This is a genomic window from Kitasatospora sp. NPDC058218 (assembly GCF_042882445.1).
In the GTDB taxonomy this organism is placed as follows: domain Bacteria; phylum Actinomycetota; class Actinomycetes; order Streptomycetales; family Streptomycetaceae; genus Kitasatospora.
Genome location: NZ_JBHVWC010000026.1, coordinates 69,334 through 114,295, shown reverse-complemented (window position 1 = coordinate 114,295; position 44,962 = coordinate 69,334). Strand labels below are relative to the sequence as shown.

Genomic DNA, 44,962 nt, shown 5'->3' with positions numbered 1-44,962 from the left:
GCTGCTGGTCGGCCACCTCGTCCGTGGCCTGCACGGGCCGGCCGATGCGCCGGCCGGGGGCCGAGGGCGACCCGTTCTCCGGATGAACCGCCCCGACTTCGACGTCCGGGCACCGAGCGCCCGACCCGGCCGCGTTCCGGTGCGGCCGCCCCGGTCGGCCCCTTGCCCCCGCGACCGCCGCCGATCGGCTACCGGACCAGGCCGTCCCAGGCCCACGCTCCGGCGGCCCGGCGGGGCCGGCCCGGGAGGGCGAGGCGCCCGGTGCACCAGAGGAGCGTGTCGCCCGGGGCGTGGCCGACGGGGGCGGTCGGGAAGAGCCGGGTGACGGCCGGGGCGGCGAGCCGGTCCGGCACCGATCGGTCGAGGCCGAGGGCACCCGTGAGGTCCCAGCCGTGGACGAGGAGTTCGACCATGCCCATGGCCGCGAAGCCCGTGGCGTCCGAGTGCCCCCACGGGTGCCAGGCCCGGGCCTCGGGCGGGGTGTCCCGCACCGTGCCCGCCAGCAGGGCGGCGGCGATGCGCAGCCCCTCCAGGCAGTGCGGGACGGGCGCGGCCGGGTCGAGGGAGCCGAACAGGGTGATGTACCGGTCGGTCGGACGGGCCGTCAGCAGGCCGGCGTAGCCGAGCAGGCCGAGTGCGAGGTGGTCGAGGGTCGCGCGGCAGGTCCAGTCGCTGCCCGCCGGGTGGCGGTACCAGTCGGCGTCGGCGGCCCGCCCGAGGGCGGCGGTGGTCGCGGCGGCGGTCTCGGTGACCAGCGCGGGCCAGGCGGTGGCCGTGCCCGTGTCTGTGCCCGTGGCGGCGGTGGTCATTTCCGCATCACCTCGACCAGGCGGGCGTAGCTGTCGGCGCCGTGGCCGGCGGCGATCGCCTGCTCGGCCTGACGGGCGAGGAGTTCGGGAAGTGCGGTGTCGACGCCGCGAGCCCGGCCGGCGTGCAGCAGGTGCCTCATCGCGGCGAGGTGGATGTCCAGGTCGGCGTCGTCCCCCGGGTAATGCCCGGCGTCGACCTGGGTCGTGTACCGGTCGATGAAACCGACGACGGCGCCGGCCAGCCAGCGGGTGGCGACCGGGGTGAAGTCGGCGGCCCGCACCCCGTCCGCGCCGACCAGGGCGACGCCGTGCAGCCAGCCGGTCAGTGCGGACCACATCAGGCCGAGCAGCGCGGTGTCGTAGAGGCCGGCGACGCCGGCGTCCGGGCCGAGGTCGACGGGCTCACCGAGTGCGGCGAGGGTGGCGCGGTGCCGGGCGAGGAGGTCCGGCGCGCCGCTGAAGAGGAGCGTCGCGTGCGGGCCGCCGATGCCGGGCGGCGTGATCATGATGGCGCCGTCCAGGTAGGCGAGGTCGTGCGCGGCGGCCCAGTCGGCCAGGTCACGGGCCTGTTCGGGCGAGCCGGAGGTGAGGTTCACCAGCGTCCGCCCGGCCAGCACCGGCTCGGCGCCGGCGAGGACCGTGCGCAGCACGTCGTAGTCGAGCACGCAGGCGACGATCAGCGGGTTGGCCGCCACCGCCTCGGCGGGTGTGGCAGCCCGGACGGCGCCGCGGGCGACCAGCGGTTCGGCCTTGGCGGCCGAGCGGTTCCAGACGACGGTGGGGTGGCCGGCGGCGAGGAAGGCGTCGGCGAGTGCGGTGCCCATCGCGCCCAGACCGAGGACGGTGACGGGTTCGGGGGTGGTGTCGTGCGGCATGGGGGCTCCCGTGGGCGGGTCGAATGGGGTGGGTGCGTCGTCGGCGTTCTTGATCGACAACGTCACCCTCGCAGCGGGGCCGACAGCACCGACAGTGGCAGGATTGCCCTTCGCCGAACCATTCCTGCCACCGGGGGCCTAGGGTGGCGGCATGATCGCCCAGTCGAACACCCCCGGAGCCGGCCCCGGCACCGTGGCCGTCGCCGTGCTCGACCACACCGAGCTCCCGCTCTGGGACCTGTACGAGCTCGGCATGGCCTGCGCGGTCTTCGGCATCCCGCAGCCCGACCTCGCGGACCGCTGGTACGAGCTGTGGCTCTGTGCCGAGACGCCGATGGCCGAGGCGCCGCCCCGCGCGCCCGGTGGCTTCGGCTTCTCGCTGCGCGCCGAGTACGGCTGGGAGGCGCTCGCCGAGGCCGACACCGTGATCGTCCCCTCCGTCCCGGACGCCTGTGTGACGGGGGAGCGCGAGGTGCCGCCGGCACTGGTCGCGCAGCTGCGGCGCGCGGCGGCGGCCGGGGCGCGCATGGTGTCGCTCTGCACCGGCGCGTTCGCGCTCGCGGCGGCCGGGATCCTGGACGGGCGCCGGGCGACCGCGCACTGGTCGCACACCGCCGACCTGGCCCGCCGCCACCCGCGGGTCAGCGTCGACGACAGCGTGCTCTACGTGGACGACGGCTCCGTGCTGACCAGTGCGGGGGTGGCGGCCGGGCTCGACCTCTGCCTCCACATCGTCCGCCGTGACCTCGGCGCGCACGTGGCCAACCAGCTGGCCCGGAGGCTGGTCGTCCCGGCGCACCGGCCGGGCGGGCAGGCCCAGTTCGTCGACCTCTCGGTGCCGGTCACGGACGACGACAGCCTGGCGCCGGTCCTGGACTGGGCCACGGCCAACCTCGAACAGCCGCTCACCGTCGAGGAGTTGGCCCGTCGGGCCCGGATGAGCCCGCGGACCTTCTTCCGTCGCGTGCAGGCCGCCACCGGTACCACCCCGCTGCAGTGGCTGCTCAACCAGCGGCTCGCCCGCGCCCAGTCGCTGCTGGAGGCGACCGATCTGCCCGTCGAGCAGATCGGCGAGCGCAGCGGACTCGGCAGCTCGACCAACCTGCGCCGCCATTTCACCGCCCGGGTCGGGGTCACGCCCACCGACTACCGGCGGGCGTTCACCGCCCGGGCCTCGGCCGCCGCCCGGTGAGACGGCCGGCCCGACCGGCAGCCGGGACCGCCGGGGGTCGGCTCGGTCGGCTCGGTGCCGACGCGGGCCGGGCGGCGTGGAAAAGTGCTGGCCACGGCCGCCCGCCCGCTGGCATGCTGGCCGGGTGGAGAGACCGGAGATCTGGCTGACCATCGCCCCCGACCTGCACGTCTTCCTCCCCGCCGGGCGGCGGTCGGAGCGGATCGCGCTGCGAACCGACGGGGCCGCGACACTCGGACACGTGGTGGAGTCGCTCGGCGTTCCGCTCACCGAGGTCGGCACACTGCTCGTGGACGGGCGGCAGGTGGCCGGCTCCCACATCCCCGTGGACGGGGAGCTGATCTCGGTGCAGGCCGTGCGCAGGCCGCAACCGTCCGCCGGGCCGCCGCGGTTCCTGCTCGACGTCCACCTCGGGACGCTCGCGCGCCGGCTGCGGCTGCTGGGCGTCGACGCCGCCTACGAGAACCCGGACATCGGCGACGCCGCGCTCGCCGCCCGTTCGGCCGCCGAACAGCGCGTGCTGCTCTCGCGCGACCGCGGCCTGCTGCGGCGGCGCGAGATCTGGGCGGGCGCCTACGTCTACAGCCACCGGCCCGCCGACCAGCTGCGGGACGTCCTGTCGCGGTTCGCGCCCCCGCTCGCCCCCTGGAGCCGCTGCACCACCTGCAACGGGACGCTGCGCACCGTCGCCAAGACCTCGGTACAGGACCAGCTCCGGGACGGCACCGAGCGGTCGTACGACGCGTTCGCGCAGTGCAACGACTGCGGGCAGGCCTACTGGCGGGGCGCCCATCACGCCAGTCTGGACGCCATCGTGGCCGATGCCGTCCGCGAGTTCGGGCCCCCGGCGGTCGCCTGATCCGCGCCTGCGGCCACGCCCGCGGCCACGTCCGCGCGGGTGTGCAGCAGGCCCGTGGTGAGTGCGTCGGCGGCCGGCCCGAGGAGGTCCCGGGCGTTCGGGGTCGGCTCCAGGCCCCTAACCAGGGCGATGGCGATGTCGGCGGCCTCGGCCGGGCCGACGCGCGTGCACCGACCCGCCTCGGCAGCACGGTCGGCCCCGGCAGCACCGTCCACCCCGGCAGCACGGTCCGCCTCGGCGAACAGGCCGGCGAACAGTTCGGTCAGCAGCTCCCGCAGCGCGGTGCCGAAGTCGGCGCAGGCGGGCGCGAACAACCGGGCACCGCCGTCCAGGAGCTCGGCGGTGTGCGGGGAGTCCCCGGCGAGGGTCAGGGCGAGGTCGAGCTTGGCGGCGAGGACGCCGCGGATCCGCTCCGCGTGGGGGGCGCCCGGTGCGGCGGCGGCCCGCCGGGCCCGCGCGAGCGCCTGCCGGTGCAGGCGCTCGGCGAGCCGCCGGAAGGCGTCGTCCTTGCCGCGGACGTACTGGTAGACCGCCGACCGGGACACGCCCATGACGCCGGCGATGTCGTCCACCGTCGTGCGCCGTACGCCGTACCGGGTGAGGCAGGTGTAGGCGGCGTCGAGGACCTCGTCGAGCCGGTCGGCGGCCATGGCGGTCAGGCCAGCTTCCCGAGCAGCTCGGCGGCGAGCGGCGCGGAGGAGGACGGGTTCTGGCCGGTGACCAGGTTGCGGTCGACGACCACCTTCGGGGCCCACGGCTCGCCCTCCTGGAAGTCCGCGCCGGCCGCGACCAGACGGTCCTGGAGCAGCCACTTCGCCTTGTCGGCGAGGCCGGCCTGGGTCTCCTCGGCGTTGGTGAAGCCGGTCAGCCGGTAGCCCGCGAAGGCGTTGGTGCCGTCCGGCAGGGTGGCGGCCAGCAGGGCGGCCGGGGCGTGGCAGACCACGCCGAGCGGCTTGCCGGAGGCCAGCGTCTCGACCAGCAGGCGGCCGGAGACGGGGTCGACGGCGAGGTCCTCCATCGGGCCGTGGCCGCCCGGGTAGAAGACGGCGTCGTGGTCGGCGAGGTCCACGTCCTCCAGTCGCACGGGGTGCCGGAGCTCGGTGAACGCCTCCAGGCCGGCCGCGATCTTCGCGGCGCCCTCCGGACCGCCGTTGACCCCGGGGGCCAGGCTGCCCTCGTCGACGGTCGGGACGATCCCGCCCGGGGTGGCGACGGTGACGGTGTGGCCGGCGGCCTTGAACGCCTCGTACGGGGCGACGGCCTCCTCGGCCCAGTAGCCGGTGGGGTGCCGGGTGCCGTCGGCGAGCGTCCAGTAGGTGGCGCCGGTGACGACGAAGAGGATCTTCGACATGCGGGGGCTCTTCTCTGCGGGCGGGCCCGACGGGCCCGGAAGTACGGTCTGACGCCCTGGAACCACTGACGCTGTGCGTCCGGACCGTCAGTTCGGCGATGGATCCGACGATAGGCCGGGTGCCCCGGTGGCCACCAATGGCAGATCCGATGAGTGCCATAGGAATTCCCATGGGTGCCGGGGAATAGGCTTGCCGGGTGAACCACCCCGACGCCGAGACGCCCGCACCTCCTCCGGTGCCGCAGCCCGGGGCGCCCGGGCCCGCGGACCTCAATCTGTTGCGCACCTTCCTGGCCGTCCACCGCGCCGGGTCGTTCACCGCGGCCGCCCAGGTGCTGGGCCTCTCCCAGCCCACGGTGACCACCCAGATCCGCGCGCTGGAGCGTCAGGGCGGGCGCGAGCTGTTCGAACGGCTGCCGCGCGGGGTGGCCCCGACACCGGTGGCGGAGGAGCTCGCCGCCCGGATCGCCGGGCCGCTCGACGCGCTCGCGGCCGCCACCGGCACCGGTGTCCGCCCCGAGGCCGGGGCCGAACCCGTCCACCTGGCCGGTCCCGCCGAACTGCTCGGCACGCTCGTCCTGCCCGCGCTCGCCCCGCTGGTCGCCGAGGGCGTGCGGCTGCGGGTGACCGCGGGCCTGACCGATCCGCTGCTGGAGGAGCTGCGCGCGGGCCGGTACGACCTGGTCATCGCGACGAGCCGACCGCGCGGGCGCACCCTGTCGGCCGTGCCGCTGGGGGACGAGGAGTTCGTGCTGGTCGCCGCGCCGGTCTGGGCCGAGCGCGTGCGCGGGCGGCTCGCGGCCGAGGGGCCGGCCGCCCTGCACGAGGTGCCGCTGGTCGCGTACGCCGAGGACCTGCCGATCGTCCGCCGCTACTGGCGCCATGTGTACGGCCGCCGGCTCACCTGCCGGGCCGCCCTCACCGTGCCCGATCTGCGCGGGGTCGTCGCCGCGGTGGCCGCCGGGGCGGGCTTCGCGGTCGTCCCGCGCTACCTCTGTGCGGACCGGCTGGCCGACGGCGGGCTGGTCCTGCTGGAGGACCCGGAGGACCCGCCGATCAACACCGGCTACCTCGTCCAGCGCCCCGGCGCGCCGGCGAGCCCGCAGCTGGCCCGGGTCCGCGACCACCTGCTGGCGGCCGCCCGGACGTGGTGACGGCCCGGCCGGGGCCGCAGGTACCCCGGAGGGCCCCGACCAGGGCGGCATCCCTTGACAGGTGGTTCGGGTACTGGATTACTTGGCCTGTCGAACGCTGACCGAATGATCGGTCGGTACCTGAGGTGGGGCGGAGACGGCAAGGAGACGCGATGAGCGCTGGAGCGACCGACCCGTCCCGCCCGGGTGCGCGCCGGGGGGAGCCGCTCCCGGCCGAGCAGCTCGACGCCGGGGAGCGGATGACCGGCGAGGAGCTGGCGGAGCACCAGTTGAAGCACCTGCGGGCCACCCTGCGCCACGCGTACGACCAGGTCGAACTCTACCGGAGGAAGTTCGACGCGGCCGGGGTGGGCCCCGAGGACTGCCGGACCCTCGCGGACCTGGCCCGGTTCCCCCTCACCACCAAGGCCGACCTGCGGGAGGGCTACCCCTTCGGGATGTTCGCCGTCCCGATGGAGGAGGTCCGGCGGATCCACGCGTCCAGCGGCACCACCGGCCGTCCCACCGTGGTCGGGTACACCGACCACGACCTCTCGGTCTGGGCCGACGTCGTCGCCCGCTCCATCCGGGCGGCCGGTGGCCGGCGCGGCCACAAGGTGCATGTCGCCTACGGGTACGGGCTGTTCACCGGCGGCCTGGGCGCGCACTACGGCGCCGAGCGGGCCGGCTGCACCGTGATCCCCGCCTCGGGCGGCATGACGGCCCGGCAGGTGCAGATCATCCAGGACTTCCGGCCCGAGATCATCATGGTCACCCCCTCCTACCTGCTCACCCTCCTCGACGAGTTCGAGAAGCAGGGCGTCGATCCGCGCAGCACCTCGCTGCGGGTCGGCATCTTCGGCGCCGAGCCGTGGACGGAGGCGATGCGCCGCGAGATCGAGGAGCGGATGGACCTCCATGCCGTCGACATATACGGCCTCTCCGAGGTGATGGGCCCGGGCGTGGCGCAGGAGTGCGTGGAGACCAAGGACGGGCTGCACATCTGGGAGGACCACTTCTACCCGGAGGTGGTGGACCCGCTGACGGACCACGTGCTGCCGGACGGCGAGAGCGGCGAGATCGTGTTCACCTCGCTCACCAAGGAGGCGCTGCCCGTCATCCGGTACCGCACCGGCGACCTCACCCGCCTGCTGCCCGGGACGGCCCGGCCGGCCTTCCGGCGGATGGCGAAGGTCACCGGCCGCTGCGACGACATGATCATCCTGCGCGGGGTGAACGTCTTCCCGACCCAGATCGAGGAGATCCTGCTTCGCACCCCCGCCGTGGCGCCGCACTTCCAGCTGCTCCTCACCCGCCGGGGCCGGCTGGACCACATGACGGTCCGGGTCGAGGCCCGCCCCGACGCCGCGCCCGAGCAGCGGGAGGCCGCCGGGGCGGCGATCGCCCGGGGGGTGAAGGACGGGGTCGGCGTCAGCGTGGAGGTCGAGGTGGTGGAGCCGTACACCCTGGAGCGTTCGGTGGGCAAGATCCGCCGGGTGACGGACCTGCGGGAGCGGTGAGCACGACAGGGGCGTGCGGCGCGGGCGTCGCGCCGCACGCGGGAGGGAGCGGTCGGCGGACGGCGGTCACTTCTCGACGAGGACGATGTCCTCGATGTTCCGGGTCATCCTGATCGTGTTGCCGTTGATCTCGACGACGCGCTGGAGGCCCCTGACGGAGGTGGTCTGCTCGGGGAGGTAGAACTCCTCGCCCTCACCGGCCAGATAGGCGGGGAAGCAGGTGAGCGAGGGCCCGAAGAGGCGGATGTAGTCCGCGAGGCGGCGGAAGAGCTTCGGCAGGATCACCTGGTGTTTGGTGATCGACTCGAGGTCGTCGATCGTGGCGCCGTCGGTGGTGACGTCGTGGGCCCAGACGCCGGTGGGCGCCTTGGTGGCCCGCGCCTGCTGGGAGGTGGCGGTCATGTCGAGGCGCAGCTCCTTGGGGAGGTTGTTGTAGAAGGTCGGGTAGACCAGGCCGAGCGAGAGCAGGTGGTGGTTGGCGGTCTCGTGCAGCAGGGCGGGGGTGACGTCGATCCGCCGGCCGTTCGGGACGTTCGCCGGGAGGTCGCCCCGGCCGACCAGCGCGATGCAGCGGTTGTAGGTGTCGGCGCCACTGGCGAGGATGAAACCGGGGACGACCTCGGGGGTCGAGCCGGTGACCTTCCCGTCCGGGCCCCGGACGACGTCGGTGAAGCCCAGCCAGGAGATCAGCTCGTTGCGGGCGCCGGCGGCGCCCAGGTCCAGCGGCTGCTGGACGGAGTCGGGGCCGACGCCCGAGTAGTGGGTCTCCAGCGCGTCGATGCCCTCCATGCGGATCTTGCCGCCGCCGCGGCTGTTGCGTTCGACCCGGTTCTTGCCGGGGACGTCGCACCAGAAACCCGGATCCTGCGGCAGGAAGTGCACGGTGTCGCCGTCGGGGTCGCTGCCGATGAGCCGGTACGTTCCCTTGATCGCCAGCATGGGCATGGGCTGCCTCCGGTAGGTGAGTGGTGGGGCACTCATTGTTGCTCCGTGTCCGAAGCTGTCCGGTGACCGGCGGCGACTCATTCGGGTGCCGTGCCGCGTGCGGAGGCGCGGAGGGGGCGCGCGGCCGGCGTCCAGCGCCTTACGCGAACGGGTGAGCCCTCTACGATGAGGCCATGAGCGGGAGCCTTCGGCTATCAGGTGCACATCGGTCGCAGCAGCCGGGCGGCCAGCGGCGGCCGGCCGGCGAGCCACGGCCGGGCGCCGGGCCGCGCCCCGGCGACGACGGGCGGCCGGCCGGCCACGGGTGGCCGACGGCGAACGACGAGCCGACGGGGAACGACGAGCGGCTGGAGACGGCGGCCGCCATCCTCGCGCTGCTCGCCGACCGCACCCGGCTCGCGCTGATGCAGCGCCTGGGGGAGGGCGAGGCCGACGTGACGACGCTGACCGAGGCGTGCGGCGCGGCGCGGCCGTCGGTCAGCCAGCACCTGGGCAAGCTCCGGCTGGCGGGCCTGGTCACCACCCGCAAGGACGGGCGGCGGGTCGTCTACGCCCTGCGGCACGGACATCTGCGCCGGCTGGTCAACGAGGCGCTCAACGTCGCGGACCACCAGATCAGCGGGCTGCCGCCGCACGACTGAGCCCGCCGGGGACCGACCCGGCCCGGCCCGGTACCGCCGTCGGGCGGGTGCCGGGCCGGGCCGGGCCCGTCCGTCAACGGCGCAGCGGGCCCTCGCAGTTGTAGTCGGCGGTGCCGGCCTGGCCGGTGGGCCAGACGTCGACCTTGCCGAACCAGCAGTTCATGTCGGCCAGGTTGTTGGCGGCGCCGCCGCCCCGGTTGAGCAGGTAGGTGTCGACGGTGGCGGCCATGTCGGCCCGGACCCGGCCGGGGTCGGCCGCGTTGGTGAGGTTGGCGGTGATGCGACCCGAGCAGCTGAAGCGCATCTTGCTGTTCCAGTCGCCGTTGTCCTTGCAGACCGGGGCGTTCTGGGTGGCGGTGGCGAAGGCGGCCTGGACCTCGGAGGCCCAGGCGTACTGCAGGTAGCCGTTCGCGGTGTACTTGGTCACCGGAACGTAGAGCGAGTCGGCGAGCGGTATCTCGGCGTCCAGGTAGGCGTTGTACTCGCGCTGGAGCGCGGCGTCCCGGCCGAGGCGGTCGCGCCAGGCGTCGTAGCCGGCCTTGTCGTCGGCGCGCAGCAGGCGGTACATCTCGGCCAGCTGGTCGGGGTGCTTCTCGCCGAGCAGGTTGAAGAAGGTCGCCGCGTACGGGTAGGCGCGGAAGCCCTGGGAGGCCCAGGTGGCGTGCAGGACCTGGTCGACGGTCAGGCGCGGGGTCCCGGCCTCGTCGTCCCAGCCGACCTGGCGGACCATGTACTTGCGGGCCTTCACGCCGCCGTCGCGGGTGGAGCCGGCGAAGTACTCGGCGGTGCCCTCGTTCATGGCGAAGGTCGCGTCACTGGGCCAGCGGCTGGTGTAGCCGGACTCGGGGATGGCCCAGCGGGCGTTGAGGTAGTGCGTGTACTCGTGGCGGAAGAGCTCCTCCAGGCTGAAGTACGACTCCTCGGTGGTCCGCTGGTAGGTGTAGAAGGTGGAGCGGTCCTCCAGGAACATGCCGCCGTTGTTGACGTCGCCGATGCCGAACAGCGTGGACTGGAAGGCCTGGTAGTGGCTCTTGGTGTCGTACAGCTGGACGGTGAGCACCGGGTGGTCGTCGCCGGCGATCGGCTGGTCGGTGCCCAGGACGCGGAAGAACTGGGCCTTGACCTGCTTGGTGGCGTAGTAGAGCTGGTCGGCGGTGGCCCGGTCGAGGGCGGTGCGCACGACCAGGGTGCCGTTGTCGTAGCTGAAGGTGTTCGGGAAGAGCGCCTTCTCGATGTCGGCGCGGCACACGCCGTACTGCGCGCAGAGCCCGAGGTCGTTGACCGGGCCGACCAGGTTGGCCCAGGGCTTGCTCATCCGGCCGAAGGTCGCCGCGGTGAGCTCCAGCTGGGCGCCGATCCGGGACTTCACCTCGGCCTTCAGGGCGTCGATCTGGGCGAAGCGACCGTACTCCAGCATGGCGTCGGAGGCGGCCCACTCGCTGTAGGTGCCCTTGAGGTGGGCGTAGCCGGCGTAGGCGCGGAAGGCCTCGCGGTAGTCGGCGTCGGCGGCCACCGCGGCGCGGAACAGGCCCTGCGGGTCCTCGCCGACGTTGCTGATGCCCTGGAAGTTGATCTGCAGGGCGCCCTGGACCGCCCAGTTCCAGCCCTGGTCGCCGATGACGGTGCTGCCGGGGGCGAACGTCCGGACGATCTGCTTGACCAGCGGGATGCGGGCCAGGCGCAGGCCGGGGGCGCTGCCGGTCTGCAGCAGCTCACCCATCGTCGAGCCGTTGGTGGTGGTGGGCTCGAACACCCGCGGGTTGGCGGTGTAGTCGCGGATGGCACGGTCGATGGCGGCGACGGTGCCGGCGTCACCCAGGTTGATCTCGTCGTAGGAGAAGTCGAAGTAGACGGCTATGTGCAGGTAGTACCAGAGTTCCTGCTGGTTGAGGTTGTTGGCGCTGTCGAAGCGCGAGGAGAGCTGGCTGATCCGCGCGGCGACGGCCTGGACGTGCGCGGGGGTCATGACCTTGGCGGTTTGAACGTTCCAACTGGTCAGCAGCGGACGCAGGCAGTCCTGGTAGCTGTGGCTGCGGTCGGTCAGGAAGTCCGCCAGCTGGGCCGGGGTGAGGGAGGTGAACACCTCGGGCGGGCAGGGCGTCGCCTGGGCGGTGACGGCGGCGAGGGCGGCCTCGGCCGGGTCGCTCTCGGGGGTGCCGGTGGTGGGCTGGAGCGCGGCGGCGCCGGGCCCGCCCTGCGGGCCGACGGTGGTGGGCCCGCCGGGGGCGGCCCGGTGGGCGACCTGGTCGGCGGCCGGGTCGGGGGTCTGCGCCGGGGCGCCGGCGGCGAGCTCCCGGACGGTGACGGCCGGCGCGGCGCCGACGGCCTGGGCGCTCTGCACCAGCGGCACGGCGAGGGCCGTGGCCAGGGCTGCCGAGAGCAGCGTGTTGCGCATGGTTCTGGAGGTGGGCACCGGGAACTCCTGGTGGGGGCGTGGAGGTGTCATGCGTGGGGGTGTCGTGCCCGGGCCGCCGGAGGGGGAGGAATGGCGGCGAGTGGCCTGCCGAGCGACGGCAAGCGGAGGGTGACAGTTCGTAACATAGTAATGTGAAATTGCACTTGCAAGAGATTGCACGCCTGTTATCGATTCGTGTTCTTCGCGCGAGGTCTTGACGTTGCCCGGGGTGCGAGCTTCACTATGGCTCTCTCGTTGAAACCTGTTTGGTTCTGATGAGTTATGTCTGTTTGAACGTTCAAATCGAAGGGCTGTCTCATGTCGGCGCGGACCCTCCCCGAGTACCTGCGGCAGTTCGACGAGCCGGCCGGCTATCTGGACTTCGCTCGGGTCGGGCCGGTGTCGGCCGACGTGCGCACGGTGCTGACCCGGTCCGCCGAGTTGATGCACGGCCAGGGTCTCGCGGCCCTGGCCGAGTTGGACCGCTCGGTGGCGCGGACGGCGCGGACGGCGGCGGAGCTGCTCGGCTGCCTGCCGCACGAGATCGCCTTCGTCGGGTCGACCTCGCACGGAATGTTCGCGGCCGCCCACGCCGTCCGGGGCGAGGGAGTCGTCCTGGTCGGGCGCGACGACTTCCCCGGCGCCGTCTATCCCTGGCTGCGCGCGGCCGACAACGGCCGCCTCACGGTGCGCCTGATCGACGGCCCGGTCACCGCCGACGCCGTCCGGGCCCACCTGGACGACCGGGTGCGGGCGGTGTCGGTCTGCGCGGTGGACTCCGCGACGGGCTTCCGGGCGCCGCTGGCCGCGATCAAGGAGGTGATCGGACCGGACCGGGTCCTCGTGGTGGACGCTATCCAGGCACTCGGTGCGGTCGAGTTCGACGCCGACGCCGCCGACGTGCTCGCCTCCGGCGGCCAGAAGTGGCTCCGGGCCGGCTGGGGAGCCGCGCTGCTGATGGTGCGCGACCGCGTCGCCGGGCTGCTCGAACCCGGGCTCGGCGGCTGGTCCGGCGTCATCGACCCGATCGGCGCGAGCGACCACCCGCGCCCGCCCCGGCCGGGCGCCGTCGCCCACACGCTCACCAACCCCGACGGACCGGCCGTCGCGGCCCTGGGCGCGGCCCTGGACCTCGTCCGGGCGGTCGGCGTCGGGCCGATCAACGCCCGGATCGGCGAGACGCTCGACGCCCTGCTCGACGCCGCCCGCACGGTGGGTGCGCGGACGGCGGGCGGCGGGTCGACGGCCGGCTCGCCGGGGTGGCGGGCGGATGCGGGATCCGCCACGGGCAGCGGGATCGCCCGCTTCCACCTGCCCGGCGCCGACCCGCAGGCCGTCCACGACGCCCTCACGGCGGCCGGCCTCGCCACCACCCTGCGCACGCCCTGGGTCCGGCTCTCGCCGCACGCCTCCACCGACCGCCCGGACGCCGTCGCCCGACTCACCGAGGCACTGCGCGCGGTGCCCACGGGCTGACCGGCCCCGGCCGCCCCGGGCCTCCCCGTCCGCCCACCCCGTCGGCCAGACCGGCCCCGCCCGTCGCTCCAGCTCTCCGTCGCACCCCGTCACCACCCGCGGGGGCGTCGTGCCCCACCCCACCACCACCCCTCAGAGAGGTCAGCCATGTCATCTGTCTCCCGCCGGGACCTGCTGCGCGCCACCGGCGCCGGCGCACTCGCCCTCACCGCGGGCGGCGCACTCGCCGCCTGCGGCGGGTCCGACTCCCTCTCCGGCTCCGGCGGTGACGCCGCCACCGGCACCGTCACCGTCTGGTCCTGGACCACCGCGGCCCAGGCGCTGCGCGGCGTCGTCCCGGCCTTCGAGAAGGACAACCCGGGGATCAAGATCGACGTCCAGGACGTCGGCAACCCGGCCATCTGGGACAAGATCACCGTCGGCCTGGCAGCCGGCGGGCAGGGCCTCGCCGATGTGCTGCACATCGGCTGCGACTACCTCCCCGGCTACCTGGAGAAGTTCCCCGGCGGCCTGGCCGACCTCTCGGCGCTCGGCGCCGACGCCCACAAGGACAAGTTCGTCCAAGGGCTCTGGCCGGTCGTCAGCGGCAAGGACGGCCATGCCTACGCGCTGCCCTGGGAGGTCAACCCGCTGGGCTTCTACTACCGCAAGGACTACTTCGACAAGGCGAACCTGGACCCGAGCACCTTCCAGACCTGGGACGACGTGATCGCCGGCGCCGACGCGTTCAAGGCGGCCAACCCGGGGATATCCCTGATCGGCATCAACAAGCCCGCCACCCCCGAGGCCGACCTCGACTTCCTGCAGTCGCTGATGCAGCTCCAGGGTGCGTTCTACTTCGACCTCAAGGGCGCCATCACCCTGGGCTCCCCGGAGGCGGTACGCGCGCTCACCGTCCTCAAGCGCCTGGACGACGCCGGGCTGGTCGGCGACGCGGCCGGTGACCAGGGCTGGCTCAACCTGGTGAAGGCCGGCAAGGTCGCCGTCGCCCCGCTGCCCGCCTGGGCCGCGCACTACCTGGAGACCAAGCTCCCCGACCAGAGCGGGAACTGGCGGCTGGCCCGGCCCCCGGCGGTCACCGCCGGCGGCAAGCGCGCCGCGATCGTCAACTCCACCCACCTCGCCGTCGCGGCCTCCAGCCCGCGCCGGGTCGCCGCCTGGAAGTTCGTCGAGTACGCGCTCACCCGGCCGGCCTCGGTCAACGGCATGTTCACCGCCGGCGGCGTCTTCCCCTCCCTGACGGCGGCCTACGCGGATCCGATGTACGCGGCGCCGAACCGCTACTACGGCGGTCAGCCCGTCCTGAAGACCTTCGCCGACCTGCTCGGCGAGGGCGCGGACGCCACCAACTACTCCGGCGACTACGCCCGCGCGCTGAAGCTCGCCAGCGACGCCCAGGTCAAGGTCCTCGTCAAGGGCGCCGACCCGGCGGCCGTGCTCCAGGACGCGGCCAAGCAGCTCGGCCAGCAGACCGGGCGCACCATCGCATGACCGCCACCGCCCGACTCGTCGAGCCCGTCGGGGCGGTGGCGACACCGGCCCGGCGCCGGGCGGTGCTGCGTCGCCGCGCCCTGCCCTACGTGCTGCTCGCCCCCGCGCTGATCCTCTTCGCGGTGTTCAAGGCCTACCCGATCATCTCCTCGCTGCTGCTCTCGCTGACCACCGGCGCGGGTTCGGCCACCAAGGGCGCCGGGCTGGCCAACTACCGGCGACTGCTGGACGACCCGCTGTTCTGGACGGCCCTGCGCAACACCGGCGTGATCCTCGTGGTCCAGGTGCCGCTGATGCTCGTGCTGGCGCTCCTGTTGGCCGTCGGCATCAACTCGGCCTTCGTGCGCTGGCGCGCCGTGTGGCGGCTGGGCGTCTTCATGCCCTCCGTCACCGGCCTGGTGGCCACCGGCGTGATGTTCGCCTTCCTGCTGAACACCGACCAGGGCGCCGTCAACTGGCTCCTCGACGCCGTCGGCCTGCCCTCGGTGGACTGGCTCGGCAATCCGTTCTGGTCCCGGATGTCCGTCGTCCTCGTCCTCACCTGGCACTACACCGGCTACAACGCCGTCATCTACCTGGCCGGCCTGCAGGGCATCCCCAAGGAGCTGTACGAGGCCGCGATGGTGGACGGCGCCGGACCACTGCGCCGCTTCTGGTCGATCACCGTGCCGGCCCTGCGGCCCGTGCTGCTCTTCACGGTGGTGCTCTCCACCATCGGCACGCTGCAACTGTTCGACGAGCCCTACGTGCTGACCCACGGCGGCCCGGACAACGCCACCCTCACCGTCTCGATGTACCTGTACCAGAACGGCTTCCGGTACTTCGACTTCGGCTACGCCTCCGCCATCGCCTACGCGCTCACGCTGATCGTGTCGGTGCTCGGCGCCCTCCAGATGCGCCTGATGGGAGAGCGCTCATGAGTACCACCGTGACCACGGAGGGCGGGCGTCGGCGCGGCGGCCTCCGCAGCGCCCGGAAGACGCGGCTGCGCGGCCTGCCCCTGACCCTCGTGCTGGCCGGGGTCGCCGGACTCTCGGTCGGCCCCTTCTACTGGCTGGTGGTCGCCGCCAGCCACAAGGACAGCGAGATCTTCTCCTGGCCGCCCGCGCTGCTGCCCGGCGACGCCTTCGGCGACAACGTCGACCGCCTCCAGGCCAAGATCGGGCTGGGCCGGGTGCTCTTCAACTCGCTGCTGGTGGCCGGGCTGCAGACGGTGGGCGCGCTGATCGTCGCCCTGCTGGCCGGCTACGCCTTCGCCAAGTTCCGGTTCCGGGGCCGCACCGTGCTGTTCGCGGTGCTGCTCTCCACCCTGGTGGTGCCGGAGCAGGTGATGCTGGTGCCGCTGTTCAAGATGATGATGTCCTTCGGCCTGCTCGACACCTACCAGGCCGTCGTGCTGCCGGGCCTGTGCGTGCCGTTCGCGATCTTCCTGATGCGCCAGTCCCTCAGCGGGATGCCGGACGAACTGCTGGACGCCGCCCGGGTCGACGGCGCCGGCGAGTTCCGGGTGCTGTGGAGCGTGGTCGTCCCGGTGATGCGCCCGGTGCTCGCCGCACTGTCGATCTTCCTCTTCCTGGGTTCGTGGAACCAGTTCGTCTGGCCGCTGATCGCACTGCGCAGCGCCGAGATGCACACCCTGCCGGTGGCGCTCGCCACGCTCCACGGCATGAAGGCCACCACCGACTACGGCGCGATCCTCGCCGGGACCGCCGTTTCCACCGTGCCGATGATGGTCCTCTTCCTGGTCCTTCAGCGGCAGTTCATCTCCGGCCTGCTGGCCGGCGCTACGAAGGGCTGACCATGGAAGAGATCTGGGAGCCGCACGCCGGCGCGGCCGCCGCCGGCCGCCCCCGCCCGCTGGCCGTCGAGGGACTGGACCTGCTGGTCACCGGCGAGGCCACGGCGCGCGTGACCGACGAGGGCGTCGTCGAGGTCACCGGGGCCGACGACGGCGAGGTGCGGATCGAGTGGCGCGTCCCGTGCGTCGACGCGACCGCCTTCTGGAGCCCGGACAGCAGCCTCACCGGCTGGCTGCCGGCGAGCTGGAGCGCGCCGCGCCGGGTGTCCCTCACCCGTGGCGCACCGGTCGCCGCCCTCGTCGGCACCGGCGACGTGGCGATCTGCGCCTTCGCCGCCGACCGGGCGGACGTGCTGGCCGGTGCCGGGGTCGTCGAGGAGAGCGCCGAGTTCCGGTTCTGGGTGCAGGCCACCGGGCGGCTGACCGTCCGGATCGACACCTCGCGTCGGCACTTCGCCCGCTGTCTGGCCGGCATCGCCGGCTGGTGGTGGGCCGGCCGGGAGGCCCACGTCCCGGACGCCGCCCGCCTGCCCGCGTACTCGACCTGGTACTCGATGCACCAGAACGTCAGCCCCGCGGCGGTCGAGTCCCAGGCCGCCCTCGGCAAGGAGCTGGGGCTGGACCTGATCATCGTCGACGACGGCTGGATGACCGGCGACCGGACCCGCGGCTACGCCCACTGCGGGGACTGGGAGCCGATCTCGCTGCCCGACACCGCCGCCCACGTGCAGCGGGTGCACGACCTCGGGGTCCAGTACATGCTCTGGTACGCCCTGCCGTTCATCGGCCAGGACAGCGAGGCCGCGAAGAAGCTCGGCCGCTACGCGCTGAAGCAGGACGACCGGATGGGCGTGATCGTCGCCGACCCGCGCTACGCCGTCGTCCGCGACCACCTCACCGACCGCCTCGCCCGGGCCGTCGAGGAGTGGGGGATGGACGGGCTGAAGGTCGACTTCGTGGACTGGTTCGACGTCCAGGACCCGCCCCCGGCCGGGCCGGAGGCGGACTGCGCCACCGTGGCCGAGGGCGTCGAGCGGCTGCTCGGCGGGATCCGGAGCCGGATCACCGCCGCCCGCCCGCAGGCCATGATCGAGCACCGTCAGCCCTACGTCAGCCCCGGCCTCTGGCCCTACACCACCATGGTCCGGGCCACCGACTGCCCGCTCAGCCCGGCCGAGAACCGCCAGCGCACCATCGACACCCGACTGGTCGCCGGGCCGATGGCGGTCCATGCGGACATGCTCATGTGGCACCCGGCGGAGCCGCCCGAGCAGGTGGCCTGCCACCTGATCAACGTGCTGTTCTCGGTGCCGCAGATCTCGGTCGACCTGGCGGCCCAGACCCCCGAGCAGCGCGAGGTCCTCGCCTTCTGGCTCGGCTTCGTGCGCGAGCACCTCGCCACCCTGCAGCTCGGCGAGCTGCGCCCGGACCGTCCCGACCTCGGCTACCCGATGGTCACGGCCGTCGGCCCGGACACCGTGGCGGTCGGGCGGTACGCCCCGCTGCCCGTCCGGGCGGTCGCCGGGTCGTGGCGCACGCTGCTGGTCGCCAACGCCGACGCCGACCCGGAGGTCCACCTGCTGGGCGGCTCGGGGGAGGCGGAGGCCACCGTCCAGGACGCCCGGGGGCGTGTGCTCCGGAAGGGCGTCCTCGACCTGACCGGGGCGGCCGTCGTGGCCGTGCCGCGCGGCGGGCTGCTGACGCTGCGCCGGCCCTGAACCCGGCGTCCGGGCCGGTCGGGCGGCCGTCGCGCCCGTACCGGCCCGGACCGGCCACCGGCCCGGGGCGGTCGTGTGATTGCCTGGCCGTGTGACCGCACGACCCCTGATCGACCGAGCGGAGGACCCATGTCCGAGGGAGTGTCCCGGCCGCGTCGCGGCGCCACCACGATCGAGGAGGTCGCCAGAGCGGCCGGGGTCTCCCGGCAGACCGTCTCCAACGCCATCAACGCACCGCAGAAGGTCCGGCCGGAAACCCTGGCCCGGGTCACCGCGACCATCGAGCGGCTCGGCTACCAGCCGGACCAGTCGGCCCGCTCACTGCGCACCGGGGCCCGCCGCACGCTCGGCTACCTCGCCCCGGTGGACGACCCGTTCGACCCCAACCCGCTGATGGCCGGCTTCCTGGAGGCGCTGGTCGACGCGGCGGGCGCCGAGGGGCAACGGGTGCTGCTCTTCCGCCCGGCGCCCGGCACGGCGGACCCGCGGCCGGCGATCGACGAACTGCTGGCGGCCCGCCAGGTGGACGGCCTCGTCCTGGCGGACGTCCTGCGGGACGACCTCCGGGTCGCCCACGTCGTGCGGTCCGGGGTGCCGTTCGCCGCCTTCGGGCGGACCGGCGCCGCCGGCCCGCAGCACTGGGTGGACATCGACAACACCGCGGCCATGGCGCAGGTGGCCGGGCACCTCGCGGCCCAGGGCCACCGCCGGGTCGGCTTCGTCGGGGGCGCGGCCGCGCTGCCGTGGATGGCGGACCGGCGCGAGGGCTTCCGCGCGGAGGCGGACCGGCTGGGCATGACCGTCGTGGAGCCGGGGGAGCGGGGCGCCGGGGCACCGAGCACCGGAGGGCAGGGCGCCGGCGTCGCGGCGGTGCGGGCGTTGCTGCGCGGGGCCGACCGGCCGACGGCCATCGCGACGGGCAGTGATCTGCTGGCCATCGACGTCTACGAGGCGGTCCGTGCCGAAGGCCTGACCGTCGGCCGGGACGTGGCGGTGGTGGGCTTCCACGACACGCCGCTCTGCCGGCACCTGCACCCCGCACTGACCTCCGTCCGGCTGCCCCTGCCGGCCATCGCGGCCGGACTGGTGCGGCGGCTCCTGGCCCAGGTCAGGGGTGAGCGGCCGCCGGGGGAGGGGCTGGTGCTGCCGGCCGAACTGGTCGTCCGGGACAGCTCGCGCTGAGCGCCCGGACGGGCCGGCGCCGTTGTTCGGACGCCCTCCCGGTGTGTCCCGGCAGCCGGTGACCGGTGATCGGGTGACGTGCGGTCAGGCCTCGGCGGACGGGGCGGCCGGCCACGGAACGGTGGTCTCGGCCGGGACCGCGTAGTCGATGCCGGGGACGTTCCAGCCGTAGAGCCGGCCGACCTGGTCGTGGAACCACCCGGTGTCCGCGCTGACGGCGATGGACTCGCCGCCCACCCGGTCCCACACGGCGCGGACGGCCGCCTGGACGTCGGGGTCCATCTCCCAGTCGTCCAGGCGGACCCGGCCCCGGTCGTCCAGCCCGAGGTCCGCGCGGCCGGTCAACCGGCTCCACAGCGCCTCGGCCTGGTCGACGGTGCTCTGCCAGCGGTCGGCGGTGACGCGGTGCAGGATGCTGGTGTAGAGAGCGATGCTCGGGATGGCGGTGGACGCCTGGGTGACGGCTGCGCCGGCGACCACGGTGAAGGCGTGGCCGACGCCTTCGAGCCGGGTGTCGAGGGTGCGGGCGGTGTCCTCCAGGTGCTGCTTGGCCGCGCCGATGGTGCCGGCCCGGTAGATCGGCGCGGTGATGTCCGAACCGACGTAGGACAGCGCGACGGTGCGGAAGCCGTCGGCGAGCAGGCCCTTGGACTGCAGGGCGTCCACCCACAGCTGCCAGTCGGCGCCGCCCATGACCTGCACGGTCGCGTCGCGCTCGGCATCGTCCGCGGCCGTCAGGTGCAGGTCGCCGATCTGCGGGGCGCCGTCCTCGAACACGAGGGTCTTGGCCCGGTAGTCGGAGTCGAGCGGCTTGATGACGGAGTGGTGGACCTCGCCGGTCCGCGGGTCGGTGCGGCGCGGCGCGGCGATGCTGTAGATGAGCAGGTCGACCTTGCCGAAGCGCTCGGCGAGCAGGTCGGTGGCCGCGTCCTTGACGGTGTCGGAGAAGGCGTCCGCGTTGACGAACGAGAAGTCGGCGCCGGCCTCGGCGGCGAGCGCGGCCGTCCGCGCGGTGCGGTACCAGCCCGCGCCGGCGGTGCGGCGCGCGGTCTCGGCGCCCTCGAAGGCGATGCCCAGACCGCGCATCCCGTGGGCGCGCAGACCGACCACGGTCGCGGCCAGGCCGTAGCCGGCGCTGGAGCCGATGACGAGGGCGACCGGGCCGGGCTCGTCGGTGGCGACCTCCTGGACCTGCTCCCACATGTGGTCGACCACGGCCGCGCACCCGGTCGGGTGGCTGTTGACGTACAGGTAGCCGCGGTTTCCGGGCTTGATCTCGCGGATGCTCACTCGTGGGTCCTTCAGTGCGGGGGCGGCGGTGCGGAACGTGCTCTGACGGGTGGTGACCCGGCCGACCCGGGTGGCGCTGTCGACGCGCGGAGCCTTGTCGGACGGGCCCGGTCCACATCCTCGGCGGTTCGGACGCCGGCCGTCGGTGGCGACCTGCGCCAGAAGTCGACGCGGAATCTTGTGGGTTATGCGGCCGTACCGGCCGCCGACCTCGGCGTTCGCGCCCGGTCGGAAGCCGCCCGGGGCCGTCGGGAGGGGTCTCGGCCCGGTGTCCGCACGGCACCGCCGGAACGGCCGGAGGCCGTACCGCCCCCGGGCGGCCGGGAACCGCGTGGCTCCGAACGAGTGGATTTGCCGGAACGCGCACCGGACCGGAACCTCCGCCCGGGGTCCTGGTGGTGACGTTTGCCATCTGATCCCCCGAGACGGAAGAGGCGCCCGCCATGCGACGTACCCCCTCCCGCCGCCTGCTCGCCGCCGCGCTCCTCGCGGTGTCCGTGCTGGCCCCGACAGCGGTGACCCCCGCGACGGCCGTCCACGCCGTCGGCGCCGGCCGCTCCTTCCAGGACGACTACCCGCCCGACGGTCTCGGCCCCGAGCTGACCGCCCGGCTCGACAAGGCCATCGAGGACGTCCGCGAGCAGGCCGGGATCCCCGGCGTCGCCGTCGGACTGTGGATGCCGGGCAAGGGGAGCTACGTCCGCGCGACCGGTGTCGCCGACACCACCACCGGCAGGCCGATGACCACCGATCTCTTCCACCGGATCGGCAGCGAGACCAAGACCTTCACCGTCACCGCGCTGCTCGAACTCGTCGACGACGGCCGGATCGGGCTGGACGACCCGATCTCCGACTACGTCGAGGGCGTGCCCTGCGGTCCCGACATCACGCTACGTCAGCTCGCCGAGATGCGCAGCGGCCTGTTCCCCTACACCTCGGACCCGGACTTCGTCCGGGTGCTGGAGAGCGACCCGAGTCGCCCGTTCACCCCGCGGGAGGTGCTCGCCTACGGCTTCGAGCACGCGAACACCTTCGGCCCGGGCGAGGAGTTCGAGTACTCCAACACCAATCTCGTCCTGCTCGGCCTGGTGGTCGAGAAGGTCAGCGGCCGCAGCCTCGTCGACTTCATCCACGAGCGGGTGCTCCGTCCGGCCCGCCTGCACCGCACGCTGTTCCCGACCGGGCCCGAGTTCCCCGAGCCGCACGCGCGCGGCTACACCGACCAGACGCCGAGCGGCGAGGTCGCGGACGCCACCGACTGGAACCCGAGCTGGGGCTGGGCGGCCGGGGCGATGATCTCGGACCTGCACGACCTGCACCGCTGGGCCAGGATCGTCGCCACCGGGACGCTGCTCAGCCCGCAGACCCAGCGGGAGCGGCTCAAGGTGCTGCCGACCGGCTTCCCCGGGACGAGCTACGGCCTCGGGATCTTCGAGACCGGCGGCTGGATCGGCCACAACGGCTCCATCCCCGGCTACGAGACGGTGGTCGTCCACCTGCCCGCGCAGCAGGCCACCCTCGTGATCGAGATCAACACGGACGTCTTCTTCCAGGGCCAGGAGCCGTCCACCCTGCTCGCCCGGGCGATCACCGAGATCGCGACCCCGGACAACGTCTACGACCGTCCGGTCCCCCCGAGTTAGCCGCGGGGAGCCATCCCGCCACCGGCGCCTGCGCATGACGCTCCGTCATGCGCACGCGCCGGCCGCGTGCCGTGGGCCACCCCGGCGAGTCCGGACGGGTGGAGCGGGCGGAGTGGGCGGCATGGCGGGGTGGCAGGTCCGGGCGGACGGCACCGCGGTGGAGGGCGACTCCCGGAACGAGGCGAACGAGGCACGGGTCGGCGGCCCGCTGGTCCAGGCCGGGACGGTGAACACCACGCAGTTCCTGCCGGCGGCCCCGGCCGGCTCGGTCACCGGAAGGTGCGTTCTTCTGCTCCCGAGCTCGCGTGCCTAGTCTGAGCGGGTCACCGGCGGAGACCGTGCGGCGCCGAGTGCCGCCGCGGTCCGGACGATTCGGAGCAGCCATGGCCATGCTGAAGACCTACGCTCGCCTCTGGGTGGACAGCCTCGACGACGCCCTTCCGCTGCTGCGGACGCTCACCGGCGCCGAGCCCGATCTGCGACTGGGCTTCGAGGCCGTCGAGTTGGCGGCCATCGGGGACTTCCTGGTGATCGCCGGCCCGGCCGGGGAGCGCGCCCGGTACGCGCATGCCTCCGCGACCGTCGTCGTCACCGACCTCGACGAACTCCGGGCGACCTTACTGGCCGCCGGCGCCGTGGTCACCACGCCCGAGACCGCCTCGCCGACCGGCCGCTTCCTGTACGCCCGGCACGCCGACGGCGCCGAGGTCGAGTACGTGGAGTGGACCCCGGATCTGGTCCGGCGGATCATCCGCCCCGCGACGTGACGGAGTCGACGGCGGGGTTCGGCCCGCGCCGTCCGGCTCCGCCCGGCGACGGTCGCCGTCAGGCCACCGCGGTGCCGCCCGTCCGGTCCGGCCCGTCGTCCGGCGACTCCTCGGCGCGCTGCTCGGCCGCGCGGACCTGCTCGGCGAACTCCTCGGCGCCGATCCGTTCGACCGTCGCCCCGTGCCCGGCGGCGAACTCGTCGGCGGCGGCCGGGGAGGCCTCGTGGATGTCCAGCACCAGCATCGCCGCCCCGTCCGGCACCCGGGGGGAGAGCACGATCAGCCCGGCCCCGCCGGTGGCGTTGCGACCCGCCTCGGCGGCGTTGCCCAGCGCCGCACCGGCGGCGAATCCCAGCAGGGAGCCGATCGGTCCGCCGAGCAGCCCGATCAGGCCGCCGACCACGCCGGAGCCCACCGTCGCCACACCGGCCCCGCGGACATAGCCGTCCTTGGTCTCCAGCAGGCCGTCGGCCGAGCGCTCCAGGACGGCGGCCTGACGGAGGCCTGGCAGGTGCTCCGCCTCCTCGAACGCGGGACGGCAGGCGGAGGGGTCCGGGAAGGTGAGCAGAACGACGTTGTGCTGGTCGGTCATCGCACTCCGATCGGGGCGGGGCTGTTCCCTGGCCTCCCATCCTGACGGCGGCCGGGCGGGCGTGCCACAGGAACGGGCGTCTGTCCGGGGCCCGCGGTTTCAAACGTCCCGGCCGTCCCGCCCGGTCGCCGCCGTCCGGATTCCGGTCGGCTGCGGGCCGCCGGAGGCCGGGAACGCGGCCGGTGCGGGAGCCGCCCGGCCCGGGTGAGGGGCTCCGGCCAGCGCAGTCGTGGCCCGGGCCATCCTGGCCGGAAACCGGGTCGGGTGGACGCACGACCCTGGTGTGGCCGGTGGTGCGCTGGGAGGATCCGGAGTTCGGCACGTCCGTACCGGATTCCACTCCCTTCAGGAGGCACCATGCTGCCCACGGCAGAGCAGGTCCGCGCACTCAAGGACGAGGACTACCGGCTGACCCTCGGCCAGGGTCACCAGCTCCACCCGGCCGGGGACCCGGCGGGCGAGGTGTACGTGACCGCCGCGGTGCAGAACAGCACCTGCGACTCGTACTCCAGCTGCGCGCGCCTCTGTAGCTACTGAGCCCCCGGTGGGTGCCCCACCGGGGTCGCGGGCGTCCACCCCCTCGGGCGTCCACCCGCGCCGGTCCTCGCCGTGAGCGGGTACGTCCGAGGCGGCGATCCGTCCGGCGCGCCCGAGACCCGACCCCGGGGAACCCCTGACCGACCAGAGAGGCGGCGCCGGCCGTGCCCGACGCGTCCGAATTCCGGCGGGCCGCGGCCCGAGCCGTCCCGCCGGCCCGGCGCGGCCGGCCGAGCGCCGCCGGCGACCCCGCCACCGACCCCGCCACCGAGAGCGAGAGCGAGGCCGGGCGCGGAGCCCGGGCCGACCGGGTGCTCGACCGCTGGCGCGCCCAGCCCCCGTTCGACCGGCCGGGCTGGTTCGAACGCCGCCTCGCCGCCGACGGACTCGACCCGGCGGCGCTGCGCGCCCTGCTGGCCGAGCCGCCCGAGGCCCTGGCCGAGCGCCTCGGCGCTCCCGAGCCGTGGGCCGAGCGGCTGGCCGCCGCCTTCGAGGCGCCCGCCCCGGCCGGCCCGCCGGTGATCGACGAGCAGCACGCCTTCGCGGCCCTCGCCGCGCCACTGCTGGCCGACGCCGCCGAGCGACTGCGCGCCGGCCTCGGCACGGCGGATCCCGCGCTGTCCTCCCTCGGCTCCCCCGAGGAGCTGACCGCGCTGGTCACCCCCGCCCTCACCGGCACCGCACACGCCCTGGCCGTCCGCACCGTGATCACCGAACTCCATGTCGCCCGGCTCTCGGGCGGGTTGACCGGCGACACCGCCGAGGAGCGGTACCGGGGGTTCCTGGCCGGGCTCACCGCGCCCGAGCGCGCGCTGCGACTCCTCGCCGAGTACCCGGTGCTGGCCCGCCGCCTCGCCGTGGCCGCGGAGCAGTGGACGGACACCCACCTCACCCTGTTCCGCCGGCTCGCCGCCGACCTCCCCGCCCTCTCCCGCACCTTCGCCGACGGCCGCCCGCTCGGCCGGCTCACCGAACTCGCCACCGGCCTCGGTGACCGGCACCGCGGCGGTGCCACCGTCTGCGCCCTGCGGTGGGAACAGGCGGGCGTCCGGGTGGTCTACAAACCGCGCCCGCTCGGCGCCGAGCTGCACTTCCAGCAGCTCGTGGAACGGCTCAACCCGCGGCTGCGCCTGCCGCTGCCCGTGCTGCCGCACCTGCTCGGCGAGGGCTACGGCTGGGTGGCCCACGTCACCGCCGAACCGGCCCGCGACCGGGCGGAGTTGCGGGACTTCCACCACCGCGCCGGCGCCCTCGCGGCCCTGCTGTACCTGCTCGACGCGGTCGACTGCCACGCCCAGAACCTGATCGCCGTCCGCGACCGGCCCGTCCTGATCGACCTGGAGGCGCTGCTCCACCCCGACCTGCACGAGCCCGCCAAGGACCTCTCCGAGTCCGAGCGCCTCGCCCGCCACGACGCTGCCCACTCAGTGCTCCGTTCCGGCCTGCTGCCCGAACGGATGTGGGACGAGGACGGCAACGGCGGCGCCGACCTCTCCGCGCTCGGCTGGGACCCGGCCGCCCTGCCGCCGCGCGCCGTCCCCGTGCTGGTCGGCGAGGGGACGGACGAGCTGCGCATCGAGTACCGGCGGCTGCCCGTCGAGGCGGCCGGCAGCCGGCCCGTCCCGCCCGGAGAGCCGCTGCGGCCCGCCGACTACGCCGCCGAGCTGGAGGCCGGGTTCACCGAGGCGTACCTGCTGCTGGCCGAGGACAAGGAGCAACTCCGGTCACTGGTGCGGTCCTTCGCGGCGGACGAGACCAGGCTGCTGCGCCGCGACACCCTGGAGTACCGCAGTCTGCTCGCCACCGGTTCGCACCCCGACCTGCTGCGGGACGCCCTCGACCAGGAGCGACACCTGGACCGGCTCTGGGCGCTGGCCGCCTGGGAGGAGCACGCCCTGCCGTTCCTCGCGCACGAGCGCGCCGACCTGTGGCGCGGCGACGTGCCGGTCTTCACCGTCCGGCCGGACGGCGTGGACGCCCGTGCCTCCGACGGCTCCGTGGTGCCCGGTGTCGCGGTCCGGCCGGCCCTGGAGTCGGCGCTGGCCAAGGTGGACCGGCTCGGCCCCGAGGACCTCGCCCGTCAGGTCCAGCTGCTGCGCCTGTCCGTCACCACGGCGGACGGTGCCCGCGAGCCCGGGCCCGCGGCCCCCGCCCCGACGCCGGCCCGCCCGGAGGCGGTGGTCCGCGCCCATCCGGCGGCGGCACCCGACGACCTCCCGGCGGGCCAGCCGGCCGAAGACCTCGGCCGGCTGCGGGCGCGGGCCCTGGAGAAGGCCGTGGCAGCCGGCGAGCAGCTGCTGGGCGAGGCGTACCGGGGCCGAGCCGATCTCGCCTGGGCCGGGCCCAACTGGGCCCCGCCGGGCCGCTGGGCGCCCGCCGAACTCGGGCCGGACCTGTACAGCGGCACCGCCGGTGCCGTGCTCTTCCTCGACCAGCTCGCCCGGGTCGGTGGCGACCGCGAGCACCGCCGGGCCGCCACCGCGGCCGAAGCGACGCTCCGCCGGCAGATCCGCCGCCGGGCCGATCGCCTCGGCGGCGGCTTGGCGGGCACCGGCGGCCTGCTCTACACCCTCGCCCAGCTCGCCGCCCACCGGTCCGGTTCCGGTCCCGATCCCGAACTCGACGAACTGGCAGCCCTGTTGGTGGCACGGGCCGCCGCCACGGCGGGCGAGGACGTCCACCACGACCTGATCGCGGGCAGCGCCGGCACCATCGGCGGCCTCGCCGCCTGGGCCGCGGTGCGCCCCGGTCCGGCGGTGACCGACGCGCTGGCACGCTGCGCCGAACGGCTGGCCGGGCAGGCCCGCCCGCACCCCGAGGGCGGCGTGGGCTGGCTGCCCGCCTCGCTGGCCGGCGCCGCCTCCCGGCCGCTCGCCGGGTTCGCCCACGGCGGCTCCGGCATCGCCTGGGCCCTGGCCCGGGCGGGCGCCCTGCTCGGCGACGGCCGGTTGCCCGAACTCGCCCTCTCCGCCCTGGAGTACGAGCGCTCCCTGTTCGACCCGGCCGCGGCCAACTGGCGCGACGTCCGTGAGGACGACGGGCCGGACGCGCCGTCCTACCCGGCGCTCTGGTGCCACGGCGCGGCGGGCATCGCACTCGCCCGCGTCGAGCTGGGCCCGGTGGAGCCGCTCGGCGCCGGAGGGGCCGTGCGGGCCCTACTGCCGGACGCCGACGGCGAGTTGCTGCGCAAGGAGCGCGACACCGCCCTGGACACCGTGCTGCGGTACGGCTTCGGCCTCAACTTCTCCCTCTGCCACGGCGACTTCGGCAACCTGGAGCCGCTGCTGCTCGCCGGTGGCCGCTGGCGGGCGGCCGGTCTGCGCCAGGCCGCCGCCACCCTGGACGCCCTGGACGCGCGCGGCTGGGTCTGCGGACTGCCGCGCGGCGTCCACAGCCCCTCGCTGCTGGTCGGGCTCGCCGGGATCGGGCACGGCCTGCTGCGCCTGGCCGCCCCCGAGGCCGTGCCCGCCGTCCTCGCCCTCCGGCCGCCCGTCCTGCACTGAGGCCACCGGTCGCGTCCCCGGCGCCGTGGGTCCTGCGCCGGGCGTTGCCGGTCGTGCCCCGGGCGTTGCCGGTCGTGCCCCGGGCGTTGCCGGTCGTGTCCCGGGCGTCGCCTGCCCGGGCCGGCGCGGGGCCGCACGGCAGGATGGTGCCATGGCGAACACGAGCGTGCGGATCAGGATCGAGGCCACCGACCTCCCGGGGCGCAGCTGCCCCGCGGCCCCGGGCTTCCCCGGCTACGACGACATCCACGTCGCCGTGCAACGACGCGGCAGGCCGGAGGAGTTGCTCGAACCGGTGGCCGGGGACGCGGCCGGGGCGGTCTGGACGCTGGAGTGCACCGCGAAGGCGCTCCCGGCGGGCGTGGACCTCCTCGGCCCGTACGTCCAGGGCGGCCCGGGTGCCCGGTTCGTCTACCTCTCCTGGGTCGCGGGCGGTGGTGGCGGCCGCACGATGTTCCGCCGGGCCAAGCTGATGCTGGCGGCGGTCGAGCGGGACACCGCCGAGGCGGCCGTGCGCAGCGGGCTGCTGGTGGCCCGGCTCGGTCTGACCGATGCCGAGGGGCAACCGCTCTGCGCCGCCGTCCGGCCGCCGTCGGTCGTCTGGTCCGCCGGGGCCGCCGGCCCCGGGGCATGACGAAGGGCCCCGCTGAGTGCGGGGCCCTTCGCCGGAGTGCCGTGGTGCTACGAGCGGGAGTGCCGTGGTGCCACGACCCGCCCTACCGGTACCGGCCTACTGCTACTTGCCTACTGGTACTGGGTGGTGACGCTCACGCCGCTGAAGTCCTGCTGTCCGGCGGCGAGGCTGAAGTAGACCCAGCCGGACGGCGGGTTGGTGATGGTCAGGGTCTCGCCGTTGCCGGCGTTGGTGGACTTCGCCAGGGCGTTGCCGGTGGTGGCCCAGTTGCTGCCGCCGTAGTACAGGTCGGCGTTGCCGGTGCCACCGCTGGTGGTGATGGTCAGCTGCTTCACACCGGCGGGCAGGTTCAGGAAGCTGTAGCTGTAGTTGCCGGTGGTGGCGGCGACGTTGTCCCGGCGGCAGTTCTTGTCGAACTGGCGCGGGTCGGCGATGGTGCACAGCGGGGTGGCCGGGGCGACCGGGGCCTCCGGCAGCGTGCCGCAGTCGTTGGTCGCGCAGGCCGTCAGCCAGGCGTTGAAGCCGGCGTCGTAGCTGGTGCCGATGGTCTGCTTCAGGATGGCGCGGGCACCGTTCCAGTCACCGGCGCGGTACTTGGTGAGCACGGCCTGGATGTCGGCGGGGTGCTCCTGGAGCATGTAGCGGACCGCCAGCCAGCCCCACCGGTAGACCCGGTTCGAGTTGACGTCGGGGTCCCCGGTCTGGTCGTAGACGGTGTCGAAGAGCTCGCTGAGCTTGTACGTCTTCTTGCCGGCCTCGGTGATCGCGTCGCTGTTGCGCTGGTTGCGGTAGCCGTAGGAGATGTTCTCGGCGATGCCCTCGACCCACCAGATGGTCGGCGTGACGATGCCGGCCTCGAAGTCACCGGCCATGTTGTAGCGGCCGTCGAGGTAGTGGGTGTACTCGTGGTTGAGGTTCCAGATCTGGAAGCTCGGGCGCAGCCAGCTGGCCTCGTGGGCGATGAAGCGGGCCTGGTTGCCGGGCAGGGCGGGGTTGCCCTCCTCGTACATGCCGCCGTTGTCGACGTCGATGTCGTAGAAGGACCAGGCGTACAGCGAGTAGTTGTAGTAGTCGTCGAAGGCGACGACCTCCAGGTTGGTGTTCACGTCACCGGGGATCGCGCCCTTGTCGCCGATCACCTTGTGGAAGTAGGCGTCCTGGTTGACCAGGCTGGTGCAGGTGCTGGTCAGCTGCGCCGCGGACATGTCCTGGGCACGGATCTTCAGGCCCGGGTTGCAGGTGTGCTGGATCGGCAGGATCACCGGCATCAGGCGGGTGTTCAGGTCGCAGATGCCGTAGGCCGCGCAGTTGCCCTTGTCGAACTTGCGGGTGGCCCACGCCAGGTTCATGGTGATCGGGGCGGTGGGGCCGACGTTCGGGTACCGGTTGATCAGGTCCTTGAGCAGCGGCCGGAGCTGGTCCTTGAGCTCCGGGACCACGAGGGCGTAGCCGAGGTAGCGGCCCATGTTGCTGACCATGTCATCGCGGTTCAGCAGGTCCTCGTTGCGGGTGATGAAGCCGGCCCAGGCGGGGAGGAGGGCGCCGTCGGCCTTGAGGGCCGCCTTCAGACCCTGGCTGTCGGCCTTGGGGTCGAAGGCCTCCTCGATGATCCAGTCGAAGTGCTGCAGGGACTGGTTCATCAGCTGGGGCCAGGTGCCGTTGTAGCCGGCCAGCATCCACTGGAGGACGCCGTCGTACCGGCCGAGCGACTTGGTCTGGCCGATCACCGTGACGACCTCGTTGAGGATGTCGCCGTTGGCGTCGGTGATGTCCTTGCTGTGCGGTGCGGCGAAGAAGGCGTCCAGCGCGCCGTGGGCCGCGGTCTCCAGCGCCGGACCGTAGGTGCCGATGACGCCCGGGTTGACCTCGTGCAGGTAGTAGCCGGCGCGCAGGAACATCACCAGCTGCCCGACGGAGGTGCTGTTGTCGCCCGGGTAGGTGGCGGAGGTGTCGCGCAGCGCGTTGGCGACGGTCACCATCTTGGCCTCGCCGAACGCGTTCGCGGCGTCGGTACCGGTGAGCTTGAACAGCGGGTAGGCGCAGGGGACGTTCGGCAGCGCCTTGAGCTGCTGGATCAACGCGCTGCCCGTGGCGTTGATCAGTCCGGACAGGTCCGGACAGGGCTCCCCGGCGGCGGCCGAGAACTGCTTGGCCGCCTTGACGGGCGCGGTGGCCGGTGCGGCCGGCGCGGTGGACTCCTGGCCGTAGTCCTGCGAGGAGAGCTTGAAGGTGCTGCTGTTCTTGGCGTCGGGCGACTTGGGGACCGGGATCGACCGCGGCGCCGGGGCGGCGCTCGTGGTGGTGCTCGGGCCGGCCGGGGTCGGGGTGCCGACGGGGGCGGCCTGGCTCTGCGGCGCGAACAGGCCGAGCGCGATGAAGAAAGCCGCGCCGAGCGCAGGAATTCTGCGCGCGTTGGCCGTTGATATCCGGGAGGGACGCATCTGTGGGGGCCTCCGGGGCCGTTGTGGCCGCTGTTGGGGAACGCGGCCTTCGATGTGTGACATGTAAAATGGCACATGTCGCATCACGCGCGGAAGGCTTCGGATCGGATTGCCGCCCACCGCAACCGAAACGTTGTCAGGCCGGGGGCCTCCGGGGGGGGGGTGGTGCGAGCGCCCGGGGCGTCGCGGGCCGAGCGGTGGCGTGCCGCCATGACGGCGGCACAGGGGCCCGGGCGGGCCCTCCCGGGCACGGCGGAGGGCCCCGCCGGTGCGGCGGGGCCCTCGGTGCTCAGCGGCCCCCTGTGGGCGCCGGTGAAGCGGCCTACTGGTACTGGGTGGTGACGGTGGCGCCGGTGAAGCCCTGCTGGGCGTACAGGCTGAAGTAGACCCAGCCGGACGGCGGGTTGGTGATGGTCAGGGTCTCGCCGTTGCCGGCGTTGGTGGACTTCGCCAGGGCGTTGCCGGTGGTGGCCCAGTTGCTGCCGCCGTAGTACAGGTCGGCGTTGCCGGAGCCGCCGCTGGTGGTGATGGTCAGCTGCTTCACACCGGCGGGCAGGTTCAGGAAGCTGTAGCTGTAGTTGCCGGTGGTGGCGGCGACGTTGTCCCGGCGGCAGTTCTTGTCGAACTGGCGGGTGTCGGCGATGGTGCACAGCGGGGCCTGGTTGACGGGCGGCAGGGTGCCGCAGTTGTCGGCCGCGCAGGCGGTCAGCCAGGTCGCGAAGTCGGCGTCGTACTTAGTGCCGATGGTGGAGGTGAGCAGGGTGCGGGCGCCGGCCCAGTCACCGGCCCGGTACTTGGCGAGCAGCGCGTCGACGTCCTGCGGGTGCGACTGGAGCATGTAACGGACGGCCAGGTAGCCCCAGTTGTAGATCCGGGTCTGGTCGGCGTTGTCGTAGGTGGTGTCGAAGAGCTGGCTGAGCTTGTAGGTCTTCTTGCCGGCCTCGGTGATGGCGGCGGCGTAGCGCTCGTTGCGGTAGCTGTACGAGACGTACTCGGCGATGCCCTCGACCCACCAGATGGTCGGCGTGGTCATGCCGGCCTCGAAGTCACCGGCCATGTTGTAGCGGCCGTCGAGGTAGTGGGTGTACTCGTGGTTGAGGTTCCAGATCTGGAAGCTCGGGCGCAGCCAGTCGGCCTCGTGGGCGATGAAGCGGGCCTGGTTGCCGACCTTGGCCGGGTTGCCCTCCTCGTACATGCCACCGTTGTCGACAGCGATCCCGTACATGATCCAGGCGTACAGGCTGTAGTTGTAGTAGTCGTCGAAGGCGACGACCTCCAGGCTGGTGTTCAGGTCGCCGGGGATCGCCCCGTTGTCCTTGATGACCTTGTGGAAGAAGGCGTCCTGGTTGATCAGGCTGGTGCAGGTGTCGGACAGCTGCTGGGCCGTCATGTCCTGCGCGCGGATCCGCAGGTTGGCGTTGCAGGTGTGGTCGACGGTCAGGACCAGCGGGACGAGCCGGGTCGGCAGGTCACAGGTGCCGTAGTAGGAACAGTTGCCCTTGTCCTTGTTCTCGGCGAACCAGACCAGGTTCATGGTGAGCGGGCCGGTGGCGCCGACCAGCGGGTAGCGGTTGATCAGGTCCTTGACCAGCGGGCGGCCCTGGGCCCGCAGCGCGTCGTTGCCGACCAGGTTGCCGAGCATCATGCCGATGCTGGTGACCACGTCGCCGCCGTTCATCTGGGCGGCGTTGCGGGTGACGAAGGCGGCCCAGGTGGTGGCGATGGTCGGGTCGGCCTGGAGGGCGGCGACGAAGCCGGTGTCGGCCCGCTTGGCGTCGAACCCGCCCTCGATGACCCACCCGGCGTGCTGGACGGCGGTGGCCATCGCGTTCGGCCAGCTGCTGGTGTAGCCGGCCAGGAGGCGCTTGACGACGCCGGCGTACCGGCCGTTCTCGTGCGCGCTGTCGATCAGCGTGACGGCCTCGTTGAGGGTCGCGCCGTTGGCCTCGGTGGCGTCCTGGCTGCGCGGGGCGGCGAAGAAGGCGTCCAGCGAGCCGCGGATCGAGGTCTTCAGCGGGGTGCCGTAGCTGCCGACGGCGGCCGCGTTGTTCTCCTGCACGTAGTAGCCGGCGCGCAGGAACATCACCAGCTGACCGATGCCCGCGCTGTTGTCGCCGCTGTAGGTGGCCGAGGCGGTGCGCAGCGCGTCCGAGACGGTCACCATCTGGGTCTCGTTGAAGACCTTTCCGGCGTCGGTCCCGGTGAGGTTGAACAGCGGGTAGGTGCAGGTGACGTCGGGGAGTGCCTTGAGCTGCTGGACCAGCGCGCTGCCCGAGGCGCCGAGCACGCCGGAGATGTTGCAGTCGGCTGCCGCGGCGGCGGCCGAGAACTGCTTGGCGCTCTTGGTGGCGGCGGCCGGGGTCTGCGGGGCCGCCTTCGCGGCGGTCTCCTTGCCGACGCTCTCGGCGGCGAGCGGGCGGCCACCGGTGCTCGCGTCGGGAGACTTGGGCACCGGGATCGACTTCGGCGCCGGCGTCGAGGCGGTGCCGGTGGTGTTCTTGGCCGCGGGGGCGGCCGAACCCACCGGGGCGGCCTGGCTCTGGGGGGCGAGCAGGCCGAGCGCGAGGAAGACGGCAGCGCCGAGCGCGGGCACTCCGCGCAAGGTGGCCTTGGATATCCGGGAGGGACGCATCTGTGGGGGCCTCCGGGGCCGTTCGGGGCCGCGTTGTTGGGGGACGCGACCGCTCGATGTGTGACATGTAAAATGGCACATGTGGCACGGCGGCGGGAAGGCCTCTGATCGGATTGGTCCCCGCCGCAACCGAAACGTTGTCAGAAGACAGTCAGGTCGCCGGGGCGGGCGGGGTGCGCGGGGGAGCGGGTCAGGCGGCCCGGGGTGCGGCGAGCGGCGTGAGCGCCGCGAACTCCAGCGGCGCCGACGGGTCGATCGACAGATCGGCCGGCGCCGGCTCGGCGCCCGCCCGGACCAGCAGGTCACCGATCGCGGCGACCATCGCGCCGTTGTCGGTGCACAGCCGCAGCGGCGGCACCCGCAGGGTGATCCCGGCCGAGGCGCAGCGCCGCTCGGCCAGCGCCCGGACACGGGAGTTGGCCGCGACGCCGCCGACCACCACCAGCGTGGTGATGCCGTGGTCGGTGCAGGCGCGGACGGCCTTGCGGGTGAGCACGTCGGCGATCGCCTCCTGGAGCGCGGCGGCGGCGTCGGGGACGTTCGGCTCGGCGCCGGCGGCACGCCGGGCCTCGACCCAGCGGGCGGCGGCGGTCTTGAGGCCGGAGAAGGAGAACCCGTACGGCGGGTCGTTCGGTCCGCTGAGCGGGCGGGGCAGGCGGACGGCCCTCGGGTCGCCGTCGCGGGCGGCGCGGTCGATCGCGGGCCCGCCCGGATAGGGCAGGTGCAGGATCCGGGCGACCTTGTCGAAGCACTCGCCGGCGGCGTCGTCCAGGGTGTCGCCGAGATGGACGATCGGGTCGCGGGCGAGGTCGCGGACCAGCAGGAGGGAGGTGTGCCCGCCGGACACGATCAGCACCACGCAGGGGTTCGGCAGCGGGCCGCCGTCCAGGGTCGCGGCGGCGACGTGCCCGGCCAGGTGGTGCACGCCGTAGAGCGGGACGTCGAGCGAGAAGGCGTAGCCCTTGGCGGCGGCCACCCCGACCTGGAGCGCCCCGGAGAGCCCGGGCCCGGCCGTCACCGCGACGGCGCCGACATCGGCGAGGGTCAGTCCGGCCTGGCCGAGGGCTTCCTGGACGACGGGCGCCATCGCGTGCACGTGCGCGCGGGCGGCGATCTCCGGCACCACGCCGCCGAAGCGGGCGTGCTCGTCCATGCTGGACGCCACCGCCTGACCGAGCAGTCGCCCGTCCCGGACGAGGCCGGCGCCGGTCTCGTCGCAGGACGATTCGATCCCCAGCACCACCGGCGATCCGGTCATGGTCACTCACCCTTGTCGCTCATTACATCTGCGCGTCCATTGTGCACGACGGCACACGGGGAATATGCAGGAGCCCATACTTCGTTCCTGCAACTCATACGCAATAGTGTTGTCCCGGCACGATCATCACCGTTGAACTCGCCGAAAGGGGCCGTGTCCTGATGGGCACCTACACGCTTCCCGACCTGCCGTACGACTACTCCGCGCTCGAGCGCGCGATGTCCGCCGAGATCCTGGAGCTGCACCACTCGAAGCACCACGCGGCGTACGTCAAGGGCGCCAACGACACCCTGGAGCAGCTCGCCGAGGCGCGCGACAAGGAGCAGTTCGGCGGCCTGGTGGGCCTGCAGAAGACCTTCGCCTTCCACCTGTCCGGCCACGTGCTGCACTCGCTGTTCTGGGAGAACCTCTCGCCGGAGGGCGGCGACCGCCCCGAGGGCGAGCTGGCCGACGCGATCACCGAGCACTTCGGCAGCTTCGAGGCGTTCAAGAAGCAGCTCACCACCGCCACCACCGGCGTCCAGGGCTCCGGCTGGGGCATCCTCTCCTGGGAGCCGCTGGGCAAGCGCCTGATCGTCGAGCAGGTCTACGACCACCACGGCAACGTCGGCCAGGGCACCACCCCGCTGCTGGCCTTCGACGCCTGGGAGCACGCCTACTACCTGCAGTACCGCAACGTCCGCCCGGACTACGTCACCAAGCTCTGGGACGTCGTCAACTGGCAGGACGTGTCGCAGCGCTTCTCGGCGGCCACCACCGTCTGAGCGCGAACCCTGTGAGGTAGGGGGAGGAGGTCCCCGCCATCAAGGCGGGGACCTCCTTCTTGCCGTTCTTGAATGCTGCGGGGCCACTGAGGGGCACCTCAGTGGCCCCGCAGTGGTGCGCGCCCGGCAAGTCATCCGGCGAGAAGCGTCAGATGAGCGGCTGCCGACTGCGACAAGCTGTCCAGGACCGCCTTTCCCTTCGAGGCCGAACCGAGCGAAGGGCTGCCGATGATTCCGTTCCGGGTGTAGCCGGCCATGCCGAGGGTGAGGAGATGAGGTCGCTCGGGGGCGGAGTGGTCGTCCTGCTCGAAGCCGTCGCGGATCAGGTGCGGGGCTCCGTGGAGGAGGAGGGAGACTTCGAGCTCGCCACCGTGCATGTCCTCGGCGCCACTGCTTTCGAGACCGGCCTCGGTGCGGGCCTGGTGCCAATCCTCGCGGACGGGAAAGAGGGCGACGCGCGGGCCGGTGACGTTGGCCTCTTGGACGACGTTGGAGAGGACGTAATTCCCGCCGTGGCCGTTGACGATGAGCAGACCGGGGACACCGGATGCCTGGAGGGACTTCCAGATGTCGTTGACCACGGCGTACAGGGTGGCAGCGCTGATGCTCACGGTGCCGGGCATGTGGGCGTGCTCGTGCGAGCAGGAGAGGGTGACGGGCGGCAGGAGGAACAGGTCGTAGTCGGCGGCGATGCGTTGGGCGATCAGGCCGGCGACCACGGTGTCGGTGGCCAACGGCAGGTGGGCGCCGTGCTGCTCGAAGCTGCCGACCGGCAGCACGGCGATTCTTGCGCCACGCCGGCCTTCATCGGCGGAGGTGGCGGCCGTGATCAGTGCATCCATGGACTCAGCCTCTCCCATCAGGTCGGGAATGGTCGAGTGGCCGCCGTGGTGCTCATGAGCCTCAAGCGACTGTTGAACGTGGCCACTTCTGGCAACCGAACGACCCCGGACCGTGCTTGCGGTCCGGGGTCGCCCCCGTTCATCGGTGTGCGCCCTCCGGCCACAGCACCGCCACTGGCACGCCGTGCCGCCGCGCATACGAGACGACGTCCGCCGTCCCGCCGAAGCCGCGTGCCGGCAGGCCGTCCCAGACGGCGAGGAGCCTGTCGACCTGCCGCACGAGAAGCTCACTCCCCGCCATGTGGGCAACCTCGTCTGACTCCACTCGCCCGGTGCGGTGAACGGTCGTCGCGCCGTGCAGCAGTCGGTCGTAGACGGGGTGATGCCAGTCCGGCAGCCCATCCCGGTACTGATCGGCCGGAATGACGACCTCCAGTCGGAGGCCCCGCTCCAGCGCGATCTCGGCCAGCCACGCATCCGGCCCGTCCGCGATGCAGGACACGACGGTCAGCCGACCCGAATCCTCGTCCGCGAGCGCATCCTCCAGCAGCCGCCGGACCTGCCCCTCCACCTCGGTCGTCAACCCTCGGTGCCCCGTGATCCCGATCCGCATCGGACTCCTCCCTAGAGATGGACGTCGTACATTCGCTCGTTGAACTCCCGCACCACCCTGGGAGGCGAGGAAGTGTTGAACGATCGTCGGAGTGCGCGTCCCCGCTCGACGATCCGCCCCGAACGGTACTGGAGGCCGACGTCCAGAGCTTGCGTCGCGAGCGCGAATGCCGCCTCGACACGTCCTGCGGCGAGATGGCCTGCCGCGATGTCCAGTACGAGAAGCGCACGTTGCTTCGTGTGACCGGAGGTGAGGACCGGGCCCGTGTCTTCGGAAACCCACCTGGAGAGGCCGAGCTTGGCGCCGCAGGTCACTCTGAACCCGGCAACCTTGCTCTCGTCGAAGGTGAACACTCACGGCCAAGGAGGCGGCTCGGCTCCGGGCTCAGCCCGGACCGCGGCTCGGCTGCGTGTCAGTGCACGGTCGGCAGCGCGTTGGTCGCCTGCGGCCGCGTGTCCGAGGGCCTCCACCGCCGACAGCCATGCGTCAGCGACCGCGGGGGAGCCGGGCGCCAGGTGGCTACGGGCTCGCTCTGCGAGGCTGAGCGCCTGGACTCCGTTGCCGGTGTGTGCCTCGAACTGCGCCAGGCTTCCGATCTGGTACGCGGCGAGGAGTGGACTCGCTCCTGATCTGGCAGCCTTGATCGCCGCCCCGTAGAACGACCGTGCTGACCCGTGGTCCCCCATGTCCCATGCCAGCCAGGCAGCCAGGCTCGCCGCCTCGCTCGCGACGGTGGCGAGCCTGATCCGATGGACGTCGGTCGGCGCCGTGCCGACCAGCCCCTGGATCAGCCGCAGATGTGAACGGACGGCGTCGGCGAGTTCCCGGGACGGGGTCGAGCCGTCCAGCCGGCGGTACGACGTTGTGACAAGTCGAAGTGAGGCAGCCTGCTGCTCGGCCTCGTCGACGGGGCCGGCAACGACCGCCAACGCGGGTGATACGGCGACTGCCGCTGCGGCTCCCAGGAATTGACGTCTCTCCACGCTCTCAGTTCCGATTCGTGCCTGCACCGTGGGTCCTGCGAGGCCCAGGAGAGTCGCTGGAATGTCCAAGTGTTGCGACATCCTCAGCAGCACATCCATGGCGTACTGGCTGCTGCCCCGCTTCTCCAGCCGTGAGACGGCCGACTGCGAGAGTCCGCACGCCTCGCCCAACTGAGCCTGCGTCATACGCCGATGGGTTCGCGCCAGCTCGATGACCCTGCGGTAGTCCCCGGTGCGGGACGCCTCCCGGATCACTGCCGAATTCCAGTTCAACAGCCCACCCAACGGTACGAGCACCGCCGCGCCAAGAGGCGCAGTCCGATGCGGCACCCGCATACGCGTATGCGGGTGCCGCATGGTCGATGGTCTCACGAACGTGACGACTTGTTGACTGACAGTGAGAGATGGCTTGTGAGTGGCTGTCTCGGTCTCTATCGAGACAGCCACTCGTGGATCTGCACTGGCAGTTACTCTGCCTGGCCGGCTTGGAGGGTATCCGTGGTGGTCAGTCCACTGAACAATGCGCGGTTTCCGGTTCCATTGGAGTGGGGTGCGCCGCCCGGGGCGGAGGCGGTGCCGGCGGCGCGGCGGATGGTGATGGCGATCGTGCGGGACTGGGGCGTGCTGCTCTCGGCCGACGCGCTTCAAGAGGTGGAGCTGTGTGCGAGTGAGGTGATCGCCAACGCGTTGGTGCACACCAAGCAGCGCTGTGAGGTGACCGTCCGGCGCCGGGCCGGACGGTTGCGGGTGGAGGTCGCCGACCGTTGCCCGGAACTCCCGCAGCAGGAGCGCCAGGCCGAATCGGGCAGCGGGCGTGGGCTGTTGCTGGTGGAGGCGCTGGCGCACGCCTGGGGATGGCAGCCGGTGGGGGGCGGCAAGGTCGTCTGGTTCGAGTTCCCGGAGGCCTGTGAACCACCGTGTCCCACACACGGGTGGGGCACGGCGCACGACCTTCGAGCTCTGCGCGAGGTGGCGTAGTGCCCCCGCTCCTCTGCTTGGTGGGTCTCGACCGGGCGACCGTCGTGCGCCTCGCGTGGTGGCTGTTCTTCTCCGCCGCGGTGATGGCCGGGTTCGCGGCGGGCCGTGACCGTTAGATCCCCGGCCTCGCACGCGGGGCCGGGGAGTTGGGGACCTACTCGGTACCGAAGAATCCGTCCAGGATCTGCTGGGCCGCCAGGCTCGCCGGGATGGTTCCTTCGCGGACCTGCCGCTCCAGTTCGGGGGTGAGGCGGCGGACCTCGGGGTGTTCGTGGAGGCGGGAGAAGAGCTGGTCGTGGACCATCGCCCAGGTCCACTCGATCTGCTGGTCGCGGCGCTTGGCCTCCAGCGCGCCGGTGGCGTCGAGGACCTTGCGGTGCTGCTGCAGCCGTTCCCACAACACGTCGAGCCCGGCGCCGTCGCGGCCGCTGCAGGTGAGCACCGGTGGCGTCCAGGGGGCGTCCGGAGGCTGCAACAGCCGCAGTGCGCCCGCCAGTTCGCGGGCGGCTGCCTTCGCGTCCGTCTCGTGCGGCCCGTCCGCCTTGTTGACCGCGATCACGTCGGCGAGCTCCAGCACGCCCTTCTTGATGCCCTGGAGCTGGTCCCCGGTGCGGGCCAGGCTGAGCAGCAGGAAGGTGTCCACCATGCCCGCGACCGCGGTCTCCGACTGCCCGACGCCGACCGTCTCGATCAGCACCACGTCGTAGCCGGCGGCCTCCATCACCACCATCGACTCCCGGGTGGCCCGGGCCACCCCGCCCAGCGTGCCGGAGGTGGGGGAGGGGCGGACGAAGGCGTCGGGGTCGACGGCGAGGCGCTCCATCCGGGTCTTGTCGCCCAGGATGGATCCGCCGGTGCGGCTGGACGTCGGATCGACGGCCAGGACGGCGACGCGGTGCCCGAGCCCGGTGAGCATGGTGCCGAAGGCGTCGATGAAGGTCGACTTGCCGACACCGGGGACGCCGGTGATGCCCACCCGCACCGCCCCGCCCGCGTGCGGCAGCAGCCTGGTGAGCAACTGCTGCGCCAGCGCGCGGTGGTCGGGCCGGGTGGACTCCACGAGGGTGATGGCCCGCGCGATGTACGCGCGCGAGCCGTCCCGCACCCCCTGGGCGTACTGGTCGAGGTCGATCGTCCGGGGCGCCATCGCGTCAGCGGCTCACAGGTCGTGGCCGAGGTCGGCGGCGAGCGACTTCAGCAGGTCGAAGGCGGCCTCCGGGATCACCGTGCCGGGCGGGAAGACGGCTGCCGCCCCCGCCTCGTAGAGGGCGTCGAAGTCGCCCGGGGGGATGACCCCGCCGACCACGATGGTGATGTCCTCCCGGCCGGCCTCGGCCAGTTCGGCGCGCAGGGCCGGCACCAGGGTGAGGTGGCCGGCGGCCAGCGAGGAGACGCCGACGATGTGCACGTCCGCCTCGACGGCCTGGCGGGCGACCTCCGCCGGGGTCTGGAACAGCGGACCGACGTCGACGGTGAAACCGAGGTCGGCGAAGGCGGTGGCGATCACCTTCTGGCCGCGGTCGTGGCCGTCCTGGCCCATCTTGGCGACCAGGATGCGGGGGCGCCGGCCCTCGGCCTGCTCGAACCGCTCGACCAGGTCGCGGGTGCGCTGGAGGGGGGCCGACGGCCCGGCTTCGTCTCGGTACACACCCGAGATGGTACGGATCTGGCCGGAGTGCCGGCCGTACACCTTCTCCAGGGCGTCCGAGATCTCGCCGACGGTGGCCTTGGCGCGGGCCGCGTCCACGGCGAGCGCGAGCAGGTTGCCGTCGAGGCCGCCGCCGCGCTGCGGGCCGGCCTCGGCGGCCCGGGTGAGCGCGTGCAGGGTGGCCTGGGTGACGGCCTCGTCGCGCTCCTCGCGCAGCCGGCGCAGCTTCTCGATCTGGCGGGAGCGCACCGAGGAGTTGTCGACCTTGAGCACGTCGATCTGCTCGTCGCTGTCCACCCGGTACTTGTTGACGCCGATCACCGGCTGGCGGCCGGAGTCGATCCGGGCCTGGGTGCGGGCGGCGGCCTCCTCGACGCGCAGCTTGGGGATGCCCGCGTCGATGGCCTTGGCCATGCCGCCGGCCGCCTCCACCTCCTGGATGTGCTGCCAGGCGCGGCGGGCCAGGTCGTGGGTGAGCTTCTCGACGTAGGCGGAGCCGCCCCACGGGTCGATCGAACGGCAGGTGCCGGACTCCTGCTGGAGCAGCAGCTGGGTGTTGCGGGCGATCCGGGCCGAGAAGTCGGTCGGCAGCGCCAGTGCCTCGTCGAGGGCGTTGGTGTGCAGCGACTGGGTGTGGCCCTGGGTGGCCGCCATCGCCTCCACGCAGGTGCGGGTGACGTTGTTGAACACGTCCTGCGCGGTGAGCGACCAGCCGGAGGTCTGCGAATGGGTGCGCAGCGAGAGCGACTTGGCGTTCTTCGGGTCGAACTGCTTGACCAGCTTGGCCCAGAGCAGCCGGGCCGCGCGCAGCTTGGCGACCTCCATGAAGAAGTTCATGCCGATCGCCCAGAAGAACGACAGGCGCGGCGCGAAGGCGTCCACGTCCAGCCCGACGTCCAGGCCCGCCCGCAGGTACTCCACGCCGTCGGCCAGGGTGTAGGCCAGCTCCAGGTCGGCGGTGGCCCCGGCCTCCTGGATGTGGTAGCCGGAGATGGAGATCGAGTTGTACCGCGGCATCTTCTGCGAGGTGTACGCGAAGATGTCCGAGATGATCCGCATCGACGGCTGCGGCGGGTAGATGTAGGTGTTGCGGACCATGAACTCCTTGAGGATGTCGTTCTGGATGGTCCCCGCCAGCTTCTCGGGCGCCACCCCCTGCTCCTCGGCCGCCACGATGTACAGCGCCAGCACGGGCAGCACCGCGCCGTTCATGGTCATCGACACCGACATCTTGTCCAGCGGGATGCCGTCGAAGAGCTGGCGCATGTCGTAGATGGAGTCGATCGCCACGCCGGCCATGCCGACGTCGCCGGTGACCCGCGGGTGGTCGCTGTCGTAGCCGCGGTGCGTCGGCAGGTCGAAGGCGACCGACAGGCCCTTCTGACCGGCCGCCAGGTTGCGGCGGTAGAAGGCGTTGGACTCCTCGGCGGTGGAGAAGCCGGCGTACTGGCGGACCGTCCACGGCTGGTTGACGTACATCGTCGGGTACGGGCCGCGCAGGTACGGGGCGATGCCGGGGTAGGTGCCCAGGAAGTCCAGGCCCGCCAGGTCGTCCGCGGTGTAGAGCGGCTTGACGCCGATGCCCTCCGGGGTGTCCCAGAGCAGCTCGTCGACGTCCTTGCCGGTGGCCTGCCGCCAGGCGCCGCGCCACTGCTCGCCGGTGACGTCCGCTCGGCCGTCCCCGTCCAGCCCGATTCCGGTGAAGTCGGGGATCATCACGCCACTCCGCTTTCGTCGGTGATCTCGTCCAGGAGCGAGGACAGGACCGCGACGGCGTCGCCGCCCGCGAAGACGAACCCGTCCACGCCCGCCCGCTCGTACGCCTCGCGCTGCTCGCCGGGCCGGCCGGCCAGCAGCACCCGCCGGGCGCCGGCGGCCTTGAGCGCCGCGGCCACCGCCTCGGCGTGCTCGCCGTACAGCTGGTCGCTGGAGCAGAGGCAGGCCACCCGTGCGCCGGAGGCGGCGAACGCCTCGGCGACCCTGGCCGGGGCGCCGGGCTCGGCCACCGCGGTCTCCACGGCCGCGGTCGCGATGCCGCCGGCCTGGAACAGGTTGGCGGCGAAGGTGGTCCGCGCGGTGTGCGCGGAGGCCGTCCCGAGGGAGGCCAGGAAGAGGGCCGGGCGGGCGCCGGTGGCGGCCAGCCGGGCGTCCGAGCGGGCCCGCAGCGCCTCGTACGCCTCGGCGCGGCGCACCCGCGGCAGCCCGCCGCCGGGCCCGGCCGGGGCGGGCCGGCGGACCAGCGGCTGCTCGTCCAGGTTCGGGAACTCGCTGACGCCGGTGATCGGTTCGCGGCGCTTGGCGAGCGCCACCGAGCGCTCCGCCCAGGTGGCGGCGATCCGCTCGCGGACCAGGCCGGAGCCCAGTGCGGCCCGCTGGCCGCCGGCCCGCTCGATCTCCTGGAACCAGGCCCAGGCGGCGTGCGCGAGCTCGTCGGTCAGCTGCTCGACGTACCAGGAGCCGCCGGCCGGGTCGACGACCCGGGCCAGGTGCGACTCCTCCAGCAGGATCGCCTGGGTGTTGCGGGCGATCCGGCGGGCGAAGGCGTCGGACAGGCCGACCGCGCTGTCGAACGGCTGGACGCTCACCGCGTCCGCGCCGCCGACCCCGGCGGCCAGGCAGGCCACCGTGGTGCGCAGCATGTTCACCCACGGGTCGCGCTCGGTCATCATCACGGCGGAGGTGACGGCGTGCTGACGCTGCGCCGAGGCCTCCGGCGCGGCCCCCGACACCTCGGCCACCCGGGCCCAGAGCCGGCGCGCGGCACGGAACTTCGCGATCGTCAGGAACTGGTCGGCGTCGGCCGCGTAGCGGAACTCCAGCTGGCCGAGCGCGGCGTCGACGGTCAGCCCGGCGGCGGTGAGTGCGCGCAGGTACGCGACGCCGGTGGCGAGGGAGCAGCCGAGCTCCTGCGCGGGGGAGGCGCCGGCCTCGTGGTACGGGAGGGCGTCGACGACGAGGGCGCGCAGCTCCGGGAAGCCCTCGGCGCAGCGGGCCGCCAGGGCGGCGGCGTCGGCGAGCAGCGCCTCGGTGCGCCCGGCCAGGCCGGTGCGGGCCTCCAGGCCCAGCGGGTCGGCGCCGAGGTTGCCCGCGGCGGCGCCGGCGGAGACCTCGCGCTCCTCGTAGAGCTTGAACAACTGCTCGGCGGCCTCGGTGAATTCCGGTCCCGCGTCGAGCACGATGCCGGCCAGGTCGAGGTAGACGCCGGTCAGGGCCTCGGGCAGGGCCGCGACCGGCAGGGCGTCGCCGCCCAGCTCCAGCCAGAGCGAGCTGCCGCCGTTCTCCAGGTCGGCGAGGACCGCCTCGTTGGCGCGGCGCGGGTCCGGGTCGGTGTGCCGCTGGCGGACGTCCCAGCCGGACACCGAACTGCCCTGCGGCCGACCGCCGCGGATGAACGGCGGGAAGCCGGGGTAGCCGGGCTCGGTCGAGGAGTCCTCGGCGGTGTACAGCGGGCGGGCGCGCAGCCCGTCCTGGAGTGCGGTGGTGAGCGCCTGCTCGGCCGCTGCGCCGTCGGCGGGCTGCGCACCCGACTTTCGCAGCACGCTCTCGACGAGGTGCTGCCACTTCTCGCGGTGTGCGGCCGGGAATTCGGCGGCCAGGGGAAGCCCTTCGGGCGGGACCGTCATGCCCCGCAGGTTAGCGCCCGTTCGCGTGGGCGCAGCAGAGGCGGAGGGTGTGACCTTTCCCTCGCTTTGCCTTTAGTCGCACTTCAGAGGGGTCGACCGCGGACGGAATCCGGTCGGGACGTTCTCAGGGAGTGGACGCCGGGGCGGGCGGGACGGGGTGCGGGTGGGTGCGGGCGGGTTGCGGAACCGCACCGGCTATCTATTAAGTTGCTTAGTAGAAGTGGACGGGGATCGCCCGTGCGCCTCCGTGAAGCCGCCGTACCACCGTGAAGGAGCCCACCGCCATGGGAAAGCGCCGAAAGCCCAGCCCGCCCGGTCGGGCCCGGATGGCGGTCATGACGACGGCGCTGGCCGGCGGCGCCGTGCTCGCCGCCGGCACCGCCCGGGCCGAGCCGGTGCCCACGATCGACGCCGTCAAGGAGCAGGTCGACCGGCTCAACGAGGAGGCCGAGCAGTCGATCGAGCGCTACAACGGCTTCCAGGAGAAGCAGCAGCAGCTCAAGGGCGAGGCCAACCGGATCCAGGACAAGGTCGTCCGCGGCCAGGACGCGATGAACCAACTGCGCACCCAGCTCGGTGCCGTCGCCGCCGAGCAGTACCGCAACGGCGGCATCGACCCGTCCGTGCGGCTGATGCTCGACTCCGACCCGAGCGCGTACCTGGCGAGGGCCTCGGCGCAGAACCAGGTCCTCGACTCCCAGGCGGCGCTGCGCGCGCCGGCCCCCCGCCAGCAGCGCCCGCGCGACCCGGACCGCCCCCAGGCGGCCCCCCCCCACCCCCCCCGGCAGTGTGATATAAAAAAAAGACGCAGGCGACCAACAACAAAGGT

The 44,962-nt window shown here is 73.2% G+C and carries 38 protein-coding genes; 20 read left to right on the top strand and 18 right to left on the bottom strand.

The window, feature by feature from the left end:
- Positions 1-188: 188 nt before the first annotated feature.
- Positions 189-809 carry a maleylpyruvate isomerase N-terminal domain-containing protein gene (locus tag ACFVYI_RS18620; RefSeq protein WP_387886656.1) on the bottom strand — a complete coding sequence of 207 codons (621 nt, stop codon included), beginning with the start codon at positions 807-809 and terminating at the stop codon, positions 189-191.
- On the bottom strand, positions 806-1,684 hold the full coding sequence (locus tag ACFVYI_RS18615; protein ID WP_387886653.1) for an NAD(P)-dependent oxidoreductase: 879 nt from the start codon (positions 1,682-1,684) through the stop codon (positions 806-808). The genes ACFVYI_RS18620 and ACFVYI_RS18615 overlap by 4 nt, the downstream gene beginning before the upstream one ends.
- A 151-nt stretch (positions 1,685-1,835) precedes the next feature.
- On the opposite strand from ACFVYI_RS18615, the gene ACFVYI_RS18610 reads away from it, so the two are divergent.
- Positions 1,836-2,876, top strand: coding sequence for a GlxA family transcriptional regulator (locus tag ACFVYI_RS18610; RefSeq protein WP_387886650.1), 1,041 nt, complete (start codon positions 1,836-1,838; stop codon positions 2,874-2,876).
- Between the two features lie 124 nt (positions 2,877-3,000).
- A complete protein-coding gene (locus tag ACFVYI_RS18605; RefSeq protein ID WP_387886647.1) occupies positions 3,001-3,735 on the top strand; it encodes a Mut7-C RNAse domain-containing protein in 735 nt (244 codons plus the stop codon).
- Here ACFVYI_RS18605 and ACFVYI_RS18600 read toward each other — a convergent pair.
- Together ACFVYI_RS18600 and ACFVYI_RS18595 are read right to left on the bottom strand one after the other, a co-directional pair.
- A complete protein-coding gene (locus ACFVYI_RS18600) occupies positions 3,669-4,385 on the bottom strand; it encodes a TetR/AcrR family transcriptional regulator (RefSeq protein WP_387886644.1) in 717 nt (238 codons plus the stop codon). The two genes, ACFVYI_RS18605 and ACFVYI_RS18600, sit on opposite strands and share 67 nt — an antisense overlap.
- A 5-nt stretch (positions 4,386-4,390) precedes the next feature.
- Positions 4,391-5,086 (bottom strand): type 1 glutamine amidotransferase domain-containing protein, encoded by a 696-nt coding sequence (locus ACFVYI_RS18595; RefSeq protein WP_387886641.1) that lies wholly within the window; start codon positions 5,084-5,086, stop codon positions 4,391-4,393.
- Between the two features lie 197 nt (positions 5,087-5,283).
- On the opposite strand from ACFVYI_RS18595, the gene ACFVYI_RS18590 reads away from it, so the two are divergent.
- Together ACFVYI_RS18590 and paaK are read left to right on the top strand one after the other, a co-directional pair.
- Positions 5,284-6,240 carry a LysR family transcriptional regulator gene (locus ACFVYI_RS18590; protein ID WP_387886639.1) on the top strand — a complete coding sequence of 319 codons (957 nt, stop codon included), beginning with the start codon at positions 5,284-5,286 and terminating at the stop codon, positions 6,238-6,240.
- Positions 6,241-6,392: 152 nt separating this feature from the next.
- Positions 6,393-7,739 (top strand): phenylacetate--CoA ligase PaaK, encoded by a 1,347-nt coding sequence (gene paaK, locus ACFVYI_RS18585; RefSeq protein ID WP_387886636.1) that lies wholly within the window; start codon positions 6,393-6,395, stop codon positions 7,737-7,739.
- A 66-nt stretch (positions 7,740-7,805) separates the two neighbouring features.
- On the opposite strand, the gene ACFVYI_RS18580 is transcribed toward paaK, so the two are convergent.
- Positions 7,806-8,684, bottom strand: coding sequence for a nuclease (locus tag ACFVYI_RS18580; protein WP_387886633.1), 879 nt, complete (start codon positions 8,682-8,684; stop codon positions 7,806-7,808).
- A gap of 347 nt (positions 8,685-9,031) precedes the next feature.
- On the opposite strand from ACFVYI_RS18580, the gene ACFVYI_RS18575 reads away from it, so the two are divergent.
- Entirely contained in the window at positions 9,032-9,325 is a 294-nt protein-coding gene (locus ACFVYI_RS18575) for an ArsR/SmtB family transcription factor (RefSeq protein ID WP_387886677.1), read from the top strand.
- Between the two features lie 73 nt (positions 9,326-9,398).
- On the opposite strand, the gene ACFVYI_RS18570 is transcribed toward ACFVYI_RS18575, so the two are convergent.
- Positions 9,399-11,738 (bottom strand): collagenase, encoded by a 2,340-nt coding sequence (locus ACFVYI_RS18570; RefSeq protein ID WP_387886630.1) that lies wholly within the window; start codon positions 11,736-11,738, stop codon positions 9,399-9,401.
- Between the two features lie 300 nt (positions 11,739-12,038).
- Between ACFVYI_RS18570 and ACFVYI_RS18565 the strand changes: the two genes are divergently transcribed.
- From ACFVYI_RS18565 to ACFVYI_RS18540, 6 genes are all read left to right on the top strand, one after another.
- Positions 12,039-13,196, top strand: coding sequence for an aminotransferase class V-fold PLP-dependent enzyme (locus tag ACFVYI_RS18565; RefSeq protein ID WP_387886627.1), 1,158 nt, complete (start codon positions 12,039-12,041; stop codon positions 13,194-13,196).
- 147 nt (positions 13,197-13,343) lie between these two features.
- Positions 13,344-14,687: an extracellular solute-binding protein gene (locus ACFVYI_RS18560; protein ID WP_387886625.1), complete on the top strand. Its 1,344-nt coding sequence runs from the start codon at positions 13,344-13,346 to the stop codon at positions 14,685-14,687.
- Positions 14,684-15,607, top strand: coding sequence for a carbohydrate ABC transporter permease (locus ACFVYI_RS18555; protein ID WP_387886622.1), 924 nt, complete (start codon positions 14,684-14,686; stop codon positions 15,605-15,607). The genes ACFVYI_RS18560 and ACFVYI_RS18555 overlap by 4 nt, the downstream gene beginning before the upstream one ends.
- A complete protein-coding gene (locus ACFVYI_RS18550; protein ID WP_387886620.1) occupies positions 15,604-16,485 on the top strand; it encodes a carbohydrate ABC transporter permease in 882 nt (293 codons plus the stop codon). Before ACFVYI_RS18555 ends, ACFVYI_RS18550 begins: the two co-directional genes overlap by 4 nt.
- Positions 16,486-16,487: 2 nt before the next feature.
- A complete protein-coding gene (locus tag ACFVYI_RS18545) occupies positions 16,488-18,203 on the top strand; it encodes a glycoside hydrolase family 36 protein (protein ID WP_387886618.1) in 1,716 nt (571 codons plus the stop codon).
- Positions 18,204-18,332: 129 nt separating this feature from the next.
- Entirely contained in the window at positions 18,333-19,385 is a 1,053-nt protein-coding gene (locus ACFVYI_RS18540) for a LacI family DNA-binding transcriptional regulator (protein ID WP_387886615.1), read from the top strand.
- Positions 19,386-19,469: 84 nt separating this feature from the next.
- On the opposite strand, the gene fabV is transcribed toward ACFVYI_RS18540, so the two are convergent.
- Positions 19,470-20,675: an enoyl-[acyl-carrier-protein] reductase FabV gene (gene fabV / locus ACFVYI_RS18535; protein WP_387886613.1), complete on the bottom strand. Its 1,206-nt coding sequence runs from the start codon at positions 20,673-20,675 to the stop codon at positions 19,470-19,472.
- 443 nt (positions 20,676-21,118) lie between these two features.
- On the opposite strand from fabV, the gene ACFVYI_RS18530 reads away from it, so the two are divergent.
- From ACFVYI_RS18530 to ACFVYI_RS18520, 3 genes are all read left to right on the top strand, one after another.
- The gene (locus tag ACFVYI_RS18530) at positions 21,119-22,318 is read left to right on the top strand and encodes a serine hydrolase domain-containing protein (RefSeq protein WP_387886612.1); all 1,200 of its coding nucleotides are present in this window, start codon (positions 21,119-21,121) and stop codon (positions 22,316-22,318) included.
- A gap of 121 nt (positions 22,319-22,439) precedes the next feature.
- Positions 22,440-22,631, top strand: coding sequence for a hypothetical protein (locus tag ACFVYI_RS18525; RefSeq protein WP_387886610.1), 192 nt, complete (start codon positions 22,440-22,442; stop codon positions 22,629-22,631).
- A gap of 70 nt (positions 22,632-22,701) precedes the next feature.
- Positions 22,702-23,085, top strand: coding sequence for a VOC family protein (locus ACFVYI_RS18520; RefSeq protein WP_387886608.1), 384 nt, complete (start codon positions 22,702-22,704; stop codon positions 23,083-23,085).
- Positions 23,086-23,143: 58 nt separating this feature from the next.
- Here the strand turns inward: ACFVYI_RS18520 and ACFVYI_RS18515 are convergent, their stop codons facing one another.
- Positions 23,144-23,677 (bottom strand): histidine kinase, encoded by a 534-nt coding sequence (locus ACFVYI_RS18515; protein WP_387886605.1) that lies wholly within the window; start codon positions 23,675-23,677, stop codon positions 23,144-23,146.
- 357 nt (positions 23,678-24,034) lie between these two features.
- Between ACFVYI_RS18515 and ACFVYI_RS18510 the strand changes: the two genes are divergently transcribed.
- The 3 genes from ACFVYI_RS18510 to ACFVYI_RS18500 all read left to right on the top strand — a co-directional run bounded on the left by ACFVYI_RS18510 (position 24,035) and on the right by ACFVYI_RS18500 (position 28,351).
- Complete coding sequence (locus tag ACFVYI_RS18510) at positions 24,035-24,214, top strand: hypothetical protein (RefSeq protein WP_360637660.1); 180 nt, start codon at positions 24,035-24,037, stop codon at positions 24,212-24,214.
- A 164-nt stretch (positions 24,215-24,378) separates the two neighbouring features.
- On the top strand, positions 24,379-27,717 hold the full coding sequence (locus ACFVYI_RS18505) for a type 2 lanthipeptide synthetase LanM family protein (RefSeq protein ID WP_387886602.1): 3,339 nt from the start codon (positions 24,379-24,381) through the stop codon (positions 27,715-27,717).
- A gap of 151 nt (positions 27,718-27,868) precedes the next feature.
- Positions 27,869-28,351: a DUF5990 family protein gene (locus ACFVYI_RS18500; RefSeq protein WP_387886600.1), complete on the top strand. Its 483-nt coding sequence runs from the start codon at positions 27,869-27,871 to the stop codon at positions 28,349-28,351.
- A gap of 110 nt (positions 28,352-28,461) precedes the next feature.
- On the opposite strand, the gene ACFVYI_RS18495 is transcribed toward ACFVYI_RS18500, so the two are convergent.
- The 3 genes from ACFVYI_RS18495 to tsaD form a co-directional block, all read right to left on the bottom strand.
- A complete protein-coding gene (locus tag ACFVYI_RS18495; protein WP_387886597.1) occupies positions 28,462-30,792 on the bottom strand; it encodes a collagenase in 2,331 nt (776 codons plus the stop codon).
- Between the two features lie 322 nt (positions 30,793-31,114).
- Entirely contained in the window at positions 31,115-33,385 is a 2,271-nt protein-coding gene (locus ACFVYI_RS18490) for a collagenase (RefSeq protein ID WP_387886674.1), read from the bottom strand.
- Between the two features lie 229 nt (positions 33,386-33,614).
- Positions 33,615-34,682, bottom strand: a complete 1,068-nt coding sequence (gene tsaD / locus ACFVYI_RS18485; RefSeq protein WP_387886595.1) for a tRNA (adenosine(37)-N6)-threonylcarbamoyltransferase complex transferase subunit TsaD — start codon at positions 34,680-34,682, stop codon at positions 33,615-33,617.
- A gap of 161 nt (positions 34,683-34,843) precedes the next feature.
- Between tsaD and ACFVYI_RS18480 the strand changes: the two genes are divergently transcribed.
- On the top strand, positions 34,844-35,446 hold the full coding sequence (locus tag ACFVYI_RS18480) for a superoxide dismutase (RefSeq protein WP_387886593.1): 603 nt from the start codon (positions 34,844-34,846) through the stop codon (positions 35,444-35,446).
- 131 nt (positions 35,447-35,577) lie between these two features.
- Here ACFVYI_RS18480 and ACFVYI_RS18475 read toward each other — a convergent pair whose 3' ends face one another.
- From ACFVYI_RS18475 to ACFVYI_RS18460, 4 genes are all read right to left on the bottom strand, one after another.
- Complete coding sequence (locus tag ACFVYI_RS18475; protein ID WP_387886590.1) at positions 35,578-36,288, bottom strand: creatininase family protein; 711 nt, start codon at positions 36,286-36,288, stop codon at positions 35,578-35,580.
- Between the two features lie 139 nt (positions 36,289-36,427).
- The gene (locus ACFVYI_RS18470) at positions 36,428-36,901 is read right to left on the bottom strand and encodes a hypothetical protein (RefSeq protein ID WP_387886587.1); all 474 of its coding nucleotides are present in this window, start codon (positions 36,899-36,901) and stop codon (positions 36,428-36,430) included.
- An 11-nt stretch (positions 36,902-36,912) separates the two neighbouring features.
- Positions 36,913-37,254 carry a hypothetical protein gene (locus tag ACFVYI_RS18465; protein WP_387886586.1) on the bottom strand — a complete coding sequence of 114 codons (342 nt, stop codon included), beginning with the start codon at positions 37,252-37,254 and terminating at the stop codon, positions 36,913-36,915.
- Entirely contained in the window at positions 37,255-38,070 is an 816-nt protein-coding gene (locus ACFVYI_RS18460; RefSeq protein ID WP_387886584.1) for a helix-turn-helix domain-containing protein, read from the bottom strand.
- Positions 38,071-38,382: 312 nt separating this feature from the next.
- On the opposite strand from ACFVYI_RS18460, the gene ACFVYI_RS18455 reads away from it, so the two are divergent.
- On the top strand, positions 38,383-38,862 hold the full coding sequence (locus ACFVYI_RS18455) for an ATP-binding protein (RefSeq protein WP_387886581.1): 480 nt from the start codon (positions 38,383-38,385) through the stop codon (positions 38,860-38,862).
- A 154-nt stretch (positions 38,863-39,016) separates the two neighbouring features.
- Here ACFVYI_RS18455 and meaB read toward each other — a convergent pair whose 3' ends face one another.
- The 3 genes from meaB to ACFVYI_RS18440 are packed head-to-tail and all read right to left on the bottom strand — an operon-like array spanning position 39,017 to position 44,133.
- Positions 39,017-40,009: a methylmalonyl Co-A mutase-associated GTPase MeaB gene (gene meaB / locus ACFVYI_RS18450; RefSeq protein WP_387886578.1), complete on the bottom strand. Its 993-nt coding sequence runs from the start codon at positions 40,007-40,009 to the stop codon at positions 39,017-39,019.
- 12 nt (positions 40,010-40,021) lie between these two features.
- The gene (gene scpA / locus ACFVYI_RS18445) at positions 40,022-42,226 is read right to left on the bottom strand and encodes a methylmalonyl-CoA mutase (protein WP_387886576.1); all 2,205 of its coding nucleotides are present in this window, start codon (positions 42,224-42,226) and stop codon (positions 40,022-40,024) included.
- Positions 42,226-44,133, bottom strand: coding sequence for a methylmalonyl-CoA mutase family protein (locus ACFVYI_RS18440; RefSeq protein ID WP_387886573.1), 1,908 nt, complete (start codon positions 44,131-44,133; stop codon positions 42,226-42,228). The genes scpA and ACFVYI_RS18440 overlap by 1 nt, the downstream gene beginning before the upstream one ends.
- Positions 44,134-44,417: 284 nt before the next feature.
- Between ACFVYI_RS18440 and ACFVYI_RS18435 the strand changes: the two genes are divergently transcribed.
- The coding region (locus tag ACFVYI_RS18435) for a coiled-coil domain-containing protein (RefSeq protein ID WP_387886570.1) at positions 44,418-44,962 on the top strand (545 nt) is incomplete at its 3' end.

Excerpts from the sequence above, each read along its gene's own strand:
- ACFVYI_RS18565 (WP_387886627.1), top strand. The coding sequence starts at position 12,039 with ATGTCGGCGCGGACCCTCCCCGAGTACCTGCGGCAGTTCGACGAGCCG.
- tsaD (WP_387886595.1), bottom strand. The coding sequence starts at position 34,682 with ATGACCGGATCGCCGGTGGTGCTGGGGATCGAATCGTCCTGCGACGAG.
- ACFVYI_RS18475 (WP_387886590.1), bottom strand. The coding sequence starts at position 36,288 with ATGGATGCACTGATCACGGCCGCCACCTCCGCCGATGAAGGCCGGCGT.
- ACFVYI_RS18620 (WP_387886656.1), bottom strand. The coding sequence starts at position 809 with ATGACCACCGCCGCCACGGGCACAGACACGGGCACGGCCACCGCCTGG.
- ACFVYI_RS18550 (WP_387886620.1), top strand. The coding sequence starts at position 15,604 with ATGAGTACCACCGTGACCACGGAGGGCGGGCGTCGGCGCGGCGGCCTC.
- ACFVYI_RS18460 (WP_387886584.1), bottom strand. The coding sequence starts at position 38,070 with ATGACGCAGGCTCAGTTGGGCGAGGCGTGCGGACTCTCGCAGTCGGCC.
- ACFVYI_RS18525 (WP_387886610.1), top strand. The coding sequence starts at position 22,440 with ATGGCGGGGTGGCAGGTCCGGGCGGACGGCACCGCGGTGGAGGGCGAC.
- ACFVYI_RS18520 (WP_387886608.1), top strand. The coding sequence starts at position 22,702 with ATGGCCATGCTGAAGACCTACGCTCGCCTCTGGGTGGACAGCCTCGAC.
- ACFVYI_RS18560 (WP_387886625.1), top strand. The coding sequence starts at position 13,344 with ATGTCATCTGTCTCCCGCCGGGACCTGCTGCGCGCCACCGGCGCCGGC.
- meaB (WP_387886578.1), bottom strand. The coding sequence starts at position 40,009 with ATGGCGCCCCGGACGATCGACCTCGACCAGTACGCCCAGGGGGTGCGG.
- ACFVYI_RS18615 (WP_387886653.1), bottom strand. The coding sequence starts at position 1,684 with ATGCCGCACGACACCACCCCCGAACCCGTCACCGTCCTCGGTCTGGGC.
- ACFVYI_RS18495 (WP_387886597.1), bottom strand. The coding sequence starts at position 30,792 with ATGCGTCCCTCCCGGATATCAACGGCCAACGCGCGCAGAATTCCTGCG.
- ACFVYI_RS18580 (WP_387886633.1), bottom strand. The coding sequence starts at position 8,684 with ATGCCCATGCTGGCGATCAAGGGAACGTACCGGCTCATCGGCAGCGAC.
- ACFVYI_RS18440 (WP_387886573.1), bottom strand. The coding sequence starts at position 44,133 with ATGACGGTCCCGCCCGAAGGGCTTCCCCTGGCCGCCGAATTCCCGGCC.
- ACFVYI_RS18470 (WP_387886587.1), bottom strand. The coding sequence starts at position 36,901 with ATGCGGATCGGGATCACGGGGCACCGAGGGTTGACGACCGAGGTGGAG.
- ACFVYI_RS18610 (WP_387886650.1), top strand. The coding sequence starts at position 1,836 with ATGATCGCCCAGTCGAACACCCCCGGAGCCGGCCCCGGCACCGTGGCC.
- ACFVYI_RS18595 (WP_387886641.1), bottom strand. The coding sequence starts at position 5,086 with ATGTCGAAGATCCTCTTCGTCGTCACCGGCGCCACCTACTGGACGCTC.
- scpA (WP_387886576.1), bottom strand. The coding sequence starts at position 42,226 with ATGATCCCCGACTTCACCGGAATCGGGCTGGACGGGGACGGCCGAGCG.
- ACFVYI_RS18530 (WP_387886612.1), top strand. The coding sequence starts at position 21,119 with ATGCGACGTACCCCCTCCCGCCGCCTGCTCGCCGCCGCGCTCCTCGCG.
- ACFVYI_RS18500 (WP_387886600.1), top strand. The coding sequence starts at position 27,869 with ATGGCGAACACGAGCGTGCGGATCAGGATCGAGGCCACCGACCTCCCG.
- ACFVYI_RS18555 (WP_387886622.1), top strand. The coding sequence starts at position 14,684 with ATGACCGCCACCGCCCGACTCGTCGAGCCCGTCGGGGCGGTGGCGACA.
- ACFVYI_RS18510 (WP_360637660.1), top strand. The coding sequence starts at position 24,035 with ATGCTGCCCACGGCAGAGCAGGTCCGCGCACTCAAGGACGAGGACTAC.
- paaK (WP_387886636.1), top strand. The coding sequence starts at position 6,393 with ATGAGCGCTGGAGCGACCGACCCGTCCCGCCCGGGTGCGCGCCGGGGG.
- ACFVYI_RS18540 (WP_387886615.1), top strand. The coding sequence starts at position 18,333 with ATGTCCGAGGGAGTGTCCCGGCCGCGTCGCGGCGCCACCACGATCGAG.
- ACFVYI_RS18600 (WP_387886644.1), bottom strand. The coding sequence starts at position 4,385 with ATGGCCGCCGACCGGCTCGACGAGGTCCTCGACGCCGCCTACACCTGC.
- ACFVYI_RS18480 (WP_387886593.1), top strand. The coding sequence starts at position 34,844 with ATGGGCACCTACACGCTTCCCGACCTGCCGTACGACTACTCCGCGCTC.
- ACFVYI_RS18515 (WP_387886605.1), bottom strand. The coding sequence starts at position 23,677 with ATGACCGACCAGCACAACGTCGTTCTGCTCACCTTCCCGGACCCCTCC.
- ACFVYI_RS18545 (WP_387886618.1), top strand. The coding sequence starts at position 16,488 with ATGGAAGAGATCTGGGAGCCGCACGCCGGCGCGGCCGCCGCCGGCCGC.